This is a genomic window from Cellulomonas triticagri (assembly GCF_003696205.1).
In the GTDB taxonomy this organism is placed as follows: domain Bacteria; phylum Actinomycetota; class Actinomycetes; order Actinomycetales; family Cellulomonadaceae; genus Cellulomonas; species Cellulomonas triticagri.
The window spans coordinates 1-46,627 of sequence record NZ_RFFI01000017.1 but is presented as its reverse complement, the minus strand read 5'-3'; the positions used below and the strand labels follow the sequence as shown (position 1 = coordinate 46,627).

Here is a 46,627-nt window from a genome sequence, read left to right as displayed (position 1 = left end):
CGCTGCGCGGCTGGGCCGGTGCGGGGGCCACGGTCGGGGCCGGTGCGGCCGCCGGTGCCGTCGCCGGTGCGGCGCTGCCGGTGCTCGGCGTGCTGTCGGGCGCGCTGCTCGGGGCGGTCGTCGGCGTGCTGGTCGCGGCGGCGGACGCGCTGTTCGACCGGATGGCGGTCCTGGAACATCGTCTCGCGGGGTGGGCGGTGGCTGTGCTGCCGGTCGCCGTCACGGGCATCCTCGTCTACGTCGTGGGGCGCGTGCTGGTGGGCTGACCCGGCCCCACCCGCCCTCGCGGGGACGGTGGAGGTCGGATGGAGCCGAGGCTGCTGCTGGTCGCCGCCGTGCTCGCGCTGGCGACGGCGCTCGGGCTGCTGTGGCGCGCCCGGTCGGGCCGGTTCGCGGCCGCCCGCGCCGGGGCGAGCCTGTCGGCGCGTGACCTCGGGGCGCCGCTGGGCGCCGAGGCGACGTTCGTGCAGCTCTCGGCGGAGGTGTGCGCGTCCTGCCGGTCGACGGCCGTCGCGCTCGGGGCGCTGGTCGCCGAACGTCCGGGCCTCGTGCACGTCGAGGTCGACGCCGCGGAGCGCATGGACCTGGTGCGCCGGTTCGGCGTGCTGCGCACCCCCACCGTGCTGCTGCTCGACGCGGACGGCGCGGTGCGGGGCCGGCTGACCGGTGGGACGAGCCGGACGCAGGCGCTGACGGCCCTCGCCCACGTCGCGGGAGGCCGCTGATGACCGCGCCCGCCGGGCCCGCCGGGCCGGGCATCGACCCCCGCGGCCCGCGGGTCGGGGCCGCGATCACCGCGGTGCTGCTCGTCGTGGTGCTGCTGCTCCCGGGTGCCGCGGCGACGGCGGCGCTGGCGGTCGTGGCGGCGCTGTTCGCCGTCGGGGCCGTGCGCGGCGCGCAGGGCACGGTGCAGGGACTCGCCTACCGGTCGCTGGTCGCACCGCGTCTCGCGCCGCCGACGGAGCGGGAGGACCCGCGTCCGCCCCGGTTCGCGCAGGGCGTCGGCCTGGTCATCACCGGCGCGGGCGTGCTGCTGGCGCTGCTCGGCGTCGGGGCCGCGGTGCCCGTCGCGGCGGCGCTCGCGCTGGTCGCGGCGGTGCTGAACGCCGCGTTCGGCCTGTGCCTGGGCTGCGAGCTGTACCTGCTCGGGGCCCGGCTGCGGACCGCCCGCGCCTGACCGCGTTCCCCCTCGGCAGAGCGCCGCGGCGAACCCGACCGCGAGGACGGGAAGCCAGCGGCCCTCCTCGTCGTTAGGATCGGTCAATGCACGCACTCGAGATCGTGTTCATCGGTCTGCTCGTCGCTGCGTCGATCGCGATCGGCTGGTTCGCGTTCTTCGTGGTCTACCGGCTGTTCAAGGGACAGCGCTGACAAGAGGGAAGTTCATGGCGTTCACGCTGCCCGAGGGCCTCGCGCCCGAGATGTACCCGCTGGCCTGGTTGGTCGGCCGCTGGCACGGCGAAGGGGTCGTGGGGTACCCGGGCATCGAGGAGACCGCGTTCACCCAGGACGTGGTGGTCGACCACGACGGCGGGCCGTACCTGTCGTACACGTCGACGATCCGCCTCGTCGTCGCGCCCGACGACGCCTCCGCGCTCACGGACGACGGTGACGTCGCCGCGGCGGGCGAGGAGTCGCCGGGTGCGGCGGCGGCCGCCACCGACGAGGACGGCCCGGTCTGGTCCACGGAGCAGGGCTACTGGCGGATCCCGCCGGAGCGCCCCGAGGGCATGGGCTCGGACCTGCACCCCGTCGAGCTGCTGATCGCCGACCCGTCCGGCCACGTCGCCGTGTACGTCGGCGCGACCGGCAACGGGCGGATCGACCTGGTGAGCGACCTCATCGCGCGCACCGCCACCGGCGCCGAGGTCACGGCCGGCAAGCGGCTGTACGGCCTGGTGCAGGGCGAGCTCATGTGGGCGCACGACCTCGCGGCGTTCGGCCACGAGCTGCAGTCCTACGGGTCGGCGCGCCTCAGCCGCGTCCTGGACTGACGTGAGCACCGAGGCCGAGGTCCCCGCCGACGCCGCGCCCGAGGCGCCCCGGCACCGCAGCCCGCTCCTGGACCGGCACGGCGCCGTCGCCGCGACCGGCCCCGACGCGGGCGTCGCGTGGCACTACGGCGACCCCACCGCGGAGCAGCGCGCGCTGACCCGCGGCGGCGCGGTCGTCGACCAGTCGCACCTCGGCGTCGTGCGGGTCACGGGGCCCGACCGGCTGTCGTGGCTGCACTCGATCACCTCGCAGCAGCTCACGGACCTGCCGCCGCGCACCTCCACCGAGACGCTGGTGCTCAGCCCGCAGGGGCACGTGGAGCACGCCGCCGCCGTGGTGGACGACGGCGAGGCGACCTGGCTGATCAGCGAGACCGCACCGGGCCTGGCCGCGTGGCTGGACCGGATGCGGTTCATGCTGCGCGTCGAGGTCGCGGACGTCACCGACGACTGGGCCGCGCTGGGCGAGCCCGTCGACGCCGAGGGGGAGCCGGGCGAGCCGGTCACGTGGCGCGACCCCTGGCCGCGCACGCTGCCCGGCGGCACCCGCTACGGCCTCCCCGACGCCGAGCACCCCGGCGCCGACCGGGCCTGGCGGCTCGTGCTCGTGCCGCGCGCCGGGCTGGTGGACGCGGTGCGGGCGCGCGAGGCCGCGGGCTGGCCGCTCGCGGGCACGTGGGCGAGCGAGGCCGTGCGCGTCGAGGCGTGGCGTCCCCGCGCGGGCCGCGACGTCGACCACCGGACGATCCCGCACGAGCTCGACTGGCTGCGCACCGCCGTGCACCTGGAGAAGGGCTGCTACCGCGGGCAGGAGACCGTCGCGCGGGTGCACAACATGGGTCGGCCGCCGCGCCGCCTCGTGCTGCTGCACCTCGACGGGTCCGGGCACGTCACCCCCGAGGCCGGGGCGACCGTCCGCGCGCTCGGCGACCTGCTGACGTCCGGCGAGCCCGGGCGCGAGATCGGCCGGGTCACCACGGTGGTCCGCCACCACGAGCTCGGCCCCGTGGCGCTCGCGGTGGTGAAGCGTTCCGCACCGACCGACCAGGACGTGGTCGTCGACTGCGACGGCGGCGCGATCACCGCAGGCCAGGAGGTCGTGGTCCCCGGCGACGGCGTGTCCGTCGACCGGCCCGCCGCGCACGGGCCGCTCACGCGCGGCCTCGGCGGCCACCCGATGCTGTGACCGGCGAGCCCGCCCCGCGCGGCCCGTCCGCCGTGCGGGTGCAGCTCGCCGCGCGGGTTCGGCAGGGCCGGTCCCGGGTGCGGACGGCGTTCGTGCCGGTGCTGCAGGCGGTCGTCGCCGCGGGTGGTGCCTACGCCATCTCGTACCACCTGCTCGGGCACACCGCCCCGTTCTTCGCGCCGGTCAGCGCGTGGATCGCTCTCGGTTTCACCGCCGACCGCGACCTGCGCCGGGTCGCGGAGCTCGCCGTGGGCGTCGCCATCGGCGTCGGCCTGGGCGACCTGGTGGTGCACGGCATCGGCACCGGGCCGTGGCAGGTCGCGCTGGTGCTCGCCGGGGCCGCGCTCCTCGCCCGGTTCCTCGACCGCGGGCCGATGCTCACCACCCAGGCCGGGGTGCAGGCCATCGTCATCGTCGGCCTGCCCGCGGTGGGCGCGGCGGGCGGTCCGGTCGGCCGGTGGACGGACGCGCTGGTCGGCGGCCTGGTCGCGCTGGCGGTCGCCGCGTTGACCCCCAGCGACCCGCGCCGTCGACCCCGCGCGCAGGGGCGTGCCGCCGTCGAGGAGCTCGCCGGGATGCTGCGCCTGCTGGCGCGCGGCCTGCGTGCCCGGTCCGCGCCGGACGTCGAGGACGCCCTCATCCGGGGCCGCGCCTCGCAGCCCGCGCTCGACGAGTGGCAGGACGCCGCCCGCGCGGCGCGCGACCTCGCCCGGGTCTCCCCGGGGTCGCGCCGGCACCGGACCGAGCTCGCGTGGGTGGGGCAGTCCGCGGTCCGGGTGGACCGTGCCGTGCGCAACGCCCGAGTGCTCGCGCGCCGGTCCCTGGCCACGGTGGAGGCGGAGCCGCCGCACGACCTCGGGGCCGTCGCGGACGCCGTGGACCGGGCCGCGCTGGCCGCCGACGCCCTCGCCGCCGCCCTGGCGACCGGGGCGGAGCCGCTGCGGTCCCGGGAGGAGCTGCTGCGGCTCGCGGCGGAGCTCGACCCGTTCACCCTCACGCCCGACGACTGGCAGGCGCAGAGCCTCGTGCTGCTGATCCGCTCGCTGGTCGTGGACCTGCTGGAGGCGTCCGGCGTGGACGCCCGGACCGCCCGCGAGACCCTGCCCGAGCTGTGACCCGCCCGCTGTCGACGCTGGCCGCGCTGCCGCGGGGCCGCGTCGCCCCGTAGCATCGCCTGCGTGATCCTCGGCGGCGTGCAGTTCTACCTGTTCCTGGTGTTCAACCTCGTCATCCTCGCGCTGACGGTGTGGGCGCTGGTCGACGCCGCGCGCCGGCCCGCGGCCGCGTTCGTCGCGGCGGGCAAGCAGACGAAGCAGATCTGGCTGATCATCCTCGGCATCGCCACCGCCGTGGCGTTCTTCTCGGTGCCGCCGCCCCTCGGCCTGGGGGCGTTCCCGACCTGGCTCGCGCTGCTCAGCGCCGTGGCCGCGATCGTGTACCTGGTGGACGCGCGCCCGGCCATCGCGCCGCACACGCGTCGCCGCGGGGGTCCGAGCGGCCCGTCGCGCGGCGGGTGGTGAGCGTGCCGGGGACCCGCCCGGGCGGCCCGCACCTGACCGAGCGCCTGACGGGCGCGGACGCCGCAGTGCCGGGCGCCGCGGTCCCCGGCCTGCCCGACCTGCTTGACCTGCCTGAGGCCGTGCCCGACGACCTGCTGGCCGCCGCTCGCGCGGTCGCCGCCGGGGCGTCCGATGTCGCGACGGGTGCCGTCCCGCTGGCCCGGGTCGTGCGCGGCGACGTGGTCGAGTCCGTGCACCTCGGCCACCTGGTCGTCCTCGCCCCCGACGGCTCGGTGCGGCTCGCGCTGGGCGACCCCGAGGTCACGATCCTCGCGCGGTCGTCGCTGAAGCCGCTGCAGGCCGTCGGGATGCTGCGCGCGGGCCTCGACCTCGACCCGCCGCACCTCGCGCTGGCGTGCGCGTCGCACGACGGCACCCCGGAGCACGTGCGCGTGGTCCGCGAGTCCCTGCTCACCGCCGGGCTCAGCGAGACCGCGCTCGAGAACACTCCCGACCTGCCGCTCGACCCGGACGCCGCCGCCGCGCGCCGCGCCGAGGGCCACGGCCCGGAGCCGGTGACGCAGAACTGCTCCGGCAAGCACGCCGCGATGCTGGTCACCTGCGTCGCCCACACCGGCGAGGAGGGCTGGGACACGGAGCGCTACCTCGACGCCGAGCACCCGGTGCAGGTCGCGTGCCGCGCCGCCGTCGAGGAGCTCACCGGCGTCCCCGCCTGGCACGTCACGGTCGACGGCTGCGGCGCCCCGCTGTTCTCCACCTCGCTCACCGGGCTGGCGCGGGCGTTCGCGCGGATCGCGGTCGCCCCCGCCACCGAGCCCGGGAGCCCGCTCGCCCGCGTCGCGACGGCGATGACGACGCACCCCGACCTCGTCGGCGGCGAGCGGCGCGACGTCACCCGCGCCATGCGCGCCCTGCCCGGGCTGGTCGCCAAGGACGGTGCCGACGGCGTCTACGCCGCCGCGCTGCCCGACGGCTCCGCGGTGGCGTTCAAGGTGCTCGACGGCAGCGCCCGGCCCCGACCGGCGGTGCTCGCGGAGGCGCTGCGGGTCGCGGGCGCGGCGACCCTGCCCGGCGCGGACCTCGCGGCGCTGGACACGCTCGGCCGCACCGCCGTCCTCGGCCACGGCGAGCCCGTCGGTGCCGTCGTCCCCGCGTTCGCCGCCGGGTCGCCCGCGTGAGGGCGGTCGTCCAGCGCGCCACCCGCGCGTCCGTGACCGTGGCGGGCGAGGTCGTCGGGGCGTTCGACGGCGAGGGCCTGGTCGTCCTCGTCGGCGTCACTCCGGGGGACGGGCCCGCGCAGGTCGAGCACGTCGCCCGCAAGGTCGCCGAGCTGCGCATCCTGCGCGGCGAGCGTTCGGTGGCCGAGGCCGGGGCGCCGGTGCTGGTCGTCAGCCAGTTCACGCTCTACGGGGACGCCCGCAAGGGCCGCCGCCCCACGTGGAACGCCGCCGCTCCCGGACCCGTCGCCGAGCCGCTGGTCGACGCCGTCGTCGCCGACCTGCGGGCGCGCGGCCTCACGGTCGCGACCGGGGTGTTCGGCGCGGACATGGCCGTCGAGCTCGTCAACGACGGGCCCGTCACGCTGCTGCTCGAGTCGGCGCCCGACCCCGCCTGACGCCGCGCGTCAGCCGATCCGCAGGACCAGTCGCTCCTCGGTCTGCGACTCGTCGCGGCTGCGGGCGTGCCGCTCGGTCGTCCGCTCGAACCCCGCACGCACGAACAGGTCCCCGGCGGCGTGGTTGCCGTCGGCGACCCACAGCGACACGGTCTCCGCGCCCTGGGACTTCGCGGCCGACCACACGGCGTCGAGCAGCGCCCACGCCTTGCCCTGCCGCCGGGCCTCCGGCGCGACCCAGAGCTGCACGATGTGCCGGTCCGAGGTCGGCGACCCCGGCTCCTGGATCATCGCGACCAGCCCGCGCGCCGTGCCGCCGTCGTCCACCACCCACGTCGTCGCCGACCGCAGGCGCATGCGCCAGTGGTTCTCCGCGAACATCTCCTCCCGCGCCAGCGACGAGCCGAACGCGTCGGGGTCCTCCCGCAGTGCGCGCAGGCGCACGTCGCGGACCATCTGCCAGTCGTCCTCGAGCACCTCACGGATCTGCACGGCGTCCAGCATGCCAAACGTCCTGGGTGCGGGTCTCCCCGACCTGCCCACCCACCCGGGGTGAAGCCGCCGCGGGTGGGTGGGTGACGGGCCTCAGTGCAGGGCGCGGTCGAGCACGCGGACCTCGCGCGCCAGCCGGTGCCGGGCGTAGGCGCCGAGCAGCCGCGCCTCGGCGCCCCGGTACCCGCGCGGCGCGCCCTCGACCGTCATGATCAGGTAGAGGTACGCCCGGTACAGCGCGAGCCGCAGCTGGGCGCCGGGCCCCAGGTCCAGCGGGCTCCCGGCGGTCTCGGCGAACCCGGCCAGGAAGTCCGTCGCCCGCGCGGGGTCCCGGAACAGCGCGGTCGACGCGAGCTCGGCGAGCGGGTCGCCCCAGAACGCGCGCTCGCCGTCGACCACGGCCTCCAGCCGGTGCCCGTGCTCGCCGGGGACGACGAAGACGTTGCCCGCCCACAGGTCGAAGTGCGTGAGCACCGGCACCCGCACCGCGGACAGCTCGGGCTCCGCCGCCCGCACGCGCTCCGGCAGGGCGCCGACCCGGGCCGGCAGCCGGACCCCGTACCGATCGGCGTCGGCGAGCAGCGCGGCGACCATCGCCGCCAGCGCCTCGGTCCACGTCGCCCCGGACAGCGCGCCGTCGGGGCGGTCGTAGCCGAACCGGGTGCCCGTCACCGCGCGGAGCCGGGCCACGAGCGCCCCCAGGTCCCGCTCGACGGCGGCGCGGTCGGCGGCGGGCATCCCGCGCCGGGCGGCGGCGAGCGGGCGCCCGCGCAGGTGCTCCAGCACCAGGACGTCCCGGTCGAGGCGGGTGCGCGTGAGGTCCACCCCGAGCACGGCGGGCACCGGGATCACGCCCGAGGCGCGGTGGAAGAAGTCCGCCTCCGCCCGCATGAGGTCGTGCTCGTAGGACAGCACCGGCGTGCCGACCGGCGGCGCGACCTTGACGACCATCTCCCGGCCGTCGGCGGTGCGGACCGCGTAGGCGGCGTTGAACATGCCGTCCGTCAGCTCACGCACGTGCTCCACCGGGGACGCGCTGCCGACGACCTCCCGGACGACCGTCTCGAGGTCCGGCCGACCGAGGTCGACCTTGGTCCGGCTGTGCATGAGGCCCTTCCGCGCGCGGTGCAGGTGGCCGGGAGGACGCGCAGGGGGAGCGGGCCTCCCGGCCGCCGACGACGTTAGCGCAGGCAGCAGCGGTGCGAGGCGGGTTCTGGGTGCCGGGTTTCCTGTGAGGTCCCGGGGAGCGTCAGGGGTGCAGGCGCGCCTCGTCCGGCGTGCCGTGCCCGGCCGGGTCCGGGGTGGCGCGGGCGGCGTCCGCCACGTCCTCCTCGGGACGCGGCGGCACGGTCTCGTCGTACTCCAGCACCGGCACGTCCTCGTGCCCGTCGTGGGCGACCGGCACCGGCGTGACGTCGGGCTCGGCCGCGGGGCCGCTCGGGTTGGGTTCGGTGGGGATCGGCTCGGTCACGGTGTCCTCCCGGGGTCGGGTTGCTCCTTGCACCGTAGGACGGACCGGCCCCGCCCGCGCGACGATGGGGGCATGCGCATCGAGGCCGTCACGGGCGACATCACCGAGCAGGACACCGACGCCATCGGGAACGCCGCGAACTCGTCGCTGCTCGGCGGCGGGGGCGTCGACGGGGCCATCCACGCCGCCGCCGGGCCGGACCTCCTCGCCGCGTGCCGGGCGCTGCGCGCCAGCACCCTGCCCGACGGGCTGCCCGTGGGCGACGCCGTCGTCACCCCCGCCGGTCGGCTGCGCGCTCGCTGGGTCGTGCACGCCGTGGGCCCGAACCGGCACGCGGGGCAGACCGACCCCGCGCTGCTGCGCTCGGCGTTCACGCGTTCGCTCGACGAGGCCGCGGCCGCCGGGGCGCGCACCGTCGCGCTGCCCGCCGTCGGCGCGGGGGTCTACGGGTGGTCGGCGGCGGACGTGGCGGCCGAGGCCGTGGGCGCGGCGCGCGACTGGGGCGCGGCGCACCCCGACGGGCTCGACCTCGTGCGGTTCGTGCTGTTCTCCGAGCCGGTGCGCGCGGCGTTCGAGGCGGCGCTCGCGGCGGGGTGAGACGCGGTCAGCGCCCTGGTGCGGCGAAGACCGGTAGCCGCGGCAGCACGGTGGCCGCCAGGTCGACGATGCCCTCGCACAGCGGGAGGTCAGCACGCACGTCCTCGGGTCCCGCACCCGTGTCGTCCAGGCAGTCTCCGTCGTTCCGCGTGCGACGGATCCGGTGGTACGGCGCGAGCCGTGGGCCGAGCGGCGGGTGGAGCTGTGCGCGGACGGCGTCGTGGACCGCCACGTGCCCGCCCGAGCGCGTCGGGCGCAGGCCCTGCGCGAGCAGCAACGCGGTGAGCGCCTTGCGGTTGGCCGCGTGGAGCGCGTCGTAGGCGAGCGCCACGTCGTCGTCCGCGAGGAGCGCGGCGGCGCCGTGCGGGTCTGCCGGGACCGGTCCGAGGTCGCCCGCGCGGAGCATCTGCTCGATCACCGCGCGCCCCTGCTCCCAGCCGGTCACGAGGACGGTGCGGGGTCGGCGGGGTCGCCGGAGAGGTCGAGGGCGACGAGCGGGCGAGAACGGACGTGGCGCACGAAGGGATCATCCCCGTCATGCCAGCGCTCCCCGGACAGGTACGTGGTGTTCACCTCACGGTGCAGTGCGGGCTCGACGTCGAGCAGGGCCGCGTCGACCGCACCCCGCTGCGGGGAGCCGACCACGAGGAGGTCGACGTCCCCCGGGGCGGGCCCCACCTCGCCCTGGAACCGGGCGGCCCACGACCCGTGGACGTAGGCCTGCTCGACCCCCGGGATGCCGCGCAGCGCCTGCTCCAGCACGTGCGACGGTCCGACCGTGACGACCAGGAGCTGCCGCAGCGGCGCCGTCGCGGGGTTGTCCTCGTCCGGGCGGAGCAGCACCGCCCGCCCGACCTGCTCGCCGCGCAGCAGGCCCGCGTCGAGCAGCCGCCGGACCTCGCGCGACACGGTCGGCTGCGGCTCGCCGAGGGCGCGTGCCAAGTCCGTCGCGGTCAGGCCCCGGTCGTCGGTGAGGACGCGGAGCAGGACCTGCGCCTGCAGCGTCGAGCGGAAGATCGGCACCAGCGCGGGGGCCTCGGTTCTCATATGACGCATGATGATACTCGTCAAACGAGTGATCAAGCGGAATCAGCGCGCCGGCAACCGCGACAACCCCGCTCGCAGGTCCGCCGCGCTCGCGGTCAGCGAGATGCGCACCCACCCCTCGCCGCCCGGCCCGAACGCCGACCCGGGCGCGACGGCCACGCCCGCCGACCGGGCCAGGTCCTCCGCCCACGCGGCGACGTCCCCGTCGGTCAGGTGCGCGACGTCCGCCCACAGGTAGATGCCGCCCGCCGCGGGCAACCAGCGGATGCCGCGCTCGTCCAGCAGCCCCGCGGCGAGGTCCCGGTGCTCCCGGTACGTGCGGCGCGCGGCGTCGACCGCGTCCTGCGGGCCGGTCAGCGCCGCCAGCGCGGCGTACTGGGCGGGGGTGTTCACGCAGGAGATCACCGACTCCTGGAGCGTCGGCATGAGCGGCGCCATCGTGTCCGGGACGACGAGCACCCCGACCCGGAACCCCGTCATCGCGTGCGTCTTCGAGAACGTGTGCAGCGTCAGCACCCGGCCGTCGGTGTCGAACCGCGCCGCAGGGATGTGCGGGGCGTCGTACGTGAACGCCGCGTAGCACTCGTCCGACAGCATCCACAGGTCGTGCCGCCGGGCCACGTCCACGAGCTCGGCCAGCAGGTCCGCGGGCAGGACGGTGCCCAGCGGGTTGGACGGTGAGTTCAGCAGCAGCACCCGGGTGCGGTCGGTGATCGCCGCCTCCACGGCTGCCGGGTCCGGCAGGAACCCGTCCTCGGCGCGCAGCGCGTACGGCTGCGCCTCGGCCTGCAGCAGCCGCGTCGCCATCGTGAACGGCGGGTACCCCGGGTCCGGCACCAGCACACCGTCGCCCGCGCCGACGGTGAGGCTCAGCCCCAGGTGCAGCGCCTGCGCCCCGCCGGCCGTGACCCACACGTTGTCCCGCCGCACCGGCAGGGCGTGCTCCGGGTCCAGCCACGCCGCCACCGCGTCCCGCAGCGGCGCGATGCCGCCGTTCGGGGTGTACCGGGTGTCGTCGCGGGCCAGCGCCTCGCGCGCCGCCTCCAGCACGTGCGGCGCCGTCGGCAGGTCCGGCTCCCCGACGCTCAGCACCACCGCGTCCGGCAGCGACCACGCGAGCTCGGTGATCCGGCGGATCCCGGAGGCCGGGACGGTGCGGGCGTGGGCGGCGATCTGGGGCACGGGCGGCAGGCTAACCCCGCCGTGTGTCCGTCCCGTGACGGCGGGGGTTGGCAGGATGAGGGCGTGAGCACCGCACCTGACCTGCCCCCCTCCCTGCGCACGGACCCCTCGCGGATGCTGGTGCGGCTGCTCGTGGGGCTCGCCGTCGCGGCCGCCGGGGCGTGGCTGATCCGGTACGGCACCTACGAGCAGACGCTCGTGAGCTGGGAGTGCTTCGCGGGCACGTGCGCCACCGACGACTTCGCGGGCGCCGCGCCGATCCTCGGCGTGCTCGTGCTGCTCGGTGCGGTGGCCGCGCTCAGCCCGGTCACCCGGCAGGCGACGGTCGGGCTGCTGGTCGTCGTCGGCTCCGGCGCCGCGCTGCTCGGCTGGTCGGCGGCGGTGCGCGACGGGCTGAACACCGACGAGGCGCTGCGTCGCCCTACCGCGATCGTCTGGACGGTCCTCGGGATCGGTGCCGTCGCCGCGGTCGTGGGTGCCGTGCGCAGCCTCGGCCGGTCCACCGCCGCGCGCGTGCGCGGGCTGGTGCCCGCGTGGGCCCGGGTGCGGGACTACGAGGGCATCGACGGGCGGCGCTGCCACGCGACCGTGCACTTCGCCGACGCGTCCGGCACCCGGCACGCCGTGCGGACCGTCGTCCCGCAGGACGCGTTCAAGCACGCGCCGGTCGCCTACTACGACCCCGAGCGGCCCGACGACCCGGCCCGCCTGCGGGTCGTCGTGCCCGCCCAGCCGCTGATGGCGGCCGTGCGCACCGAGCGCGAGGCCGCGGTGCGGCGCCTGCTGCCGCTGCCGGACGACGACCTGGTGAGCACGCCGCCGAGGACGCCGCGCACGGCGTCGCGCCCTGCGGCGTCGGAGCGGGCGGGAGCGGACCCGTCCGTGGTCGACGCGCTGGAGCGGCTGCGCGACCTCCACACCACCGGCGCCCTCACGGACGACGAGTACGCGGCGGCGAAGTCCCGGCTGCTCGCCCCGCCCGCCTGACGTCGGTCCCGGCGCGCGGGTGCGGTGCGCGAGCGCGGCGCGGATACTGGGTCGGTGGCAGAGACGCTGGACCTGGACGAGGTCGCGGCGGTGCTCCGGGAGCGCCGCCGGGAGGCCCTGGAGCGCCTCGCCGGGACCGGCGCCGAGCGCGACGCCGTGGTCGCCGCGTCCCGCGAGCAGGTCGCCGACGACGAGCACGACCCCGAGGACGCGACCATCGCGTACGAGCGGCGGCTGCTGGACGCTCTCGCCCACGACGTGCGGGAGCGCGTCGCCGAGGTGGACGCCGCCCTGGACCGCCTGGAGCGCGGTACCTACGGCACCTGCACCCGCTGCCACCGTCCCGTCCCGGTCGAGCGGCTGCGCGCCCTCCCCTCCGCCGCCACCTGCGTCACCTGCGCGTCCCGCTGACGCCCGCGCGCGGCCGCCGCGCCGAGTGTCCACCTCTCGCCTCTGGGCCGGACCGGTCGTGCAGGCGAAGAGTGGACACTCAGCGTCTGCGCGGGCTGCGCGGGCTGCGCGGGTGGGTTCCCGGGCGCGTCCTAGAGTGGCCCGGTGCCTGAGACCGCGTCCGAGCCGCTGCGGCTCGCCGTGCTCGGTCCGGTGCGCGCCGCCGGTGCGGACGACGTGCTGCTGCCCGTCGCGGGGCGGGGCGCGAACCTGCTGCTCGCGCTCGCGCTGGAGCCCCGGGGGCTGAGCGCGGCCCGCGCCCTCGACGAGACCTGGCCGGACGGTGCGCCGTCCTCGGGCCGTGCGGCCCTGCAGACCCTGGTGTCCCGGCTGCGGGCGGCGCACCACGCCGGTCTGGTCGTCTCGACCGCGACGGGGTACGCGCTGGGCGTCGCACCGGACGCGGTCGACCTGCACCGCGCGGCGGCGCTCGCGGACCGGGCGCGGCAGGCGCTCGCGACCGGCGACCCGAGCGCAGCCGCCGACGGTGCTGCGGCGGCGCTCACGCTGTGGTCGGGCGAGCCCGGTGACGGGGTGACCGCGGACGCGCTCGTGGCGACGCTGGTGTCACGCTCGGAGGCGCTGCGCCGCGACCTGCTGCGCGTCCGGGCCGCCGCCCTGGTCGACCTGGACGACGGCCGCGCCGTCGACGCCGCGGAGGACCTGCTGGCGGTCGCCCCGCTGGACGACGGCGCGCACCTGCTGCGGATGCGGGCGCTGCACGCCGGAGGCCGCACGACGGAGGCGGTCGCGGCGTTCGCGGCGTACCGGGAGCGGCTGCGGGACACGCTCGGCACCGACCCCGCCCCCGACGTCGCGGCGTTCCACCTGCGCCTGCTGTCGGGCGAGCCCGCCGCCGCACCGGCCGCGGCGCCACCCGCCGGTCCCGAGGCGTCCACCACGCACGTGCTCGGCCTGCGGGCCGCGCCCGACGACCTCATCGGCCGGGACGCCGACCTCGCGGCCGTCGACGCCCTGCTCGGCTCCGCGCGGGTGGTCACGGTCCTCGGCACCGGCGGCCTCGGCAAGACCCGGCTGGTGCAGGAGGTCGCCCGGCGCGCGGCCGACCGGTACGCCGCGGTGGTCGTCGCGGAGCTCGCGTCCGTGCGGGACGACCCCGACGTGCTGCCCGCGCTCGCCGCGGCGCTGCGGGTCCCGGAGCCGACGCCGCGCCGCGGGGTCCCCGACCCGCGGCTGCGCCCCCTGCGGGACCGCGTGCTGGACCGCCTCGGGGACCGCCCGACGCTGCTGGTGCTGGACAACTGCGAGCAGGTGCTCGACGGCGTGGGCTCGTGGGTCGCGGACGTCGTCGCGGCGTCCCCGGGGGTGCAGGTGCTGGTGACGAGCCGGGCGCCGCTGGCCGTGCCGGGGGAGCGCGTGCACCCGCTGGCCCCTCTGGCGACGCACGCCCCGGACGGCGGCCCGGGGCCCGCGGTGCGGCTGTTCGTGGAGCGGGCCACGGCCGTGCGGCCGGACGCGGCGCTGCCCGAGGACGTCGTCGCGCGGCTGTGCACGCGCCTGGACGGGCTGCCGCTGGCCATCGAGCTCGCCGCGGCCCGGGTGCGGTCGCTGACGGTCGTGGAGCTCGAGCGGAGGCTGACGGACCGGTTCGCGCTGCTGGTCGGCGGGTCCGCGGGCGTCCCCGAGCGGCACCGGACCTTGCGCGCGGTCATCGACTGGTCGTGGGACCTGCTCACGGAGCGGCAGCGGCGGCTGTGCCGGCGGGTCGCGGTGCTGCCCGCCGGGGTGCCCCTCGGGGCGGCGCTGCGGGTCAGCGCCCTGGACGCCCCGGACGGCGTCGTGGACGAGACGGCGGTGCTGGACGACCTCGACGCGCTGGTGGCGCAGTCGCTGCTGCGGGTCCAGGAGGACGCGGGGACCGGCGCGGTCCGGTACCGGATGCTCGAGACCGTGCGGGAGTTCGGACGCTCCGAGCTACGGGCGGCGGGCGAGGAAGCGGCCGTCCGGGCGGCCGTGCTCGACTGGGCGGCCGAGGTCGCGACGGACCTGGTGCACCGGTCCGGCAGCCCGGAGCGCATCATGCTCGACCCGGCGGCGGCCGCCGAGCACGACAACCTCGTGGCGGTGCTCCGCTCCGCCCTGGACCACGAGCCCGACGCGTCCGGGGCGGTGCTCGCCCTGTACGGGGTCGTCGCGCTGCGGTGGATGATGCAGGGCGCGCACGACGAGGTCGGCGAGGTCGCGCCGCGCGTGCTGGCGCTCGCGGAGGCGCACGACCCGGTGGGCGACCCGGCGGCGGTCGTGCTGGCGGTGGCGCTCATGGCGGGCACCGACCTGCTGTTCGGCGACCGGCGGGCGGGGGTGCGGGGTCGGCTGCTGCTGCGGCGGGTCGTCGCGGGGGCACCGCCGCTGGACCCGGTGCCCCGGCTGCTCGCGGACCTGGTCGAGTCCTTCGGCGACCTCGCGGACGCGGGCGGCGCGCTGGCGCGGGGCCGGGCGAGCACGGACGTGCCGACGCGCCGGCTCGCGCTGTTCATGAGCTGGTCGGTCGCGGAGAACGGCGGCGACCTCGACCACGCGTACCGGTTCGCCGCGGACGCGCACCGCCTGGCGGTGGCCGACGCGGACCCCTGGACGCGCATGATGGCGGCCGCCGCGCTCGCGGGGATCTGCAGCCAGGGGCTGCGGACGACCGAGGCGCTGGGCTGGGTCGCGGAGGGCGAGGCGGCGCTGGTCGAGGTGCGGCGGCTGCCGGGAGGCGAGCCGCTGGACCTCGCGTTCGGGGACAACATCGAGCAGACCCGCGGCCTGGCCCTGCTGACCGCGGGCCGGTGGGACGAGGCCGAGGCGGTGTTCCGCCGGGTCGAGGCGTCCGCGCGGGACGCCCGCGACGGTGCCCTGCTGGGAGGGATCGGCGCGGCGGAGGCCCGGCGCGGCCGCGGCGAGGTGGACGCGGCGCTCGCCGCCGAGCGCGACCTGGTGGCGCGGCTGGGTCCGGTGCCCGAGCAGGACCCGTGGCTGCTGATCGTCGCGGGGACGTGCCTCGCGGCGCACGCGCTCGCGGACCGCACCGACGAGCCGCTGCTCGCGGACCTCGCGGGCGCGCTGGCCGAGGCCGCGGCGGGCGACCCGCCGTTCGGGACGCCGTTCACGGACCGGCCGGTGCTCGGGACCCTCGTGGTGGGCGTCGGGGCGTGGTGGGCGGCGACCGCCCCCGACGACCCGGCGGGCCTGGAGCTGCTGGCCCTGGGCGAGCGGCTGGGGTCCCGGCAGGACCTGCCCGCGGTGTCCCGCGCCCAGCACTGGGAGCGCGCGACCGCCCGCTCGGGTGAGCGGGCGGTCGCGGCGGCCCGGGCCGCGGTCGCGGACCTGCCCCGGGGGGCGGACGTCGCGCGGGCGATCACCCTCGTCCGACGCCTCACGACCTGAGGTGGCCGGACCCGGACGTCAGGCCTTGCGCATGTACGCCCGGACGGTGAGCGGCGCGAACACCGCGACCACCACGGCCGCACCCAGCAGCGCCCACAGCGCGTCCACCGTCCACGAGCCCGACAGCGTGAGCTCGCGCGCCGCGGTGACCAGGTGCGACACCGGGTTCACGTCCACGAAGCCCTTCAGCCACGACGGCATCGTGTCGGCCGGGACGAACGCGTTGGACGCGAACGTCAGCGGGAACAGCACGATCATCGAGATGCCCTGCACCGAGCTCGCCGACCGGGCGATGACGCCGAAGAACGCGAAGATCCACGACAGCGCCCACGCGCACAGGATGACGAGCAGCCCCGCGGACACGACCCCGACGAACCCGCCGTCCGGGCGCCAGCCCATGATCAGGCCCATGACGAGGGTCAGCGTGGTGGCGATGGCGTAGCGGACGGTGTCGGCCAGCAGCGCACCCGCGAGCGGGGCGATGCGCGCGATCGGCAGCGACCGGAACCGGTCGAACACGCCCTTGTCCATGTCCTCGCGCAGCTGCACGCCGGTGACGACGGACGTGGTGATGACGGTCTGCACCAGGATGCCCGGGATGAAGAACGGCAGGTAGGAGCCGACGTCCCCGGCGATGGCCCCGCCGAAGATGTACGTGAACATCAGCGTGAAGATGATCGGCTGCAGGGTCACGTCGACCAGCTGCTCGGGGGTGCGGCGGATCTTCAGCAGCCCCCGCCAGCCCATCGTGAGCGACTGCCGGACGGTGGTGGCGAGCGGCACGTGCGTGCTGACGGCGGCGGCGAGCGCCGGGCCGTCGACGGGGGCGCCGCCGGCGCGGGGTGCGGGACGGTCGGTGGTCAGGGTGGTCATGCGAGGACCTCCTCGGGGGTGCGGGCGGCGTCGGCGGCGTGGCCGGTGATGGTGAGGAACACCTCGTCGAGCGTCGGCTGCTGCACCCCGACCTCGGTGAGGTGGATGCCCGCCTGGCGCAGCGCGACCAGCAGGTCGCCGGCGGCGTCGGCCGTCGCGACGGGCGCGGAGAGCCGCCCGTCCGGCGTGCGGGCGACGTCCACGCCGAGCACCGCGCGGGCGATGCGCCGCGCCTCGTCCTCGTCGCGCTCCTCCGCGAGCCCCACCTGGATGCGCGAGGTGCCGACGGACGCCTTGAGCTCCGCGCCCGTGCCCTCGGCGACGAGGCGCCCGCGGTCGATGACGGCGATGCGCTCGGCGAGCTGGTCGGCCTCGTCCAGGTACTGCGTGGTCAGCAGGACGGTGGACCCGCCGTCGACCAGCCGCCGCACGGTGTCCCACATCTGCAGGCGGGTGCGCGGGTCGAGACCGGTGGTCGGCTCGTCCAGGAAGATCAGCGGCGGCCGGGCGATCAGGGAGGCGGCGAGGTCGAGGCGGCGCCGCATGCCGCCGGAGAAGTTCTTCAGCGGGCGGGCCGCGGCCTCGCCGAGCCCGAACTCGTCCAGCAGCGCGGCCGCGGTGCGGCGGGCGTCGCGGCGGGACAGGCCGAGCAGGCGCCCGAACAGCACCAGGTTCTCGGTCGCGGACAGGCTCTCGTCCACGGACGCGTACTGCCCGGTCACGCCGATGAGCTGGCGGACGGCCTGCGCCTCGCGGGCGACGTCGCGACCGAACACGGTCGCGGTCCCGGCGTCGGGGCGCAGCAGCGTCGCGAGCATCCGGATGGTGGTGGTCTTCCCGGCCCCGTTGGGACCGAGGAACCCGTACACGGCGCCGGTGCGGATCCGCAGGTCGATGCCGTCGACCGCGCGGTTGTCGCCGAACGTCTTGACGAGGCCCTGGGCCTCGACGGCCCAGCCGGTGCCGCTCGTGGTGGTGGTCATGCTGCTCCCTCTCGTGGTGCGTGCCACCGACTCTCCCCGCCCCCGCTCACACCCCGCTGACGTCCCGCTGACACCCGCTCTCCCCGGGTCGCGTATGACCCGGATGGCGCAGCGGGTGTTTCCGGGGGGTTGCGGGTGGGGGTGAGGCGTGGCGCTCCGGGCGCGGGGGTGGCACTCTGCCGTCAGAGTGCTCACTGGGTCGTCCGACCCACAGGTCCCACCGCCCCCGAGGAGACCCGTCATCGCCGCGCACCCCCGCCCCGTCGCCGTGGTCACCGGAGCGTCCTCCGGCATCGGCACCGAGTTCGCCCGCCGGTTCGCCGCGCGCGGCTACGACCTGGTGCTCGTCGCGCGCCGCCGCGACCGCCTCGACGCGCTCGCCGACGAGCTCGCCACGAGCCACGCCGCGACCAGCACGGTCGTCGTCGCGGACCTCGCCGACCCGGACGGTCCCGCGCAGGTCGCCCGGGAGGTCGCCGCGCACGGGCTGCTGGTCGACGCGCTCGTCAACAGCGCCGGGTTCGGCACCTACGGCCCGTTCGTCGACGAGGACCCCGCCCGGGTCGCGGCGGAGATCCAGGTGAACGTCACCGCGCTCACGCTGCTCAGCCGCCTGCTGCTGCCCGACCTGGTGGCGTCGCGGCGCGGGATCCTGGTGAACGTCGCCAGCACGGCCGGGTACCAGCCGGGGCCGTGGTTCGCGGTCTACGCCGCCACGAAGGCCTACGTGCTGTCGCTCACCGAAGCGTTGTGGGCCGAGCACCGGGGGTCGCGGCTGCGGGTGCTCGCGCTGTCCCCGGGGCCCGCGGAGACCGAGTTCTTCGACGCCGCGGGCACCGACCGGTTCCGGATCGGGCAGGTCATGACCGTGCCGCAGATCGTGGACGTCGCGTTCCGCACCCTCGACCGGCGCACCCCGCCGCCGTCCGTGATCACGGGGCTGCGCAACCGGGTCACGGCCGGCGCCGCGCGGCTCGCCCCCACCCGGTTGACCCTGCGCGTGGCGTCCCGCCTGGCGGGGGACTGACGTGCCCCGCATGGCCGTCGAGGAGCGGCGCCGGGCCCTCGTGGACGCCGCGGTGCGGGTGATCGCGCGCGACGGCGTCGCCGGGGCGACGACCCGGGCCGTCGTCGCCGAGGCGGGGATGTCGCTGGCGAGCCTGCACTACGCGTTCCCGTCCCGGGAGCACCTGCTGGAGGCCGTGATCGCCGAGGTCACCGCGCAGGAGCGCCGTACCGCCGAGGCGGGGCTGCTGCCCGTCGCGGTCGGTCCGGAGGTCGACGGCCCGCCCGCGCTGGTCGAGGTGCTGCGCGACGGGCTGGACCGGTACGTCGACCTGCTGGTCGCCGACCCCGCGCGCGAACAGGCGCTGCTGGAGCTCGCCCTGTACGCGATGCGGACCCCCGGGCAGCGCGCGGCGCTCGTCGCCCAGTACGACGTCTACCTGGAGTCGGCCCGGGCCAGCCTGTCCGCGGCGGCGCTCGCGGCCCGCAGCCGGTGGACGGTCCCGCTGGACGAGGCCGCCCGGGCGCTGGTCATGGCGACCGACGGCATCACGACGACCTGGCTGGCCGACCGGGACACCGCCGCGGCGCGCACCACGGCCCGGTTCGCCGCCGGGGCCCTCGCCGCGCTGGCCGAGCCGGTCGGCGGCAGCACCGCGCGGACCGGGGTCGTGCAGGCCCGACCCGGACGCGGCTGACCGGTGGACGCGCGGGCGGCGCGGGTCGCGGTCGGGGCGGCGTACGCCGCGCAGGGCTTCGGGTACGCCACGGTCGTCACGGCGCTGCCCGCGTTCAAGGAGCGGCAGGGGATCGACGACACCGCCGTCTCGCTGGTGGTGCTGCTGGTCTGCGTCACCGCGGCGGCCGGGTCGGTCCTCGCCGAGCGCATCGCCACCCGCCGGGGCAGCCGGACGTCGCTGCTGGTCGGACTGGGGCTGCAGGCCGTCGCGCTGCCGCTGGTGGCCGCGTCGACCCCGCTGGTGCCGTTCGTCCTCGGGTTCGCGCTGTACGGGCTGGGCCTCGGGGTGGTGGACGCCGCCGCGGGCATCCAGGGGGTGCTGGTGCAGCGCCGCTACGGGCGCCCGGTGATGTCCGGGTTCTTCGCCTGCTACACGGCGGCCGCCATCGCCGGGGCGCTCGCGATGTCGGCGTTGGTCGGCGCGGCGGCGGTGCCTGGCGCGACAGCCGCGCTCGTGGTCGCGGCGGCGGTGCTCGCCGGGGCGCTGCTGCTCGGGCGCCCGCGCCTGGTCCCGGTGGACGTCGCGCTCGCCGCGCCCACCCCGGCACCCGCCCCGACTGCCGCTCTCGCCGCGCGCGCTCCGCTGCCGGTGCGGGGCATCGTCGTCATCGGCGGTGTCGTCCTCGCCGCGTTCGTCGTGGACTCCGCTGTCAGCACCTGGAGCACCGTGTACCTGCACGACGTGCTGCTCGCCCCCGCCGCCGTCGCCCCGCTCGGCTACGCCGCGTACCAGGCGGCGGTGCTGGTCACCCGGCTGGCGGGGGACCGCCTGGTCGGGCGGACCGGTCGGGCGCCGCTCGTCGCGGGCACCGCCGCCACCGCCGTGCTCGGTCTGGTGCTCGTCGCGCTGGTCCCTGGACCCTGGGCGGCCGTGACCGGCTTCGCGCTCGCCGGGGTCGGCGTCGGGGCGCTCGTCCCGCTGGCGTTCTCCGCCGCGGGCGAGCTCGACCCGGAGCGCACCGACGAGGTCGTGGCGCGGGTCAACCTGTTCAACTACGCGGGCGCGGTGCTCGGGGCGGTCGCGGTCGGCCTGCTCGCGGACGGACCCGGGCTCGGTGCCGGGTTCCTGCTGCCCGCCCTGCTCGCCGCCCCGGCGGTCGCGGCGGCGCGCGCGTTCACCCCGCCGGGCACCCGGCCCGCGGTGCGGGGCTGAGCCCGCGCGCCGTCAGGACGGCAGGCGGCGGTTGCGGTCGACCCGCTGCATGAACTTCTTCGTCCCCCGGGTCGCGAAGATCCGGGCGAACGTCACGACGGCGGTGGTGATCGCCGCGGCCGCGACGACCTCACCGATCTTGATGTCGTCGGCGTCGTCCTCGGGCTTCGGCGGCTTGTGCCCGGAGGCGGCCTTCCACGCCGTGTCGACCGCCTTCGTCGCCAGCCAGGCGACCCCGCCGGCCACGACCAGGCCCGCCACCTTGGCGAGGGTGGACTGCGTCTCTTCGTCGGCCACGGGACCTCCTGCGTCGCGCTGCGGTTGATCTGCGTCCACGCTACCGCTCGCGCTGCCGGGACGCAGGTCAGCGTGGGTGGGTGGTGGGCGCCGCCACTCATCTGCGCTGGCCTGCGGCGCCGGTCCGGCGGGCCCGGACGGACATCCTGAGGCAGATCGACGCACACCGCACCGCTCCGGGCAAAGAAAAACCCCCAGCGCCGACCGGCTGGACCGGAGAGCGGGGACCTGGGGGACTTCGCTTCCTACGGTAGCGAGATGGCGGTCGACCAGCAAGCACCTTCGCGCCGGCACGACGGGCTGCGGCGCGGCGTGCCGGCGCCCAGGTTCGCGTCCTTCGAGCGCTGGGCCGAGCACGACAGCGCGTTGGCGTGGGACCTGTACGTCTGGAACCGGGACCTGTCCGCCGCCTTCTTCGCGGACGTGGCGGTCCTGGAGATCGCGCTCCGGACGGGCATGCACGACGCCGCTTCCGCGGCCTGGGGCAACCGGTGGTGGGCGGACCCCGACGTGCGCCTCGACGACCGCAGCAGCGCGCAGCTCGCCGCCGCCTGGTCCCAGCTCCCGCCGGCGGTCCGCCGGTCGCCGTCGGGAGACGACGTCCCCGACCGCCTGGTCGCCCAGTGCACCTTCGGCTTCTGGACGAACCTGCTCGACACGGGCGGGCACACCGGCGTCCCACCGCGGCGGACGCGCGTCGACTACGAGGCGCTGTGGCACGGGGCGTTCCGGCAGGCGTTCCCCGGCGGGCGGCTCCAGGCGCGCGCGGAACGCGAGCGCGCCTCGGGCCGCGATCTCGCCGGCGCCGAGGACGAGATCGCCTTCACACGCGCCTGGGTGCACGGCGTGTGCCGGGAGGTCAACGCGCTCCGGAACCGGGTGGCGCACCACGAACCGCTCGTGGGTGGCGTGCCGCTTCCCGGGCGAGGGCGGCGGATGTCTCCCCAGGATGCCCACCGGTCGTGCTTGCTGCTGGCGGCGATGCTCGACCGCGACCTGGCGGAGTGGCTGGCGTCGGCTTCGAGGGTGCCGCCGTTGCTCGCGGCCAGACCGGGCGCTCCGTCGTGACGCAGGTCAGCGCCTCCGGCGCCGGTCGTACGACCCCGCCGGTGTACTCTCGCCTCGAACGACAGGGGAGCGTCCCGGTCACCGCTCGCGCGGGGGCCGACCGGCGCTGAGAGTGCGGACGGAATCCGCAGACCCTCGCACCTGATCCGGTTAGCACCGGCGTAGGGAGTCGGGAATCTCAGTCGCCCCGTGCTGTCGTCTGTGCCGCGCGGTCGTGCGGCGGGGGCGGTGGTGCGGTGGCGGCACCCCTCGGTGCACATCGAGGAGGAACCACCATGGCGCGTACGCGCGCACCCCGTACGGCGTCCCGGCGGCGGGCACCCGTCATCTCCGGCCTGGCGGGTCTGGGCGTCGTCGCCCTCACCGCCTGCTCCGTCACGGGCGGCTCGTCCGGGTCGGACGGCACCGCCGAGGCCGAGGGGTCCGGCACGGTCACCCTGGTCACCCACGACTCGTTCCACGTGAGCGAGGACCTGCTCGCGCAGTTCGAGGAGGAGTCGGGCCTGACGGTCGTCCAGGTCGCCCCCGGTGACGGCGGCGCGCTGGTCAACCAGCTGATCCTGACGAAGGACGCCCCGCTGGGCGACGTGGTGTTCGGGATCGACAACACCTTCGCGTCCCGGGCGATCGACGAGGGCGTGCTCGCCCCGTACGAGTCGTCCGCCCCGGCGGCGGCCGACGCGGCGCAGTACGCGCCGGACGCGTCGGGCTCGCTGACGGCGGTCGACGTCGGGGACGTGTGCCTGAACGTGGACCACGCGTGGTTCGCGGAGCAGGGCGTCCCGGAGCCGACGACGCTCGAGGACCTGACCGATCCCGCCTACCGGGACCTCACGGTCGTGACGAACGCGGCGACGAGCAGCCCGGGCATGGCGTTCCTGCTGGCGACGGTCGGGGCGTTCGGCGCGGACGGCTGGGAGCAGTACTGGTCGGACCTCACGGCGAACGGCCTGAAGGTCGCCGAGGGCTGGTCGGACGCGTACTACACGGACTTCTCCGGCGGCGGTGGCGGCGGTTCCCGCCCGGTCGTGCTGTCCTACGCGTCCTCCCCGCCCGCGACGGTCCCCGAGGGCGGCGGCGAGCCGACGACCGGCGCCCTGCTGGACACCTGCTTCCGGCAGGTGGAGTACGCGGGCGTGCTCGCCGGGGCGCAGAACCCCGAGGGCGCGCAGCAGGTCGTGGACTGGCTGCTGTCCGACGCGGTGCAGGCCGACATCCCCGGGTCGATGTACATGTACCCGGTGAGCAGCGCCGTCGACCTCCCGGAGGACTGGGCGGCGTGGGCGCCGCTCGCCGAGCAGCCGTTCGAGGTGCCGCTCGTGGACATCGCCGAGCACCGCGACGACTGGGTCCGCTCCTGGACCGACCTGGTGATCGGCTGACCGCACGCCCATGAGCACGACGACCCGACCGTCCCCGACCGGCACCGCCCGGCCGGGGACGGTCGCGCGCCCGGAGCGCGGCTGGGCGGCGACCCGGGTGGTGGCGTGGACGGTGGCGGCCGCGGTGCCGCTGGTGTTCCTCGGGGTGTTCTTCGCGTGGCCGGTGCTGACGCTGGTGGGCCGGGGGTTCGTCGCGGACGGGGCGCTGGACCTGTCGGGGTTCGCGGAGGTGTTCGCCCGACCGCGGACCTGGCGGATCGTCGGGCTGACGCTCGCGCAGGGCGCCCTGGGGACGGTCGTCTCGGTCGCGCTCGGGGTGCCCGGCGCGTACGTGCTGTACCGCTGCCGGTTCCCCGGTCGCGGCCTGCTGCGCGCGTTCGTGACGGTGCCGTTCGTGCTGCCGACCGTGGTGGTCGGCGTCGCTTTCCGCGCGCTGCTGCGGGACAACGGTCCGCTGGGGTTCCTGCACCTCGACGGGACGTTCACGGCGATCGTCGCGGCCCTGGTGTTCTTCAACTACGCCGTCGTGGTCCGGACGGTCGGCGGGATGTGGGAGCGGCTGGACCCGCGCCCCGAGCAGGCGGCCCGGGCGCTGGGCGCCTCGCCCGCGCGGGCGTTCTGGACCGTGACCCTGCCCGCCCTGACCCCGGCCATCACGTCGGCGGCCTCGCTGGTGTTCCTGTTCTGCGCCACGGCGTTCGGGACGGTGCTGGTGCTCGGCGGGATGCGGTTCGGCACCGTCGAGACGGAGATCTGGATCCAGACCACGCAGTTCCTCGACCTGCGGGCCGCCGCGGTGCTGTCCGTGGTGCAGCTCGTGGTGGTCGTCGCGGCGCTCGCGGTCGCGGGGCGCGCGCGGTCGCGCCGGGAGCGGGCGTTGTCCCTGGTCGGCGAGGCCGAGCCGGGGGTGCGCCGCCCGCACCCGCTGCCCGCCGCCGTGACCGCCGTGGTGCTCGTGCTGCTGGCCCTGCCGCTGGCGGCGCTGGTCACCGGATCGCTGCGCACGGGCGACGGCTGGGGGCTCGACCACTACCGGGCGCTCGGCACCACCGGCGGCCGCAACGCGCTGACGGTGACGGTGTGGGAGGCGCTGGCGAACTCCCTGCGGGTCGCCGTGGACGCCACCCTGCTCGCCCTGGTGGTCGGCTGCCTGGTCGCGCTGGTGGTGTCGCGGCGCCCCCGCCGGCCGGTCGCGCGCCGCGCGGTGGGGGTGCTCGACGGGGTGTTCATGCTGCCCCTGGGGGTGTCCGCGGTGACCGTGGGCTTCGGTGCGCTGCTGACCCTCGCGCACCCGTTCGGGATCAGCACCGACCTGCGCAGCAGCGGCGCCCTGGTGCCGGTCGTGCAGGCCGTCGTCGCGGTGCCGCTCGTCGTCCGGACCGTGCTGCCGGTGCTGCGCGCCATCGATCCGCGGCTGCGCGAGGCGGCGGGCACCCTCGGTGCCGCACCCGGCCGGGTGCTCGCGACCGTCGACGGGGCGCTGGTCGCCCGGTCGGTGGGGCTGGCGGTCGGCTTCGCGTTCGCCGTGTCGCTGGGGGAGTTCGGGGCGACGTCGTTCCTGTCCCGCCCCGACCGGCCGACGCTGCCGGTCGTGATCTTCCGGCTGATCGGGCAGCCGGGCGCCGACAACTACGGGATGGCCCTCGCGGCGAGCGTGGTGCTCGCGCTGCTGACCGCGGGGGTGATGGCGCTCGCGGAGCGGTTGCGCGGGCCGGTGGGAGGAGAGCTGTGAACGAGCGGACCACGCTGGGGGCGCCCCGGCGGGCGGCGGAGGACGGCACCCACGACATGACGGCACCGCAGGTGACCCGCCCCGCGCTCGGGGTGACGGACCTCGTCGTCCGGTACCCCGCGGGTCGTCGCGGCGCACCCGGGGTGACCGCCGTGGCCGGGGTGACGCTCGACGTCCCCGCCGGGCAGGTGCTCGCGCTGCTCGGGCCGTCGGGGTGCGGGAAGTCGTCGCTGCTGCGGGCCGTGGCGGGCCTGGAGCCGCCTGCCGGGGGCTCGGTGACGTGGGCGGGGGAGGACGTCGCGGCGCTGCCCGTGCACCGCCGGGGGTTCGGGCTGGTGTTCCAGGACGGGCAGCTGTTCCCGCACCGCGACGTGCTCGGCAACGTCGCGTACGGCCTGCGGGACCTCGACCGCGCGGCGCGCCGCGACCGGGTCGCCGAGCTGCTGGACCTCGTCGGCCTGCCCGGCTACGAGCGGCGCCCGGTCGCGACCCTGTCCGGCGGGGAGCGGCAGCGGGTCGCGCTCGCCCGGTCGCTGGCCCCGCGCCCCCGGCTGCTGCTGCTCGACGAGCCGCTGTCCGCCCTCGACCGGTCCTTGCGCGAGCGCCTGGCCGAGGACCTGCGGCACGTCCTCGTGGCCACCGGGACGACGGCGCTGCTGGTCACGCACGACCAGGACGAGGCGTTCGCCGTCGCGGACCGGGTCGCCGTGATGTCCGCCGGGCGGCTGCGGCAGGTCGCGGACCCGGGGACGCTCTGGCGGCGACCCGCGGACCGGGAGGTCGCGGAGTTCCTGGGCTACCGGACGTTCCTCGCCGGCGCGGACGCGGGCACGGCCGTGGCGCCCGGGGGCTGGCGCGTCGCGGGGACGGGCGGGGGTCCCGCGCGGGACGCGGTCGTGACCGGCCACCGGACCCGGCGCGGGCTGCCCGAGGTCGTCGCGACGATCGAGCCCGAGGGCGAACCGGTCACCGCCGTGCCCGCCGGGGCGACGCTGCCCGCCCCCGGGACGCGGGCGCGGCTGGTGGCCGAGCCGGCTGCCGTGGCCGTCCTGGGGTCCACGGTCTGACGCGGCCCCCTCTGTCAGTCGTCGCGGGGGGCGGGACGTCGGCGTGCGAACAGGCCCTTGACCCCCCAGATCACCAGCGCTGCACCCAGCGTGCAGGCGGCGAGCCACAGGAAGAACTGGTCTTCCCGGAAGTCGTACAGCGTGACCACGGCGATGACGGCGAGTCCCGCCACGGCAGCGGCCCCCCGGAGGACGTCAGCCACGGCTTCCTCCTCGGAGGTGGTTCTCCACCACGAGCGTGGCGGATTTCCGTGTGGCTTTCATCCCCGCACCGCCTTCCACAGCGCCTTGAATCGGCCGCCGACGTAGGTCACGACGCTACCTGCTGCGAGGTTGCAGATGAAATTCCCCTCGCACCGCTTCCACAATGCCGCGAAGCTCTTCGCGGCCCCGAGCTCGGCCAACGTCCTGCGCATGTCGATCGTGCCGCGAGTTCGCTCGTAGCCCTGAGGGAAGACCTCCGTCACGGTCACCACCCCGCCCTTGCACTGCTGGAGCGCCTTCACGACGACCCGCTCCGCGCCCCAGGCGCACATCATGCGCCACGACGAGCCGGATCTGCTGGTGGGCGCTGGTGGTGCGGCCTGCGCGGCACCGGGTCCGGTCACGACCACCACCGTGGTCAGCACGAGGGTCGCCAACGCCGCGACGGCACGCGGGTGTCGTGCCGGGGGGTCGATCAGCACGCGTCCGCGCGCCGCTCGCACATCGATCTCACTGCCGTCCTGCATCTGTGCCCCTTCATCCGGAAGAAGCGCCAGAATCGCGTGCGACGGTCGAGGACGTCGACAATTCCGGAAGGTCGCGGCAAGGATCGGCCGTCGTGGAGCAATGCCTTGCCCCGTGCGTGCAGGGCCTGGCTGCCGCTGGGCGCCGGAGGTATTCTTCAGGCCGTCGTCGAGCAGTCGCAGGGGAAGGTCGGGGGGCCAGAGGATGATCGTGTGTCACGACGACGTCGATGAGGTGATCGTGCGCCACGTCGGGCAGGGGATGACCAACCGGGAGATCGGACGCGCCATCTACCTGTCGGAGCACACGGTCGCCCACCGGATCACGCGGTTGCTCCGGCGCTCCGGGTTGCGGAACCGGGTGCAGATCGGCGCCGTGGCAGCGACCGCGGGAACGACGACGACCCCGCCGGACTGCCCCGGACACCCCTGCTGCTGAGCCTCAGCCCAGCCGCAGCTGCCACTCCCCGGCCACGCCCGCCGGTCGGAACCCCAGCGCCACGTTGATCGCGAGCATCGGGGCGTTCTCCTGCGCGTTCCAGGTGCCGATCCGGCGCGTGCCGGGCTGGATCTGCGTGAGCCGCGCGAGGTTCGCGGTCTTCACCAGCATCCCCAGTCGGTGCCCGCGGTGCTCCCGCAGCACGAGCGTGTCGTCCTGGTGCACGAACTCCACGGTGTCCGGTCGGTTCACCAGCGCGGTGAACGCCGCGAGCGTCCCGGTGGGCTCGTGCACGGCCGCCGCGACCCGGTAGGCCATGCCCCGCTCGACGAACGTCTGCTCGGCGGCCCGCACCCGGTCGGCGTCCCACACGTCCTCGCGCAGGTCGATGCCCCCGGCGGGGGCGTCCGTGCTCATCCGGGTGTTCAGGTGGGCGAACTGGTCCACCCAGGCGTCCGGGCAGCGCCCGTCCCAGGTGATCACCCGGTAGTCCGGTCCGGCAGCCTGCGCGGCGGCCTCGGCGTGCGCGGCGAGGAACGCCGGCTCCAGCGGGACGTCCAGCACGGACCGGCGCGACACCTGCTCCAGGTCCCAGCCGCGCCGGGTCGCGAACGCGACGCCCGGGTGGTCGGTCGCGACGCGCCCGGTCCCGGTGCTCGGCACCAGCGTCCCGGGGCCCTCCGGCGGCTCGACCCCGTGGTCGGTCGACGTCGTCAGCATGGTGCGCCCGTGCTCGCGCGCGGTGGCGAGCGCCAGGTCGTGCAGAGCGGAGCCGATGCCGCGCCCGCGGTGCTCGGGGCGCACGTCGAGCTGGACGAACCCGGTGTGGGTGTTGTCCTGCCGGGGCAGGTTGACGGCGACGTACCCGAGCACGCGCGCGGGGTCGGCCGGGCCGTCGGCGAGGGGCGCGTCGAGCGCGACGAACCGCAGCTTCAGGTCGTACTCCTGGTGCTGCAGGCCCGCGAGGATCTCCGTCGGCACGCGCGCGAGGTCCAGGTCGCCCCACGCGTCCAGGGCCGAGGCGTTCGTGGCGTCGACCATGCCGTGCAGCACCCACGCGTCGGGGGCGTCGAGGGCCGCGGGCACGGGCAGCGGGACGAGGTGCGCGTCGGTTCGGGTGGTCATGCGCCCATCGTGGGCGGCGCACCTCGCGCGGGGCGAGGGAATTCCGGCTTTCATGTCGGAGCGTCACTCCGGATACCTGCCGGGACGGGGGTGCCGCGGGTTCTGGTGGTCGCGCTACCGAAACCCGGGACGCGACGAGCCGGTACGGTCACCGTCATGCCAGTGCTGGAGATCATCGGGTGGGTCGGGTCCGCGCTCGTCGTCGTGTCCCTCATGCAGGCGCGCGTGCTGCGGTTCCGGTGGATGAACCTCGCCGGGTCGGCCATCGCCGCCGCCTACAACGCGTGGGTCGGCATCTGGCCGTTCGCCGTCATGAACGGCGTCATCGCGATCATCGACGTCTACTGGCTGGTGCGGCTCTACCGCGAGCAGCACGACGCCGACGTCTACCAGGTCGTCCCCGTCGGCGCCGGCGACCACTACCTGCGGCACGTCGTCGGGGTGCACGCCGACGACATCGCCCGGTACTACCCGTCCTACGCCCGCGACGCCCGCGACGCCGCCGCCGAGGACGCGCCGCCCGCGACGCGCTGGGCGTTCCTCGTGCTGCGCGGCGACGAGACCGTCGGCGTCGTCGTGCTCCGGCACACCGGCGGCGGCGTCGGCGAGGTCGAGCTCGACTACGTCACGCCGCGGTTCCGGGACTTCGCGCCCGGGGAGTTCGTCTACCGGCGCTCCGGCGCCCTCGTCGCCACCGGCCTGAACGCCCTCGTGGTCGCGGCCGACGCGCGCGAGAACGACGACTACCTCGCCCGTGTCGGCTTCCGCCACGAGGACGGCCGCTGGCGCCGCGAGGTCGCGGCGGCCTGACCCCGCCTGCGCCGCACGCCCTCCTGCCCTCACCCCCCTCGTGGCATCCGAGGTCCGTGTCGTGACGCTCCGAGCGGCCTGGATTCCAGCGCGCGAGCTGAACACCTGCGCACGGGCCGTGCTGGGCGGGAACGAGCCCGGTGGACGTGTCGCAGCCGCGGTCGTCCGGACCGCGCGTCCCGCCGAAGCCGAGGACCGCACCGCGGCGACCGCGAGAGCCAGCGGGCGCTCGCGTCCACCTACCTAGTTGGCACTAGGTGGTCTCCGCGGAGTGTTGCATGGTGACGCGTGCTCCGGGGGGCGACCCAGGCCTGACACCGGGGTCTGACGCGCGTCCTCGCGCGGCGGGACGCACGGGCCGTGCCGGTGGTCGGGCTGCTGTGTGGAGGAGGTGGGCAGGTGCCCAGGAGTGTCGGTGCTGCGTCCAGGGTGCGGGTCCGGGGTATCGCGCTTCTCGTCGTCGGCCTGCTGGTCGTGCCGAACGGTGCCGTCGCGGCGCCCGCTCCCGATCACGGGCCGACGGCCGGGGGCACGACCGTCTCCGGAGCGGTCCCCGCACCCCCGGTCGAGCTCACGACCGTCGCCGCCGGCAGGAACCACGCAGTGGCGTTGGGGTCGGACGGTCTGGCCTACGCCTGGGGTGACAGCACCTTCGGTCAGCTCGGGAACGGCACCACCACCCGGTCCCTGGTCCCAGTCCCGGTCCGTGTCCCTGGCGGGGTCACGTTCACCGCCGTCTCCGTCGGCCTCAACCACTCGCTGGCGCTGGGGACGGACGGTCTGACCTACGCCTGGGGCAACGGGAGCGACGGGAGGCTCGGGAACGGGACCACCGCCTCGTCCTCGGTCCCGGTCCCGGTCAGCGTCCCGGACGGAGTCACCTTCACCTCCGTCTCCGCCGGGTTGGCCCACTCGGTGGCGACGGGGTCGGACGGTCTGACCTACGCCTGGGGCGACGGGAGCGACGGGAGGCTCGGGAACGGGACCACCGCCTCGTCCTCGGTCCCGGTCCCGGTCAGCGTCCCGGACGGGGTCACGTTCACCGCCGTCTCCGTCGGCGATGCCCACTCGGTGGCGACGGGGTCGGACGGTCTGACCTACGCCTGGGGCAACGGGGGCTCCGGTCGGCTCGGGAACGGGACCACCGCCTCGTCCTCGGTCCCGGTCCCGGTCAGTGCCCCGGACGGGGTCACGTTCACCGCCGTGTTCGCCGGCAGCGCCCACTCGGTCGCGTCGGGGTCGGACGGTCTGACCTACGCCTGGGGCTACGCGGCCAGCGGGCAGCTCGGGAACTTCTCCGTCACCGCCCGGTCGGTCCCGGTGCTGGTCAGCGTCCCGGAGGGGGTCACCTTCACGGTCGCGTCCGTCGGCGCCGACCACGCGGTGGCGTTCGGGTCGGACGGTCTGACCTACGCCTGGGGCAGCGGGGTCAACGGGCAGATCGGGAACGGGACCGCCTCCGCGGCCTTCGTCCCGAGGGTGGTCAGCGTCCCGGACGGGGTCGCGTTCACCGCCGTGTTCGCCGGCGGTGACCGCTCGGTGGCGTTCGGGTCGGACGGTCTGACCTACGCCTGGGGCGCCGGAACCGCCGGACAGCTCGGGAACGGGACGACCGTCACGTCCACGGTCCCGGTCCTGGTGTCGACGGAGGTGGCGGTGACGGCGGTGCGGTTCGGCGGGGTGCCGGGCACGGGCCTCACCCAGCGCGAGGGGGCGTGGACCGTCACGACGCCCCCGCGCTGCGGGCCGGTCGACGTCGAGGTCACGTACACCCAGGTCGGGCGCACCTTCACCCGGACCACACCCGAGGGCTTCACCTTCGGCGACCCACCGACGGTCGTCACCCACCCCGTCGGGGCCGATCTGCCCGCGGGGGGCGGCGAGGTCGAGCTGACCGCGACGGCCGACGGCGACCCCGCCCCGGACCTGCAGTGGCAGCGAGCCCCCGTCGGCACCGAGGACTGGACGGACATCCCCGCGGCGACCACCAGCCCGCTGCGGACCACGATCACCACCAGCACCGACGTCCGGGCGGTGTTCAGCAGCTGCTTCGCCACCGTCGCGACCTCCACCGCGACCATCACCGTCGCACCCGTCGTCGGGCCGACGCTGTCGGGCGAGCCCCCGGCGGGCCTGGTGGGAGTGGACTACCGCTACGCGTTCACGGTGACCGGCGACCCCGCGCCGACGGTCCGCCACGCCGGCGGGGACCTGCCCGACGGGCTGGGCCTGGACCCCGCGACCGGTGTGCTGTCCGGGACCCCGGCCCGGCGCGGGACCTACGACTTCACCCTGACCGCGACCAACGGCAGCGTCGCCGACGGAACCGTCTCCGAGACCACCGCGTCCTTCACGATCGTGGTCGCTCAGCCACGCCCGGTGCACCTGGTTCTCACCCCGCGCGTCCAGGTCGTCGCCGACCTGCCCTAGCGCCCGCCGAGGTGACAGAGCTCGCCTGGGTCTGCGGGGTCGGTGAGAAGCGAGCACGGTCATCTCGCTGAGCGCGGTTTTGGTAGCAGCGCTACGGAAAGGGCGCGATCCGGCTGCGTGAGGGGCCGGGGTCGGGAGGTCGAGTCCGGGTGCGCGGTGCCGTGGAGGGTGGTTATCGGAGCGAGACTACGGAATGCATTCGGTAGTGCTGCTACCGTTTGCCTCGTGACCGCCAGCGCCACCGTCCCCGCGCGCGCGGACGGGCGTGCGCTGCGGGCTGCTGCGTCCCGGGCGCGCATCGCCGCCGCCGCGACGACGCTGTTCGTCGAGGAGGGCTACGCGGGCACGCCGATCACCGCGGTCGCCCGCGCCGCCGGGGTCGGGGTGCAGACCGTCTACTACTCGTACCCGACCAAGGCGGACCTGCTCGTCGGCTGCCTGGACCTCGCCGTCGACGGGGCCGACCGCCGAGACGGGGGCGTCGACCTGGCCGAGCAGCCGTGGGTCCGTGCCGTCGCCGCGGAGCCCGACCCGGTGCGCCGGCTGTTCCTGCACGCGCGCGGGTCGGCCGACCTCATGGGCCGCGCCGGCGCGGTCCTCGACCTCGTGCGCGTCGGTGCCGCCGGGGAGCCGGTGCTCGCGGCCGCCGCCGAGCGGGACGAGGCGCGCCGCCGGGCCGTGCACCGGGTGCTGGTCGAGGCGTCCGCGCGGGACGGCGTGCTGCGCGCCGCCCTCGACGTCGGCCAGGCGCTCGACCTGGTCACGCTGGTGCTCGGCCCGGAGACGTGGAACGCGCTGGTCCGCCGCGGGACGTGGAGCGGCCTGGCGTGGGCGCGCTGGGCGCACCGCACCCTGCTGGCGGACCTGGCGCCGTCGCGGTTCGACCCGGACGCGTAGGTCGCGTCAGCCCGGCTCGTGGCGCAGCAGGTCGCCCGGCTGGCAGTCGAGCGCCTCGCACAGCGCCTCGAGCGTCGTGAACCGCACCGCCTTGGCGCGCCCGTTCTTCAGCACCGCCAGGTTGGCGGGGGTGATGCCGACGCGCTCGGCGAGGTCGCCGACGGTCATCTTCCGGCGGGCGAGCAGGACGTCGATGTCGACGACGATCGGCATCAGACCACCTCGGCGAGCTCGGCGCGCAGCGCCGTCGCCTGCACGAGCAGCGCACGCAGCACCAGGACGAGGAGAGCGACCCCGGCGGCGGCGACCCCGCCGAGCACGACCAGCAGCACCACACCCGGGGCGACCGCCTCGCCGGGGGCGAGGACGAACGCGAGCACGATCGTCAGCAGCCAGGCGCCGACCGCGGACCCCGCGATGACGTCGACCCAGCGGAACGCCGCGGGCGAGAACACCGTGCCGCGCCGGACCAGGGCGAGCAGCCGCCACACGCACACGAGCGCGACCTCGACGGTCGCGAGCCCCAGCACGGCGACGACGCCGAGCGGCCAGCGCAGGTGCGCGGCCTCCGGCGAGCCGTCGAGGTCGGCCATCAGCAGCGGCACGATCACCACCTGCACCAGCAGCAGCCCGGCGAGCAGGACCGCGATCAGGGCGCGCAGCGCCAGGACTGCCCAGCGGGTCATGGGAACCCCTCCGTCATCTCTCGACCGTCGAGAGAAATCTATCGCTACTCGATAGATCGGCGGCTGGTCGGCGCGTGGAGGTGCTGCGGAGAGGTGGTGCGCGCGCTCACCACTGCGAGCGGACGTAGTCCTTCAGGAAGCAGCCGTACAGGTCCTCGCCAGCCTCGCCCCGGACGATCGGGTCGTAGACCCGCGCGGCGCCGTCGACCAGGTCGAGCGGGGCGTGGAAGCCCTCCTCGGCCAGTCGGACCTTGGTGGTGTGCGGGCGCTCGTCGGTGATCCACCCCGTGTCCACGGCGGTCATGAGGATGCCGTCGGCCAGCATCTCCGTCGCGCTGGTGCGGGTCAGCATGTTGAGCGCGGCCTTGCTCATGTTGGTGTGCGGGTGGCCGGGGCCCTTGTACCCGCGGGAGAACACGCCCTCCATGGCGGACACGTTCACGACGTACGTCCGGCGCGCGGCCGACGCGGCCATGGCGGGGCGCAGCCGGCTGATCAGGATGAACGGCGCGGTCTGGTTGCAGAGCTGCACCTCCAGCAGCTCCATCGCGTCGACCTGCTCGACCGTCGCGACCCACGAGTTCGTGTCGACGACGTCGGGGACCAGCCCACCGGCGTCGATGGACGTGCCCGCGACCAGCCGCTCCAGGCTCGCAGCCTCGGCGGTCAGCGACTGCGCGGTGAGCTCGTCGGCGGCGGCGCTGGCGACCCGCTCGATGGCGAGCGTCGGGCTGGTCAGCGCGCTGACCGAGCCGGTGAGGGCCCGCGGGTGCGCGTCGGAGGTGTGCCCGAAGGTCGTGATCATCCGCAGGCCGCCGTCGGCGAGCGGCGCGTCCTCCGCCTCGGCGATGCGCGCGTACGCGCCGGGCTGGCGCCGCACGGTCTGCGCGGCGTTGTTGATGAGGATGTCCAGCGGCCCCTGCGCGGCCACGTGGTCCGCGAGGGACACGACCTGGGCGGGGTCGCGCAGGTCGATGCCGACGACGTGCAGCCGGTGCAGCCAGTCCGCGGAGTCGTCCATGGCGCTGAACCGCCGGACCGCGTCGCGCGGGAACCGCGTGGTGATCGTCAGGTCGGCGCCGTCGCGCAGCAGCCGCAGCGCGATGTACATGCCGATCTTCGCGCGCCCGCCGGTGAGCAGGGCGCGGCGGCCGGTGAGGTCGGTGCGGGCGTCGCGCTTGGCGTGGTGCAGCGCCGCGCACTCGGGGCAGAGCTGGTGGTAGAACGCGTCGACCACGGTGTAGTCGCGCTTGCAGACGTAGCAGGGGCGCGGCCGCAGCAGCGTCCCGGCGGTCGCGCCGGTCGCGGACGACGTCAGGGCGATCCCGGCGGTCTCGTCGTCGATCCGCCCGGGGCTGCCGGTGGCGGTCGCGGCGACGACGGCGGCGTCGGCCTCGCTGATCAGCCGGCGCTTCTCGGTGCGGCGGTGCTTCTTCGCGGCCTTGAACAGGTGCGAGGACGCGCGGCGCGCGGCGGCGTGCTGCGGGTGCTCCTGCGGCAGGACGGCGACCTGGTCCATGACGCGCAGGAACGTCGCGAAGTCGGTCGGGTCGACGCCGGGCTGCTCGGGGGCGTCGTCGGGGTGCTGCGCGGGCGTGGTCGTCTGCGCGGTCATGCGCCGTTCCGTCCTGGGGTGGGGGAGGGCCGCCGCGGTCGCGCGGGGCCCGGAAGATGGTACGCGCCCGCGCGGAGCCGCTGCGCGGTGGTGTGCGCGGCCCGGCGGCGCGGGTGCCGTCGTCAGGCGATGACGTCTCCCTGACGGACCCGCGCCACGGCGTCCTGCGTCCCGAGCTCCACGCGCGCCGCGGGGTGGGAGGCGTAGAACCGCACCGTCTCGAGGAGGAGCACCGGGTCGAGGTCGACGGACGACACCTCGATCGCGATGTGCGGTGCCAGCCGCGAGGCCGCCGAAGGTCCGGTCCGGGTGCGGACGAGTGCGCGGCCGGGGTCGTCCGACCGGGCTGACCGCATCATCGTGACCAGGACGGTCGGGCGCCCCTCCCCGGCGGGCGCCACCGCGATCACCTGGTCCCAGGTGCCGGAGAGGTCGAAGGCCCAGGACCGGTGGATGATCCGCTCGGGCGTCAGGACGACGACCCCGCGGCGGAGGCGACCGCGCGCCACGGCGAGCAGTGCCGGAGCCGTGGCGCCGACGAGGGCGACCCCGCCGAGCGCGACGACGGCACCGGACGGTCCGGATCGCGTGACGCCGAGGAGGCCGGCCAGGACCAGCCCCACCCCGAGCGCGCAGGCGTAGCCGCCGACCAGGGCCCCGAGCACGGCGACGTCCCGCCGGTAGGGGAGCGCGAGACCAGGCACGGGCGCTTCCTCCGGCGTCGAGAGCCGGACGCCACGGGTGCTGCGTCGTCGCGTGCGCACGCGGGTCACGGCGATGAGCACCCCGAGGCACGCGACGGCCGGTGCGGTGGCGTAGACGGCGACCGCGCGCGGGTCCCCGGGGTCGTCCGACAGCGCCATCGCGATCGCGAGCGGTGCGACGGCGACGAGTGCGACCGCCATCGCGAGCGCCGCCGCACGGCCACCGCGTCGCCAGGCATCGGGCCAGGTCAGGAGGGCGGCCCGCGGTGTGGTCGAGCTCAGAAGATCGCCTCCCACGCGTCGCTGACGCCACCGGTCAGCGCGTTCCACCCATCGGAGACCGCTCCCGTGGTCGCATTCCACACGTCCTCGATCCCCTCGTCGACCTTTCTCCGGAAATCCTCCGGCACCCAGTTCTCCCACATCCACTGCGAGCCCATGCCGACAGCGACCCCGGCGAGCACGCCTGCCGCCGCCACCCACCCGACGGGTCCGCTCACGAGTGCGACGGTTCCAGCGGCCGCGACCGCGCCGGCCACGCCGCTCACGACAGCACTGCTGGGCGGGGTTCCCGTGCTGATGTCGTAGCCGATCCCCGCAACGGTGACGATGGTCCCGACGACCGGCAGCTTGCCGCCGAACAGCCGTGCGAGCCGACCCGCTGACAGCTCGTCGGCGTGCCGGGCGAGCTCGTCCGCCTGATTGGTCGCCGCTGCGCGCAGACGTTCTTGGAAGTGGGCCTCGACGCTGCCACCGGGGCTGCGGAGGTAGGCCTCCTCGGCGAGACGTGCCGTCTGCTGGAGGTTGGTGATGTAGTCACGGGTACCGCTGATGTAGCGCTTGAAGGTCTCCTCGGTCGCGATCACCGCGACATCGACCCAGCTCGTCCACGAGACGGCCTTCACCACGAAGGAACCGAGTGCGTCCAGGGCCGACTGGTAGGCGGCGACGATCGCACCGGCTTCGTCGACAGCGGAGTTGTATCGGGTGACCAGTGCGGCGTGGGCATTGCTTGACTCGACCGCCGCGTCGTAGGCCCGGATCTGGGCGGTGGTCGCGCTGCCGTCCGTCGGTGGTCGGGCGGGGACGAGGGGCGCGCGGCCGGGTTCCAGGATGCTCGTGCTGCTGAGGGTGAGTCCGGACACGGCGACGGACGCGCGCAGCGCGGACATCTCGTCCTGGGCTGTGCGCAAGGCAGTGGCGTAGGCGGAGAACGCCTCGGTGGTGTCACGCGCGGCTTGCTCCACCTCGTCAGTGCGGTCGACGATCGTCGACGCCACCGAGCAGAAGCCGTCGCTGGCGTCGCCGTCCCACTCCGCCGCGGCGGTTCGCCGGACCGAGACGAACGCGGTGCCGTACTCGGCGACCGCAGGGGTGAAGTGGGAGCCGATCCAGTCGGCCACCGACTGGACCTCGGTCGGCGATCCCGAGATCAACGTGTGGATCGGCATCGTTCAATCTCTCCAGAGTCCGTCGAGCGCAGCGGCTGCGCGCGTGTCGACCTGGGCGTAGGCGTCGCGTGAGGCATCGAGTCTGTCCGATGCCTCACGGGCGTCCATCGACAGGTTGTCGGCGGCAGCGACCAGCCGAGCGAGAAGGTCCGCCAGCGTCCCTGTCGCCGCGCCTCCGTCGGGTGCGCCCGGAGCACCGCTCATCGGTGCGTCGATCCCGTCTGACGCTCCTCGGAGCTCGTTCGCCATGGCACCGAGCTCGGTACGGACGTGAAACCCCCCGACCGAGGTCATGCCGAGCTGCTCCCCACGCGGTGCACCTCGGGGACCATCAGGTCGAGGTACACGACGTCGAACTGCTGGGTCCGGGCGATGTCGTCCATCCGATCCGTCGGGACGAGGACCCAGGGCTGATCCGGACCGCAGCACGTGACGAGCCGATCCAACGCCGTGTAGGCGAGCAGGGCGATGCGACCGTCACGCGTGGTCCGCAGCGACAGGCGGGCCTCGCCGTCCGATGTCGTCGCCGTCTCGCAGGGGACGTACAGGACGGGTGGAACCTGGCGGTTACCAGGGGCGTCGGGCACGTGCGACCTCCGATGTGCTGGACCTGGCGACGACTCTACGGGCGCGGAGACTCGCTAGGTGGCCCGTGCGTATGGCGGGTCAGGTGATCTTGCGGCGGTACGCCCGCACCGCCAGGACGTAGGCGAGCACCAGCACCCCGACCAGCCAGGCGAGCGCCACCCAGATCGCCGAGCCGACGGGCTGCCCGGCGAGCAGCGCCCGGATGGTGTCCACCACGGCGGTGACGGGTTGGTGCTCGGCGAACCAGGCCACCGGTCCGGGCATGGAGGAGGTCGGGACGAACGCCGAGCTGATGAACGGCAGGAAGATCAGCGGGTAGGAGAACCCGCTGGCCCCGTCGACGGTCTGCGCGGACAGCCCGGCGAGCACGGCGATCCAGGTGAGCGTCAGCGTGAACAGCAGGACCACGCCGAGGATCGAGAGCCACGCGGCGACGGACGCCCCGGACCGGAAGCCCATGAGCAGCGCGACCCCGATGACGAGGACCACCGACGTGAGGTTGGCGGCGAGCGAGGTGAGGACGTGAGCCCACAGGACGCTCGGCCGGGCGATCGGCATCGACTGCAGCCGTTCGACGATGCCGCCCTGCAGGTCGAGGAACAGCCGGTACGCGGTGTACGCGACCCCGGACGCCACGGTGATGAGCAGGATGCCGGGCAGCAGGTAGTCCACGTACGCGGACGTCGGCCCGTCCTGGATGGCGCCGCCGAAGACGTAGGTGAACAGCAGCATCAGGGCGATCGGGGTGACCGCGGTGGTGACGATGGTGTCCGGGCTGCGCAGGATGTGCCGCAGGGAGCGGCCGGTGAGGGCGACGGTGTCGTCCACGACGTGGGTGGTGCTCATCGGGGGTCCTTCCCGGCCGGCGGGTCACCGGCCCCGACGAGGGCGAGGAACACGTCCTCGAGCGTGGGCTGCTTCTCGACGTACTCGACGCGCGCGGGCGGCAGCAGCCGCCGGAGCTCGTCCAGGGTGCCGTCCTGGATGATCGTGCCCTCGTGCAGGATGGCGATGCGGTCGGCGAGGCGCTCGGCCTCGTCGAGGTACTGCGTGGTGAGCAGGACGGTCGTGCCGCCGGCGGCGAGGTCCTCGACGGTGCGCCACACCTCGGCGCGCGCCTGCGGGTCCAGGCCGGTCGTGGGCTCGTCCAGGAAGATCACCGGCGGGTCGCCGATGAGGCTCATGGCGATGTCGAGCCGTCGCCGCATCCCGCCGGAGTAGGTCGCCGCGCCCCGGGACCCCGCCTCGGTGAGGTCGAACCGCGCGAGCAGGGCGTCGGCGACCGCGCCGGGGTCGGGCACGTGCCGCAGCCGCGCGACGAGCGCGAGGTTCTCCCGGCCGGTGAGCACGCCGTCCACGGCCGCGAACTGCCCGGTGAGGCTGATCGACTCCCGGACGCGGGCGGGCTCGGCCACGACGTCGAACCCGTGCACGGCGGCGGTGCCGGCGTCGGGCCGCGTCAGCGTGGACAGGATGCGGACGAGGGTGGTCTTGCCCGCCCCGTTCGACCCGAGCAGCGCGACGACGGTCCCGGGGGCGACGTCGAGGTCGACGCCGCGCAGCACGTGCAGGTCGCCGAACGACTTCTCGACGCCGCGGACGGCGACGGAGGGCCCGGTCACCGCTCCCCGCCCCGTTCTGCCTCGTCGACCGCGCGGGTCAGGCGGGCGCGCTCCTTGTCCATCCACCGCTCGCCGCCGTACGCCTGCGCGAACGTCTCGGCGAACTCGACGGGGTCCGCCCCGACGACGTCGCGCACGGGCGTGCCGTCGGCGGCGGCCTGCTCCCAGAGGTCGGCGAGGTCGCCGAACATCCGCACGAGCGTGTCGCCGTCGGAGACGCCGGACGTCTGGAGGAGGTAGCGGTGCACGGCCTTCGCCGTCGTCCGGTAGGGCTCGGGCAGCGCGTCGACGCGTGCGTTGTCCTGGCGGTACTGCTTCTTCTGCTCGAGCGGGCCCGTGAGGGCCTCGATCCACTTCGCGACCATGTCAGTCGTCCCCTTCGGTCTGCTGGTGCGTGCTGGTGCGGTCCGCGCGCAGGTGCTCGATGCGTCCGGACAGGAAGGTCCAGGTGGTCCAGAACTCCGCGAGCTGCGCGGTGCCCGCGGCGTTGAGCGTGTAGACCTTGCGCGGCGGGCCCTTCTCGGACGGGACCTTGGTGACGTCCACGAACCCGCGCTGCTCGACGCGCACGAGCAGCGCGTAGACGGTGCCCTCGGCGAGGTCGGTGAACCCCTCGTCGCGCAGCTGCGCGGTGATCTCGTAGCCGTAGGCCGGGCGGGCCTCGAGGATCGCGAGGACGATCCCCTCGAGGGTGCCCTTGAGCATCTCGGTCATCTGGTTGCCCATGCGGGCCTCCTGTACTCGGTGTCGCTGACTACCGGTACAACGTAACGCTAGGTACCGGTACTTGGCAACACCGAGTACCGGGCGATGTCGCCGGAGCGCGACGGCATCGGGGACACTGGTGGCAGCAAGCCGCATTCACGACGAGGAGCTCCACCGTGCCCCAGGGAACAGTCCGTTGGTTCGACGCCGAGCGGGGGTTCGGCTTCCTCGCCCTCGGTGAGGACGCCGAGGACCTGTTCGTGCACGTGTCGGAGGTCGAGGGCGGTGCCCTGCTCCGCGAGGGCCAGGCCGTCGAGTTCGAGGTCGGCGAGGGCGACCGCGGCCCGCAGGCCCGCCGCGTCCGGGTCATCGGCGACGTCGCGGCCGACAGCGCGCTCGGCGTGCTCGGCACCGTCAACTGGTACGAGCCCGCCAAGGGCTACGGCTTCATCACGCCCGACGGCGGCGGTGCCGAGATCTTCGCGCACAGCTCCGCCATCGTCGGCGGCGGCGTGATCGCCGAGGGTCAGCGGGTCGCGTTCCTGGTCGGCGAGGGCGAGAAGGGTCCGCAGGCCGAGCACCTGCTGCCGCTCGGCTCCGACGCGGCACGGCCCGCCGCGGGCACGCCGGTCGACGACGGCGCCGACGGCACCGTGACCTGGTACGACGCCGGCAAGGGTTTCGGTTTCATCACCCCCGACAGCGGCGAGCAGGACATCTTCGTGCACGCCCGGTCCCTGAGCGGCGACCTGGCCGAGCTCGTCGAGGGCGACCGCGTGAGCTACCGCACGGCGGACGGCGAGAAGGGCCAGCAGGCCCAGGGTGTGCGGCTGGTCGGCGGCAAGAAGTCGCGGTTCACGCGGCCGGCCCCCGGTCGCGGCGGCCAGGATCGCGGGCGGGGCGGCCACGCCCCGGCGCGCGGCGGCCAGGGCGTCGTGTCCCGCTACGACGCGGATCGCGGCTTCGGCTTCATCACCCCCGACGACGGCGGGCCGGACCTGTTCGTGCACGTCTCGGTCGTCCGCGACGGCGAGGCGCTCTACGAGGGCGACCGCGTGCGGTTCCAGGTGCGGCAGAGCGACCGGGGTCCGCAGGCGGACCGCGTCGACCTGGTCTGAGCCGGGCGTCCGACCCCGGCGCGGATCCCCGGGCGCGACCGCGCCCGGGGACTCATGCCGCGAGGTGGAACGTCGCCGCGAACCGGTCGAGCAGGTCGGGGCGCCCGTGCAGCACCTCGACCACGCCGGTGTCGATGGCGTGCCCAGGGGTGACCTCGCCCGAGATGACCTGCCGGATGCCGGGCCCGGCGGTGAACGCCAGGTCCGCCGGCCCGTCGCCGCGCCCCACCGTGAGGGCGGCCCCGTCGACCCGGACCAGCAGCGCGGCCGGTCCGATGCGCGCCGCGTAGGCGGTCGCGGGCAGCAGCGCGGCCGCGTCGGGTCGGAACGCGGTGCGCAGCGCCATCGTCATCGAGTCCGGGGTGACGACCTGCTCGGCCCGGGGGTCGCCCATGGCCTTGAACCCCCAGGCCCCGAGGGCGAGGACGACGGGCTCGAGCTCCCGGCCGTACGGCGTGAGCTCGTACACGATCACGCGCGAGCGGGGCGCCCGCCGGACGATGCCCGCGGCCTGCAGCTCCTTGAGCCGGGCCGCGAGCACGTTGGTCGGGATGCGGGGCAGCCCGGCGGCGAGCTCGCCGTACCGGCGCGGGCCGACGAGCAGGTCGCGCACGAGCAGCAGCGCCCACCGCTCGCCGATCAGCTCCAGCGCGCGGGTGACGCCGCAGTACTGCCCGTACTCCCGTGCCGCCACGGTCTCAGCCCTGCGACGTGGTGACCGCCTCGGGGCCCTGCGCGGCGGCGACGGGGTCCATCCAGCCGAGCTCGAGCAGGTTGCCGTCGGGGTCGGTGAGCTGGCGCTGGTACATGAACCCGTAGTCGGCGGCCGGGCGCTCCTCGGTGCCCCCCGCCGCGAGCCCGGCGGCGGCGACGGCGTCCACGGCCTCGCGGGTGTCCTGGAAGATCGCGGTCGCGACGGAGACGGTCTGCGCGGGGTCGCCGATGGGGCGGTCGGTGAACGTCTGGAAGTACTCGCGGGTGAGCAGCATGAAGAAGGAGTGGTCCTCCTCGACGACGACGCAGGCGGCGTTCTCGTCGGTGAACTGCGGGTTGATGCGGTAGCCGAGCGCCGAGTAGAAGGCCTTCGCGCGGTCCAGGTCGGTCACCGGCAGGTTGACGAACATCGCGGTCATGGCGGGGCTCCCTCGGCTGGTGTCGGTGTGACGACGATCACACTTGCAAAAAACAAGTGCTGTCGTCAAGGGTCCCCGGGAATGAAAGACGGCGGGTCAAGGTTGAGCCCAGCAGACTCAAGTTCGCCCCCGGCGAGTTGCCACGCTGACGACCGAGGCGCAGACTTGAGCGCAGCAGGCTCAAGGCGCCCCGCCCGCACCCGCGGCGGTCGCGCCCACGGAAGCAGAGCACGACGAAGGAAGAGGCACGAAGACATGGCACGAGCAGTCGGCATCGACCTGGGCACCACCAACTCCGTGGTCGCGGTCCTCGAGGGCGGCGAGCCCACCGTCATCGCCAACGCCGAGGGCGCGCGCACGACCCCCTCGGTCGTGGCGTTCTCCAAGACCGGCGAGGTCCTCGTCGGCGAGGTCGCCAAGCGCCAGGCGGTCACCAACGTCGACCGCACCATCGCGTCCGTCAAGCGCCACATCGGCACCGACTGGACCACCGAGATCGACGACAAGAAGTACACGGCGCAGGAGATCTCCGCGCGCGTGCTCGGCAAGCTCAAGCGCGACGCCGAGGAGTACCTGGGCGAGCCCGTCACCGACGCGGTCATCACCGTCCCGGCGTACTTCAACGACGCCGAGCGCCAGGCGACCAAGGACGCCGGCCAGATCGCGGGCCTGAACGTCCTGCGCATCGTCAACGAGCCCACCGCGGCGGCCCTGGCCTACGGCCTGGAGAAGGGCAAGGAGGACGAGCTCATCCTCGTCTTCGACCTCGGCGGCGGCACGTTCGACGTCTCCCTGCTCGAGGTGGGCAAGGACGACGACTTCTCCACCATCGAGGTCCGCGCGACCTCCGGCGACAACCGCCTCGGCGGCGACGACTGGGACAACCGGATCGTCGAGTGGCTGGTCTCGCAGGTGAAGAACTCCACCGGCGTCGACCTGTCCAAGGACAAGATCGCCGTGCAGCGCCTGCGCGAGGCGGCCGAGCAGGCCAAGAAGGAGCTGTCGTCCGCGACCAGCACCAACATCTCGCTGCAGTACCTGTCGATGAGCGAGAACGGCCCCATCCACCTGGACGAGAAGCTCACCCGGGCGCAGTTCCAGGAGATGACCAAGGACCTGCTCGAGCGGACCAAGGCCCCGTTCAACGCGGTCATCCGCGACGCGGGCATCAAGCTCGCCGACATCGACCACGTCGTGCTGGTCGGCGGCTCGACCCGCATGCCCGCCGTCGCCGACGTCGTCCGCGAGCTCACCGGCGGCCGGGAGCCCAACAAGGGCGTCAACCCGGACGAGGTCGTCGCCGTCGGCGCCGCCCTGCAGGCCGGTGTCATCAAGGGCGACCGCAAGGACGTCCTGCTGATCGACGTCACCCCGCTGAGCCTCGGCATCGAGACCAAGGGCGGCGTGATGACCAAGCTCATCGAGCGGAACACGGCCATCCCGACCAAGCGCTCCGAGATCTTCTCGACGGCGGAGGACAACCAGCCGTCCGTGCTGATCCAGGTGTTCCAGGGCGAGCGCGAGTTCGCACGGGACAACAAGCCGCTGGGCACGTTCGAGCTGACCGGCATCGCGCCGGCCCCGCGCGGCGTCCCGCAGATCGAGGTCACCTTCGACATCGACGCGAACGGCATCGTCCACGTCGGCGCGAAGGACCGCGGCACCGGCAAGGAGCAGTCCATGACGATCTCCGGCGGCTCCGGCCTGCCGAAGGACGAGATCGACCGCATGGTCAAGGAGGCCGAGGCGCACGCCGCCGAGGACAAGAAGCGTCGCGAGGAGGCGGAGACCCGCAACTCCGCCGAGCAGCTGGTCTACTCGACCGAGAAGCTGCTGACCGACAACGACGACAAGCTCGGCGACGACGTCAAGACCGAGGTCCGCACGGCCGTGGACGACCTGAAGAAGGCGCTCGAGGGCGAGGACCTGGCCGAGGTCACCGCGAAGCAGACCGCGCTGGTCACCGCCTCGCAGAAGATCGGCGAGGCGCTGTACTCCGCGAACCAGCAGGCCGACGCGCCCGCCGGTGACGCGGGTGCCGAGCAGCCCGCCGCGTCGTCCGACGACGACGTGGTGGACGCCGAGATCGTCGACGACGAGGGTGAGAAGAAGTGAGCGACGACCCCACGCGACCCGACCCGGAGGAGCAGCCGCGGGTGACGGACAAGCGCCGCATCGACCCGGAGACGGGCGAGCTGCGCGAGCCGACCCCCGAGGAGCAGGTGCTCGCCGCCGCGGAGGAGGCCGCCGGTGCGGCCGCCGCCGAGGTGGTGGGCGAGGACCTGGCCGACGCGCAGCGCCTCGCGGCCGAGCGGCTGGACGAGCTCCAGCGCCGCAACGCCGACTACTACAACCTCGAGCAGCAGTACTCCGCGTACGTGAAGCGGTCCAAGGCCGAGGCCCTCGCGGCCCGGGACCAGGGCGTCGTCGCGGTCGCCGAGGCGCTGATCAGCGTCCTCGACGACATCGAGCTGGCCCGCCAGCACGGCGACCTGGTCGGACCGTTCGCGTCCATCGCGGAGAAGCTGGAGTCGACCGTCGGCCGGTTCGGCATCGAGCGCTACGGCGCCGCGGGCGAGCCCTTCGACCCGCAGGTGCACGAGGCGCTCATGCACGGGCACTCGGCGGACGTCACCGAGCCGACGGTGCAGCAGGTGCTGCAGCCCGGCTACCGGATGGGTGAGCGCGTCGTGCGCGCCGCCCGGGTGGCGGTCGTCGACCCCGAGGCGTGACGGGCATCATCAGGACCCACCGGCCGGGGGCGCGTCGCGACGGCGTCGCCCCGGCCGGTGGGTCGACCCCGGCCCGGGGCGGGACGCCCCCGGGTCGGACGAGAGAGCGGAAGGAGGCGTCGTGAGCGGTCAGGACTGGCTGGAGAAGGACTTCTACGCCGTGCTCGGCGTCGCCAAGGACGCGGACCAGGCCACGATCAAGAAGGCCTACCGCAAGCTGGCGCGCACCATGCACCCCGACCACAACCCGGGGGACGCCGCGGCGGAGGCGAAGTTCAAGGAGGTCGGCGAGGCGTACGCGGTGCTGTCCGACCCCGAGCAGCGCCAGCAGTACGACCAGCTCCGGGCCATGGCCGGTGGGGCGCGGTTCCGCGCCGGGGCCGGCGGCGCCGGGGGAGGTGGCGGTGCCAACGGCGGGTTCGAGGACCTGTTCGGCGGCGTGTTCACCGGTGCCGGCTCCGGCGGCAGCCGCGTGCGGTTCCCGCAGGGCGGGGCGCCCGGCGGCGCCGGTGGCGGCGGCGGGTTCGAGGACATCCTCGGGGGCCTGTTCGGCGGCGGTGGCGGCTTCGGCCAGACCCGCGGCCAGCAGCGCCGGGGCGCCGACCTCGCGGCCGTGACCACCCTGCCGTTCCGGCAGGCCGTGGAGGGCTCGACCGTGGCGCTCGGCGTCGAGGGGCGGACCGTCAAGGCCCGCATCCCCGCCGGCGTCCGCGACGGCCAGAAGATCCGGCTGCGCGGCAAGGGCCGCCCCGGCGAGCACGGCGCGCCCGCGGGCGACCTGGAGGTCACCGTCCGCGTGACCCCGCACCCGGTGTTCACGCTCGACGGCAACAACCTGCGGCGGACGCTGCCGGTCGCGTTCGACGAGGCCGCGCTGGGCGCGGAGGTCGCCGTGCCGACGCTCGACGGCGGCACCGTGCGGCTGAAGATCCCGGCGGGCACCCCGTCCGGGCGCACGCTGCGGGTCAAGGGCCGCGGCGTCACCACGGCGAGCGGCACCGGCGACCTGCTGGTCACCGTGCAGGTCGTCGTCCCGCAGCGGCTCAGCGCCGCCGCGAAGGAGGCCGTGCAGGCCTTCGGCATCGCGACGTCCGGCGAGGACCCGCGGGCCGACCTGCTGGCCCGCGCGAAGGAGTGACCCCCGGGCCCGCCGGGTGGGGCGACGTCCCCGCCCGGCGCGCCCGCCGGACCGCAGGAAGGTGGTCGTGATGGTCTCGACGTCCCCGGACGCGCAGGTCTACGTGATCTCCGTCGCCGCGGAGCTCGCGGGCATGCACCCGCAGACGCTCCGGCAGTACGACCGGCTCGGCCTCGTCCAGCCCGGTCGCACGCGCGGGCGCGGCCGCCGGTACTCGCTGCGCGACATCGCCACGCTGCGGGAGGTGCAGCGCCTGTCCCAGGAGGAGGGCGTGAACCTCGCGGGCATCAAGCGGATCCTCGAGCTCGAGTCCGAGGTCGAGCGGCTGACCCGGCAGGTCGAGTACCTGCGGGCCGTCGCCGAGCCCGGCCGCCGGGTGTTCGCCGCGCACCCGTCGGGCGACGTGGTCGCGCTGGGCGCGGGCGCCCGGGCGGCCCGCCGCCGCCCGGGGGAGGTCCCGACCGAGGACCCCCGCG

The 46,627-nt window shown here is 75.3% G+C and carries 52 protein-coding genes, 1 pseudogene and 1 riboswitch; of the genes and pseudogenes, 29 read left to right on the top strand and 24 right to left on the bottom strand.

Annotated elements, in window-relative coordinates:
• From EBM89_RS21045 to dtd, 9 genes and pseudogenes are all read left to right on the top strand, one after another.
• A pseudogene (locus EBM89_RS21045) lies at positions 1-266 on the top strand (hypothetical protein); the annotation flags it as partial.
• Between the two features lie 39 nt (positions 267-305).
• Entirely contained in the window at positions 306-725 is a 420-nt protein-coding gene (locus tag EBM89_RS04965) for a TlpA family protein disulfide reductase (protein ID WP_122148351.1), read from the top strand.
• Entirely contained in the window at positions 725-1,177 is a 453-nt protein-coding gene (locus tag EBM89_RS04960) for a DUF4395 domain-containing protein (RefSeq protein ID WP_122148350.1), read from the top strand. Before EBM89_RS04965 ends, EBM89_RS04960 begins: the two co-directional genes overlap by 1 nt.
• A gap of 208 nt (positions 1,178-1,385) precedes the next feature.
• Positions 1,386-1,994, top strand: a complete 609-nt coding sequence (locus EBM89_RS04955; protein WP_122148349.1) for a heme-binding beta-barrel domain-containing protein — start codon at positions 1,386-1,388, stop codon at positions 1,992-1,994.
• A gap of 1 nt (position 1,995) precedes the next feature.
• On the top strand, positions 1,996-3,180 hold the full coding sequence (ygfZ, locus tag EBM89_RS04950) for a CAF17-like 4Fe-4S cluster assembly/insertion protein YgfZ (protein ID WP_122148348.1): 1,185 nt from the start codon (positions 1,996-1,998) through the stop codon (positions 3,178-3,180).
• Positions 3,177-4,295, top strand: a complete 1,119-nt coding sequence (locus EBM89_RS04945; protein ID WP_122148347.1) for an FUSC family protein — start codon at positions 3,177-3,179, stop codon at positions 4,293-4,295. The genes ygfZ and EBM89_RS04945 overlap by 4 nt, the downstream gene beginning before the upstream one ends.
• Before the next feature lie 63 nt (positions 4,296-4,358).
• Positions 4,359-4,700 carry a DUF2516 family protein gene (locus tag EBM89_RS04940; protein WP_233571545.1) on the top strand — a complete coding sequence of 114 codons (342 nt, stop codon included), beginning with the start codon at positions 4,359-4,361 and terminating at the stop codon, positions 4,698-4,700.
• Positions 4,701-4,834: 134 nt separating this feature from the next.
• Complete coding sequence (locus tag EBM89_RS04935) at positions 4,835-5,878, top strand: asparaginase (RefSeq protein WP_122148358.1); 1,044 nt, start codon at positions 4,835-4,837, stop codon at positions 5,876-5,878.
• Positions 5,875-6,315, top strand: coding sequence for a D-aminoacyl-tRNA deacylase (gene dtd, locus EBM89_RS04930; RefSeq protein ID WP_122148346.1), 441 nt, complete (start codon positions 5,875-5,877; stop codon positions 6,313-6,315). Before EBM89_RS04935 ends, dtd begins: the two co-directional genes overlap by 4 nt.
• A gap of 9 nt (positions 6,316-6,324) precedes the next feature.
• On the opposite strand, the gene EBM89_RS04925 is transcribed toward dtd, so the two are convergent.
• The 3 genes from EBM89_RS04925 to EBM89_RS04915 all read right to left on the bottom strand — a co-directional run bounded on the left by EBM89_RS04925 (position 6,325) and on the right by EBM89_RS04915 (position 8,278).
• Positions 6,325-6,819 (bottom strand): GNAT family N-acetyltransferase, encoded by a 495-nt coding sequence (locus EBM89_RS04925; protein ID WP_122148345.1) that lies wholly within the window; start codon positions 6,817-6,819, stop codon positions 6,325-6,327.
• Positions 6,820-6,900: 81 nt separating this feature from the next.
• A complete protein-coding gene (locus EBM89_RS04920; RefSeq protein WP_122148344.1) occupies positions 6,901-7,914 on the bottom strand; it encodes a phosphotransferase family protein in 1,014 nt (337 codons plus the stop codon).
• A 142-nt stretch (positions 7,915-8,056) separates the two neighbouring features.
• A complete protein-coding gene (locus EBM89_RS04915) occupies positions 8,057-8,278 on the bottom strand; it encodes a hypothetical protein (protein WP_122148343.1) in 222 nt (73 codons plus the stop codon).
• A gap of 72 nt (positions 8,279-8,350) precedes the next feature.
• Here EBM89_RS04915 and EBM89_RS04910 point away from each other — a divergent pair, with 72 nt between their 5' ends.
• Positions 8,351-8,875 carry an O-acetyl-ADP-ribose deacetylase gene (locus tag EBM89_RS04910; RefSeq protein WP_122148342.1) on the top strand — a complete coding sequence of 175 codons (525 nt, stop codon included), beginning with the start codon at positions 8,351-8,353 and terminating at the stop codon, positions 8,873-8,875.
• Positions 8,876-8,882: 7 nt separating this feature from the next.
• Here the strand turns inward: EBM89_RS04910 and EBM89_RS04905 are convergent, their stop codons facing one another.
• Genes EBM89_RS04905 through EBM89_RS04895 form a run of 3 tightly spaced genes read right to left on the bottom strand, consistent with a single transcriptional unit; the run spans position 8,883 to position 11,104 of the window.
• On the bottom strand, positions 8,883-9,320 hold the full coding sequence (locus tag EBM89_RS04905) for a hypothetical protein (protein WP_122148341.1): 438 nt from the start codon (positions 9,318-9,320) through the stop codon (positions 8,883-8,885).
• A complete protein-coding gene (locus EBM89_RS04900; protein WP_158609504.1) occupies positions 9,317-9,922 on the bottom strand; it encodes a winged helix-turn-helix domain-containing protein in 606 nt (201 codons plus the stop codon). Before EBM89_RS04900 ends, EBM89_RS04905 begins: the two co-directional genes overlap by 4 nt.
• Positions 9,923-9,964: 42 nt before the next feature.
• Positions 9,965-11,104 (bottom strand): pyridoxal phosphate-dependent aminotransferase, encoded by a 1,140-nt coding sequence (locus tag EBM89_RS04895; RefSeq protein WP_199731981.1) that lies wholly within the window; start codon positions 11,102-11,104, stop codon positions 9,965-9,967.
• A 63-nt stretch (positions 11,105-11,167) separates the two neighbouring features.
• Between EBM89_RS04895 and EBM89_RS21775 the strand changes: the two genes are divergently transcribed.
• The 3 genes from EBM89_RS21775 to EBM89_RS04880 all read left to right on the top strand — a co-directional run bounded on the left by EBM89_RS21775 (position 11,168) and on the right by EBM89_RS04880 (position 15,931).
• Complete coding sequence (locus EBM89_RS21775) at positions 11,168-12,091, top strand: SHOCT domain-containing protein (protein WP_199731980.1); 924 nt, start codon at positions 11,168-11,170, stop codon at positions 12,089-12,091.
• A 54-nt stretch (positions 12,092-12,145) separates the two neighbouring features.
• Positions 12,146-12,502, top strand: a complete 357-nt coding sequence (locus EBM89_RS04885; protein WP_233571544.1) for a TraR/DksA family transcriptional regulator — start codon at positions 12,146-12,148, stop codon at positions 12,500-12,502.
• 144 nt (positions 12,503-12,646) lie between these two features.
• A complete protein-coding gene (locus EBM89_RS04880; protein WP_122148338.1) occupies positions 12,647-15,931 on the top strand; it encodes an AfsR/SARP family transcriptional regulator in 3,285 nt (1,094 codons plus the stop codon).
• Positions 15,932-15,949: 18 nt separating this feature from the next.
• Here EBM89_RS04880 and EBM89_RS04875 read toward each other — a convergent pair whose 3' ends face one another.
• Together EBM89_RS04875 and EBM89_RS04870 are read right to left on the bottom strand one after the other, a co-directional pair.
• On the bottom strand, positions 15,950-16,804 hold the full coding sequence (locus EBM89_RS04875) for an ABC transporter permease (RefSeq protein ID WP_122148337.1): 855 nt from the start codon (positions 16,802-16,804) through the stop codon (positions 15,950-15,952).
• Positions 16,801-17,787 (bottom strand): ATP-binding cassette domain-containing protein, encoded by a 987-nt coding sequence (locus tag EBM89_RS04870; protein WP_122148336.1) that lies wholly within the window; start codon positions 17,785-17,787, stop codon positions 16,801-16,803. Before EBM89_RS04870 ends, EBM89_RS04875 begins: the two co-directional genes overlap by 4 nt.
• A gap of 268 nt (positions 17,788-18,055) precedes the next feature.
• Between EBM89_RS04870 and EBM89_RS04865 the strand changes: the two genes are divergently transcribed.
• From EBM89_RS04865 to EBM89_RS04855, 3 genes are read left to right on the top strand one after another with little or no spacing between them, the layout of a single operon-like run.
• Entirely contained in the window at positions 18,056-18,814 is a 759-nt protein-coding gene (locus tag EBM89_RS04865) for an SDR family NAD(P)-dependent oxidoreductase (RefSeq protein WP_233571543.1), read from the top strand.
• 10 nt (positions 18,815-18,824) lie between these two features.
• On the top strand, positions 18,825-19,490 hold the full coding sequence (locus EBM89_RS04860; RefSeq protein ID WP_122148335.1) for a TetR/AcrR family transcriptional regulator: 666 nt from the start codon (positions 18,825-18,827) through the stop codon (positions 19,488-19,490).
• Between the two features lie 3 nt (positions 19,491-19,493).
• Entirely contained in the window at positions 19,494-20,684 is a 1,191-nt protein-coding gene (locus EBM89_RS04855; protein ID WP_122148334.1) for an MFS transporter, read from the top strand.
• A gap of 12 nt (positions 20,685-20,696) precedes the next feature.
• Here EBM89_RS04855 and EBM89_RS04850 read toward each other — a convergent pair whose 3' ends face one another.
• On the bottom strand, positions 20,697-20,981 hold the full coding sequence (locus EBM89_RS04850) for a DUF4235 domain-containing protein (RefSeq protein WP_122148333.1): 285 nt from the start codon (positions 20,979-20,981) through the stop codon (positions 20,697-20,699).
• A 258-nt stretch (positions 20,982-21,239) separates the two neighbouring features.
• Here EBM89_RS04850 and EBM89_RS04845 point away from each other — a divergent pair, with 258 nt between their 5' ends.
• From EBM89_RS04845 to EBM89_RS04830, 4 genes are all read left to right on the top strand, one after another.
• The gene (locus EBM89_RS04845; RefSeq protein ID WP_199731979.1) at positions 21,240-22,049 is read left to right on the top strand and encodes a hypothetical protein; all 810 of its coding nucleotides are present in this window, start codon (positions 21,240-21,242) and stop codon (positions 22,047-22,049) included.
• A gap of 53 nt (positions 22,050-22,102) precedes the next feature.
• A riboswitch (TPP riboswitch) is annotated at positions 22,103-22,234 on the top strand.
• 90 nt (positions 22,235-22,324) lie between these two features.
• Positions 22,325-23,431: a thiamine ABC transporter substrate-binding protein gene (locus EBM89_RS04840; RefSeq protein WP_122148332.1), complete on the top strand. Its 1,107-nt coding sequence runs from the start codon at positions 22,325-22,327 to the stop codon at positions 23,429-23,431.
• Between the two features lie 10 nt (positions 23,432-23,441).
• Positions 23,442-25,163, top strand: a complete 1,722-nt coding sequence (locus EBM89_RS04835; protein ID WP_122148331.1) for an ABC transporter permease — start codon at positions 23,442-23,444, stop codon at positions 25,161-25,163.
• Positions 25,160-26,230: an ABC transporter ATP-binding protein gene (locus EBM89_RS04830; RefSeq protein WP_439647165.1), complete on the top strand. Its 1,071-nt coding sequence runs from the start codon at positions 25,160-25,162 to the stop codon at positions 26,228-26,230. The genes EBM89_RS04835 and EBM89_RS04830 overlap by 4 nt, the downstream gene beginning before the upstream one ends.
• 14 nt (positions 26,231-26,244) lie before the next feature.
• Here the strand turns inward: EBM89_RS04830 and EBM89_RS04825 are convergent, their stop codons facing one another.
• A complete protein-coding gene (locus EBM89_RS04825; protein WP_122148330.1) occupies positions 26,245-26,433 on the bottom strand; it encodes a hypothetical protein in 189 nt (62 codons plus the stop codon).
• A 57-nt stretch (positions 26,434-26,490) separates the two neighbouring features.
• Positions 26,491-26,961 (bottom strand): hypothetical protein, encoded by a 471-nt coding sequence (locus EBM89_RS21040; protein ID WP_158609502.1) that lies wholly within the window; start codon positions 26,959-26,961, stop codon positions 26,491-26,493.
• 100 nt (positions 26,962-27,061) lie between these two features.
• Between EBM89_RS21040 and EBM89_RS22525 the strand changes: the two genes are divergently transcribed.
• Complete coding sequence (locus EBM89_RS22525) at positions 27,062-27,397, top strand: response regulator transcription factor (protein WP_369408623.1); 336 nt, start codon at positions 27,062-27,064, stop codon at positions 27,395-27,397.
• Between the two features lie 3 nt (positions 27,398-27,400).
• Here the strand turns inward: EBM89_RS22525 and EBM89_RS04810 are convergent, their stop codons facing one another.
• Positions 27,401-28,522, bottom strand: coding sequence for a GNAT family N-acetyltransferase (locus EBM89_RS04810; RefSeq protein WP_122148327.1), 1,122 nt, complete (start codon positions 28,520-28,522; stop codon positions 27,401-27,403).
• A gap of 156 nt (positions 28,523-28,678) precedes the next feature.
• On the opposite strand from EBM89_RS04810, the gene EBM89_RS04805 reads away from it, so the two are divergent.
• From EBM89_RS04805 to EBM89_RS22000, 3 genes are all read left to right on the top strand, one after another.
• Positions 28,679-29,332, top strand: coding sequence for a YgjV family protein (locus EBM89_RS04805; protein WP_122148326.1), 654 nt, complete (start codon positions 28,679-28,681; stop codon positions 29,330-29,332).
• Between the two features lie 399 nt (positions 29,333-29,731).
• Positions 29,732-31,762, top strand: coding sequence for an RCC1 domain-containing protein (locus EBM89_RS04800; RefSeq protein ID WP_147463449.1), 2,031 nt, complete (start codon positions 29,732-29,734; stop codon positions 31,760-31,762).
• Between the two features lie 225 nt (positions 31,763-31,987).
• Positions 31,988-32,659: a TetR/AcrR family transcriptional regulator gene (locus EBM89_RS22000; protein ID WP_158609498.1), complete on the top strand. Its 672-nt coding sequence runs from the start codon at positions 31,988-31,990 to the stop codon at positions 32,657-32,659.
• A 6-nt stretch (positions 32,660-32,665) separates the two neighbouring features.
• Here the strand turns inward: EBM89_RS22000 and EBM89_RS04790 are convergent, their stop codons facing one another.
• The 10 genes from EBM89_RS04790 to EBM89_RS04740 all read right to left on the bottom strand — a co-directional run bounded on the left by EBM89_RS04790 (position 32,666) and on the right by EBM89_RS04740 (position 40,051).
• Entirely contained in the window at positions 32,666-32,872 is a 207-nt protein-coding gene (locus EBM89_RS04790; RefSeq protein WP_122148323.1) for a helix-turn-helix domain-containing protein, read from the bottom strand.
• The gene (locus tag EBM89_RS04785) at positions 32,872-33,345 is read right to left on the bottom strand and encodes a DUF2975 domain-containing protein (RefSeq protein ID WP_122148322.1); all 474 of its coding nucleotides are present in this window, start codon (positions 33,343-33,345) and stop codon (positions 32,872-32,874) included. Before EBM89_RS04785 ends, EBM89_RS04790 begins: the two co-directional genes overlap by 1 nt.
• 106 nt (positions 33,346-33,451) lie before the next feature.
• On the bottom strand, positions 33,452-34,960 hold the full coding sequence (locus EBM89_RS04780) for an SDR family oxidoreductase (RefSeq protein WP_122148321.1): 1,509 nt from the start codon (positions 34,958-34,960) through the stop codon (positions 33,452-33,454).
• A 122-nt stretch (positions 34,961-35,082) separates the two neighbouring features.
• Complete coding sequence (locus tag EBM89_RS04775) at positions 35,083-35,865, bottom strand: hypothetical protein (RefSeq protein WP_122148320.1); 783 nt, start codon at positions 35,863-35,865, stop codon at positions 35,083-35,085.
• A gap of 77 nt (positions 35,866-35,942) precedes the next feature.
• A complete protein-coding gene (locus tag EBM89_RS04770; RefSeq protein WP_122148319.1) occupies positions 35,943-37,115 on the bottom strand; it encodes a hypothetical protein in 1,173 nt (390 codons plus the stop codon).
• Positions 37,116-37,405: 290 nt separating this feature from the next.
• Positions 37,406-37,702 carry an SAV_915 family protein gene (locus EBM89_RS04760; protein WP_122148317.1) on the bottom strand — a complete coding sequence of 99 codons (297 nt, stop codon included), beginning with the start codon at positions 37,700-37,702 and terminating at the stop codon, positions 37,406-37,408.
• Between the two features lie 79 nt (positions 37,703-37,781).
• A complete protein-coding gene (locus EBM89_RS04755) occupies positions 37,782-38,549 on the bottom strand; it encodes an ABC transporter permease (protein ID WP_122148316.1) in 768 nt (255 codons plus the stop codon).
• On the bottom strand, positions 38,546-39,325 hold the full coding sequence (locus EBM89_RS04750; protein ID WP_122148315.1) for an ABC transporter ATP-binding protein: 780 nt from the start codon (positions 39,323-39,325) through the stop codon (positions 38,546-38,548). The genes EBM89_RS04755 and EBM89_RS04750 overlap by 4 nt, the downstream gene beginning before the upstream one ends.
• Positions 39,322-39,690, bottom strand: a complete 369-nt coding sequence (locus EBM89_RS04745) for a DUF1048 domain-containing protein (RefSeq protein WP_122148314.1) — start codon at positions 39,688-39,690, stop codon at positions 39,322-39,324. The genes EBM89_RS04750 and EBM89_RS04745 overlap by 4 nt, the downstream gene beginning before the upstream one ends.
• A 1-nt stretch (position 39,691) precedes the next feature.
• Positions 39,692-40,051: a PadR family transcriptional regulator gene (locus tag EBM89_RS04740; RefSeq protein ID WP_122148313.1), complete on the bottom strand. Its 360-nt coding sequence runs from the start codon at positions 40,049-40,051 to the stop codon at positions 39,692-39,694.
• A gap of 155 nt (positions 40,052-40,206) precedes the next feature.
• On the opposite strand from EBM89_RS04740, the gene EBM89_RS04735 reads away from it, so the two are divergent.
• Positions 40,207-41,148 (top strand): cold-shock protein, encoded by a 942-nt coding sequence (locus EBM89_RS04735; protein WP_122148312.1) that lies wholly within the window; start codon positions 40,207-40,209, stop codon positions 41,146-41,148.
• A 52-nt stretch (positions 41,149-41,200) separates the two neighbouring features.
• Here the strand turns inward: EBM89_RS04735 and EBM89_RS04730 are convergent, their stop codons facing one another.
• On the bottom strand, positions 41,201-41,842 hold the full coding sequence (locus tag EBM89_RS04730; protein ID WP_122148311.1) for a winged helix-turn-helix transcriptional regulator: 642 nt from the start codon (positions 41,840-41,842) through the stop codon (positions 41,201-41,203).
• 4 nt (positions 41,843-41,846) lie between these two features.
• A complete protein-coding gene (locus tag EBM89_RS04725) occupies positions 41,847-42,281 on the bottom strand; it encodes a VOC family protein (RefSeq protein WP_122148310.1) in 435 nt (144 codons plus the stop codon).
• A 255-nt stretch (positions 42,282-42,536) separates the two neighbouring features.
• On the opposite strand from EBM89_RS04725, the gene dnaK reads away from it, so the two are divergent.
• The 4 genes from dnaK to EBM89_RS04705 all read left to right on the top strand — a co-directional run.
• The gene (gene dnaK / locus EBM89_RS04720) at positions 42,537-44,396 is read left to right on the top strand and encodes a molecular chaperone DnaK (RefSeq protein WP_122148309.1); all 1,860 of its coding nucleotides are present in this window, start codon (positions 42,537-42,539) and stop codon (positions 44,394-44,396) included.
• Positions 44,393-45,013, top strand: coding sequence for a nucleotide exchange factor GrpE (locus EBM89_RS04715; protein WP_122148308.1), 621 nt, complete (start codon positions 44,393-44,395; stop codon positions 45,011-45,013). The genes dnaK and EBM89_RS04715 overlap by 4 nt, the downstream gene beginning before the upstream one ends.
• A gap of 121 nt (positions 45,014-45,134) precedes the next feature.
• Entirely contained in the window at positions 45,135-46,151 is a 1,017-nt protein-coding gene (locus EBM89_RS04710) for a DnaJ C-terminal domain-containing protein (RefSeq protein ID WP_122148307.1), read from the top strand.
• A 70-nt stretch (positions 46,152-46,221) separates the two neighbouring features.
• A partial coding sequence (locus EBM89_RS04705; protein WP_122148352.1) for a heat shock protein transcriptional repressor HspR occupies positions 46,222-46,627 on the top strand: 406 nt, incomplete at its 3' end.

Bases quoted from the DNA above. Each gene is read 5' to 3' on its own strand.
- EBM89_RS04955 (WP_122148349.1), top strand. From the start codon at position 1,386: ATGGCGTTCACGCTGCCCGAGGGCCTCGCGCCCGAGATGTACCCGCTG.
- EBM89_RS04845 (WP_199731979.1), top strand. From the start codon at position 21,240: ATGGCGGTCGACCAGCAAGCACCTTCGCGCCGGCACGACGGGCTGCGG.
- EBM89_RS04900 (WP_158609504.1), bottom strand. From the start codon at position 9,922: ATGAGAACCGAGGCCCCCGCGCTGGTGCCGATCTTCCGCTCGACGCTG.
- EBM89_RS04835 (WP_122148331.1), top strand. From the start codon at position 23,442: ATGAGCACGACGACCCGACCGTCCCCGACCGGCACCGCCCGGCCGGGG.
- EBM89_RS04780 (WP_122148321.1), bottom strand. From the start codon at position 34,960: ATGACCGCGCAGACGACCACGCCCGCGCAGCACCCCGACGACGCCCCC.
- EBM89_RS04875 (WP_122148337.1), bottom strand. From the start codon at position 16,804: ATGACCACCCTGACCACCGACCGTCCCGCACCCCGCGCCGGCGGCGCC.
- EBM89_RS04740 (WP_122148313.1), bottom strand. From the start codon at position 40,051: ATGGGCAACCAGATGACCGAGATGCTCAAGGGCACCCTCGAGGGGATC.
- EBM89_RS04790 (WP_122148323.1), bottom strand. From the start codon at position 32,872: ATGCCGATCGTCGTCGACATCGACGTCCTGCTCGCCCGCCGGAAGATG.
- EBM89_RS04860 (WP_122148335.1), top strand. From the start codon at position 18,825: ATGGCCGTCGAGGAGCGGCGCCGGGCCCTCGTGGACGCCGCGGTGCGG.
- EBM89_RS04725 (WP_122148310.1), bottom strand. From the start codon at position 42,281: ATGACCGCGATGTTCGTCAACCTGCCGGTGACCGACCTGGACCGCGCG.
- EBM89_RS04925 (WP_122148345.1), bottom strand. From the start codon at position 6,819: ATGCTGGACGCCGTGCAGATCCGTGAGGTGCTCGAGGACGACTGGCAG.
- EBM89_RS04910 (WP_122148342.1), top strand. From the start codon at position 8,351: ATGCGCATCGAGGCCGTCACGGGCGACATCACCGAGCAGGACACCGAC.
- EBM89_RS04840 (WP_122148332.1), top strand. From the start codon at position 22,325: ATGGCGCGTACGCGCGCACCCCGTACGGCGTCCCGGCGGCGGGCACCC.
- EBM89_RS04805 (WP_122148326.1), top strand. From the start codon at position 28,679: ATGCCAGTGCTGGAGATCATCGGGTGGGTCGGGTCCGCGCTCGTCGTC.
- EBM89_RS21040 (WP_158609502.1), bottom strand. From the start codon at position 26,961: ATGCAGGACGGCAGTGAGATCGATGTGCGAGCGGCGCGCGGACGCGTG.
- EBM89_RS04745 (WP_122148314.1), bottom strand. From the start codon at position 39,690: ATGGTCGCGAAGTGGATCGAGGCCCTCACGGGCCCGCTCGAGCAGAAG.
- EBM89_RS04770 (WP_122148319.1), bottom strand. From the start codon at position 37,115: ATGCCGATCCACACGTTGATCTCGGGATCGCCGACCGAGGTCCAGTCG.
- EBM89_RS04960 (WP_122148350.1), top strand. From the start codon at position 725: ATGACCGCGCCCGCCGGGCCCGCCGGGCCGGGCATCGACCCCCGCGGC.
- EBM89_RS22525 (WP_369408623.1), top strand. From the start codon at position 27,062: ATGCCTTGCCCCGTGCGTGCAGGGCCTGGCTGCCGCTGGGCGCCGGAG.
- dnaK (WP_122148309.1), top strand. From the start codon at position 42,537: ATGGCACGAGCAGTCGGCATCGACCTGGGCACCACCAACTCCGTGGTC.
- EBM89_RS04755 (WP_122148316.1), bottom strand. From the start codon at position 38,549: ATGAGCACCACCCACGTCGTGGACGACACCGTCGCCCTCACCGGCCGC.
- EBM89_RS04920 (WP_122148344.1), bottom strand. From the start codon at position 7,914: ATGCACAGCCGGACCAAGGTCGACCTCGGTCGGCCGGACCTCGAGACG.
- EBM89_RS04810 (WP_122148327.1), bottom strand. From the start codon at position 28,522: ATGACCACCCGAACCGACGCGCACCTCGTCCCGCTGCCCGTGCCCGCG.
- EBM89_RS04965 (WP_122148351.1), top strand. From the start codon at position 306: ATGGAGCCGAGGCTGCTGCTGGTCGCCGCCGTGCTCGCGCTGGCGACG.
- EBM89_RS04775 (WP_122148320.1), bottom strand. From the start codon at position 35,865: ATGGCGGTCGCACTCGTCGCCGTCGCACCGCTCGCGATCGCGATGGCG.
- EBM89_RS04870 (WP_122148336.1), bottom strand. From the start codon at position 17,787: ATGACCACCACCACGAGCGGCACCGGCTGGGCCGTCGAGGCCCAGGGC.
- EBM89_RS04785 (WP_122148322.1), bottom strand. From the start codon at position 33,345: ATGACCCGCTGGGCAGTCCTGGCGCTGCGCGCCCTGATCGCGGTCCTG.